The following is a 57,671-nucleotide window of genomic DNA, read 5'->3' on the forward strand; positions in this document are numbered from 1 at the left end:
TTGTGGAATTCTGTACCTACAATTGTAATTTTGTAATTACCCGCCATTGCTCCGTTGTCTGGAGTAATGCTTGTAATTGTTGGTGTTTTTTGTTCTGGCGGTGCGTTGTATGTGAAGCCAGCTGCTTTAACTACTTCATTGTTTGCACCATTCGATACTTTGACATCTACCGCTCCGGCTGTTTGCGCTGATGGTACCAATGCGCTCAACTCTGTCGCAGATACAAATACCGTTCTTACCTCTGTATTGCTAATAAATACTTTAGAGTCTTTAGTAAAACCTTTGCCAGTAAGTGTAATGTAATAGTTACCTGCCATAGCTCCATTGTCTGGAGCAATTTTCATAAGTTCAAGTTTGTCAGGAACTGGCGGCGCATTATATGTAAATGCTCCTTCTGCCGTTACTTCAGACAAAGTGCCATTAACAATTTTCACGGCCACAGGACCATGTACAGTACTTGTTGGAACTAGCACACCAAGTTCTTTATTGGTAATAAATACAGTTCTAGCTGGAACGTTGTTAATGCTAACGACCGAACCACTGTGGAAGTTTTCCCCTGCAATCGTTACGTAATATTGACCTGCCATATCACCTTTATTAGGCGTAATGCTCGTAAGTACAGGCACTGGATGCAGGTACTCATAACCTTGGTTTGCTACAGCTTTCTGCGTATCTGGATTAGTTACGGTAACATTAACCTTTCCTGCTTGACCGGCTGGAGCTGTAACAACCAACTTTTCCGAACTTACAAACTCTACATTTGCTACTGCGTTATTACCAAAGGAAACAGTAGATGTAGATTTGAAGTTTTTACCGTTAATTGTAATCGTTTCTCCACCCTTGCTAGCACCTAGGTTAGGCTCAATAGATGTTACTTCGGGACCATAAAGAGATACATCGATAGTCGGCTGGTTCACTTGGAAATTTTGCTGTTGATCCAAATGATTCTTATAACTTACTTGGATCGGGCCTTCCCCTAGAGAAAGCTTTCCAATGGAACCATTTTGTTTATGCTTAACTTTAAATGTAAGTGTTAATAACTCTTCTTTCAGCTCATTAAACTTCCAAGTCATTTTATTACCTGCTACTACTGGTGCAGGAATGTTATGTTCGTACGATCCAGGAACGATCTCGAATTCAGGAGACACAACATCCTCAATCACTACGTTATAGGCACTTGCAATACCGATTTCTTTCGAAATTGTTTCATAGACTTGTTTCAATCTCTCAGAGCTATATTCAATGTAATGATGCTTTTCAGTTGTAGCCATGTTTTTCATTAGTTGCTTTATGCTCTCGTTATCTTTGCCACCTTGAGTCAATAAACCAACCGTATAGAAAACAATACCTTCATTTTTTGCAGCTTCAGCTTCGAGAAGCGCTTTTGGGAAAGAGTCCGCTGCACCATCCGTCATCAATACAATAACTGGTTGTGCATTTGAACGACGATTTTTCAATTCTTCTCTTGCTTTAGCAATAGCATCATGAGTGGCTGTACCGCCACCTGCAGCTAAAGTTTCAATGTAAGCATTAATTTCTTGAGCATTTGTAGATAAAGGCTTAGTGCTAGCTGAACTACTATAGTCAACTATACCAACTTGGTGTTTCGTTGGGTCAAGCATCTTCGTCTGCTCAAGCATATTGACGAAATGTTGTGCTGCTTCTTTTGCATTTTTCATTTTATCTTCGCCGTTGTTTGGAGCATGACCAGCCCCCATACTCCCCGAACGGTCGATAACGAGAATCACATCATTTGGCTTTACATAACCAACTGGCGGGCTTCCTTTTACTTGCAAGGTAACTTCAGCTTCCTCGCCTTCTTTCATTTGTGCCGCTGCTGATTTGTTAACAGATACCGTATGAGTTCCTGTTGCGGCTGAAATTGTTGCTAGTGGCAAACTAGTAAATGCTAATACAAATACAAGCAACATTGCTAGCCATCTGGACCTAAATAAACGCACGGTAGTTCCCCCTTAGTTGTTTATTGTTTTCTATCCAGGAAAAAGGATTCCTGGGTAGCTTGATACCGTTGATATTGATTATTTGCGGCTTGCTTCCTATCTAGCAAATCCATTTTGTTGCGTAATTGTGACTGTTCGAATTGAATAATATCTATGAGTTGATGATGATAACGCTGAATTTCTTGCAAATCAGTTTTGTGTTCAGGATTGATGGTGTACCTGCCCAATTCTTCATAGCATTCATTGATATAGGAAGAAACTTGTTCATAAGCTTCGAAAGAAGGCTCCTTAAGGATCTCTATATAGTAGTCCTTGAGTTTCACAAGTAACGCTGTTACCCGATCCTTCGCATTCTCAGACAGTAACATGCTGTCCACTCTTCCGAACGATTAATAATGCCTCTTTCCACGTTTCCACCATCTCTTTAGAGAATTCCAGCACATCATCTAATAACTGTTCATTACGTTGAATCATGAAATCATTCAAATGACGCTGATAAAACATATACAAATCATATAATTCTCGAGCGATCGCATGCTCCATATTCAATGTGATTGTAAGCTCATTAATTATATCTCTTGTCTTATATATGAAGCGATTCATTTCCTCAAATTGTTGCTGAGCAAATAGATGTTTCGCTTTCAGCAGGGACTTGACCATTTCTTGATATAACAACAAAGTCAATTCACCTGGGCTAGCTGTCTCTACCTTCACTTTCAAATACTGATCTTGCTGCTTAGCGTTATACATCATCATTCATCTCTCCATCAGTCAATCTTGTATTGCGTCACATTGCGCCTAACTGCTGCGATAACCAACTTCCTTTATTGTTCAACCCCTGAAGCGACTTTTCCATTGCAGTAAATTTCTTATAGTAACGATTTTCAATATCCATAAGGCGCCCCTTAATGTCTGACTCCTTACGGGTTAATGCTCTTAGTTCTTTACCCATTAAACTTTCATCCATAGATTCCATGGACACAGAAGAAGAGCCTATTCTCTTACCTATGCTATCAATTCTTTTCGTGGCCATTTCGTAAACACGTTCTGCAAACCCCTGCTCACTTCGTCTAATTGCCGTATTAGCAGCTGAGTCTGCTTTTGTGTTTGATGTTTTAGTAAATAGTGTAACTACTTGATCAAACTTTGTATTAAGCGCTTCGTCTAACTTAGCCTCATCAATTTCGAGCTTACCATTCTTCTTATAGTCCAAAGACTGCTTAATACCGATATCTGAAAGAAGCTTAATATCATCCTTGCCCACACCTGTTAGAGGAGTTCGGAACGCCACTCGCAGCTCACTTAAAGCACTCTTTAGAAAATCATCACTATAAAGAGTTCCTTGTCTCGCCTTCTTTTCCCACTGTTCAATTTGCTTGTCTGACATTGCCTCACGCTCTGCATCAGTAAGCGGTTGATAGCTGCGGTTCGGGCGAGTCGTAGTAGATTCAGAGAACTTGTCTACTAAATCATTATATTTAGCTATAAAGTCCTTAATCTTCTCTTTAACACCAGTTCGGTCTACATTCGTGCCCAACGTAATCGTCCCCGTGCCTTTCAAGGCTAGCGAGATACCATTAATATCGACATTATTACTAGACGATGTAATTTCTTTTTGGCCGTTAATGGTATATACAGCATCTGTACCAGCGACCGATGCAGCGTCCATATTAAGTATGCTTTTCAAGCCAGTACCACCGACAGTAACTTTTGCAGCACTGCCCAACTCCGTAGAGCTTAGCATGAATCGCTTCGTATTCTCATCAAAATACGCACGCACACCTGTATCAGCTGAGGCAGCATTTATATCATCAACAATCGATTTAACTGTTGAAGTGCCTGCCGTCACGGTAATTGTTGCATTCGTTCCATCTTTCTTTTGAATCGTGAACGTTCCGCTCGTATTAACTGGGTCTTTTAGATCATGAGTAACAGGGTCACCAATTACTAATGCTCCAGTAGCTAGATTCTTCACTTCTACTACGGCACCAGTCGCAGTAGGTTTATTTGACAACACATCTGCAACATTAGTATTAGAAGAAGTAACTTTTACTTTTGTAAATTCACCTTGCATTCGCAAGTCCGTAACACTATTTCGCAACGCGAGCATTGTCGTATTGGCTGAACGATACTCTTCTCGCTTCCATACAAGAGACTGCTTTTGACGATGCAGCTTATCCAGTGGAAGTCGCTCTGCTTTCATTAGATCGCTTACGAGCTTATCGATGTCCATACCAGATGAAAAACCACTCACACGAATGGGTCCACCTATTGGCATAATCTTCTCCTCCTCACTTAAATTTTTTCATCAAGAAACAGACCATTCTTTACACAAAGGTTATACATCATGTCCAGCATTTTCTCGCTAGGTATTTCTTTAATAACCTCATCTGTGTTGCTGTCAACAATCGTTACCATGATGGCATTCATGTTGTGATGCATCTTAACTTTGATATGAGTCTGATTTCCCTGCATCGCATTGTTGAACTTATCTACAAGTTCTTCTACTGTATATTTCTTCTTAACCTCAGTGCTTGCCAGCTCTGTCGTCATGCCCGCCTCATGTGAAGTCGAATCTGAATTGCCTGAAGGGAACATGGACAATACCGGTTGAACAGAGTCAATCCGCATTAATTCCACCTCATGCTTCTACATAGAATAAGTAAAAAATACTCTAAGCATAAAAAAAGCCGGCCGGAAAACCGGCCGGCCTTGTCCCGAATTAACGGAGCAATTGCAGAACACCTTGTGGCTGCTGGTTAGCTTGCGCCAACATTGCTGTTGCAGCTTGGTTAAGAATGTTATTCTTCGTGAAGGTACTCATTTCTTTCGCCATATCTACATCACGGATACGGGATTCAGCTGCCTGCAAGTTCTCAGCTGTTGTACCCAAGTTGTTGATAGTGTGCTCCAGACGATTTTGAACAGCACCAAGGTTAGAACGAAGCCCGGATACTTTGTTAATTGCTTCTTGGATCTTCGTCAAGTTATCTGTAGCTTTAGCGTTGAGTTCTCCAGCGCCAACTTTCTCAAGATCAGTCAAAGTTGCAACTCCAAGTGTCGCTGCGTCTGCTTTCTTAAGGTCAACAGCGATTGTTTCTTTTTCGTTAGCACCAACTTGGAACGTAAGTGTAACATCATCAGCCAAAAGTTTCTTTTGGTTGAATTGTGTTTGCTCAGCAACGGAGTCAATTTGTGCAGACAATTGTTTAATCTCAGTATCGATCTTAGCAGCATCTGAAGTTGTCAACACTTCGTTCGCACCTTGAACCATCAACTCAGACATACGTTGAAGCATAGCGTGAGTTTCGTTCAATGCACCCTCAGCAGTTTGAATCAAGGAAATGCCATCCAAAGAGTTCTTGGAAGCTTGCTCCAAGCCACGGATTTGGTTACGCATTTTCTCGGAGATTGCAAGACCAGCTGCATCGTCAGCAGCACGGTTGATGCGGAATCCAGAAGACAATTTCTCCAAAGATTTACCTTGTTGAGTGTTGTTGTTAGTCAATTGGCGGTGTGCATTGTAAGCACCCATGTTGTGATTAATACGCATTGTTAATTTCCTCCCTGGAATCGTGTTATGGTGCTCGCTTCCTTGCTTACACCCTATTGGTCAGCGTCTGTTCTTCGGCCGATAGAATCATCCGCCTGACCTACTAACTTATATATCGGTAATAGTTTGTCGAAGTTTATAGCAAAATCGTCTTTTATTCAACTTTTTTCTGCAGCATGGCCCCTATTATTTGAAGATGTTCCTTGGATATATCAGACATTGCGGCTAGTTCATTCTGCTCTTTAATGCTCTGGTATATTTCTTCTCGGTAGACAGAAACATCTGAGGGTGCCTCGATCCCAAGTCTTACTTGATCTCCGTTCACTTCTACCACCGTTAAGACAATATCTTGCCCAATCATTATTTTCTGACCTTTGGCTCTGGTTAGGACCAGCATTTTATCCCCTCCCTATCGGATATTGCAGTTGATATTGCGGCCCGTCTAGTATGACTTGTGCAGCTTGGTTATTATCCATATTCATGATAAGAGGAGCCTTTAGATTGATCGTTGTATGGTTATCCGGTCTAGAGGTCAATATCACGCGTACCAAGACCTGTTCCTCCCTTACGATGCCCAGCAATTCCTTAGTGTCTTCACTCAAGTCAATCTCATACTCAAGAGCAAATAAAAAGGGATCTACCATCATAAACGATATATGTTCATCTGATGTGCTCTGCAAACATTCTATCGGCAAATCAGGTTCAATATTATGTACCCATACATATTTCTTAGATTCCGGAAACCCTAAAATACCTTTCTGAAACGAGATGATGTCCGTTTCACTAATATCCATTAAGCCAAATCGAGCCGATTGTACTTTCATCCTTGTCCCTCCCAAAATAAAATAGCTATAAAGAACATCAAGCGTTCTATATAGCTATTTCATACTCTTTATACTACTGCATCCAATTGTTTACCACTACTCGAGAAGAAAATATAATTCTTTTGAATCAAGTACGGGTTTACCTTTCCCGGATAGTAATCTATCTTAGGCTCCGTGCGCTTAAAGCTAAATTGAACTCCACCAGGACTCCATTCCGTCTTTAATTCACCTGGATGATATTCCACATCAACATTATCGTAACTTGCCGGCCCAGCTATTTCAATTGGAAATTGTCTGAACATGCGCTCTCTCGCAATCTCCGCAAATGCATTTTCTTTGTTGTGAAATGCCATCATTCGATCGCCCTCACTAGCTAAATTGGCGATATTTTGCATTGAGATTTGAAGCGACTCTTGGGCAATTCGATCCGTTACTTCTTCAAATCTGGCTTTCCCTAGGGCAGACCATGCTTTTCGTGAGTCAATTTCCAATTTTCCATCTTTGTGATCCAATTTTACTGCTACTTGTTGCTGTGTAATTTCCAACTGAGGAGGTGGTGTCTCAATATTTAACTTTCCCGCTTCACGTTCCAAGCCGATTCTAGAAAACTGTTGATTTATTTGGATTTGAGGGATATTCATAATCTATCACCCTAACGTAAGAAATCCAACAGACTTGGACGGGAGATACGTGCAATTGTGTCTAGAGATGCTTGGAAAATGCTCTCCGCTGTTTTCAACTCTGTGATTACCTTTGGCATATCAATGTCTTCTGTTTTGGATTGTAAGGAAATATAATTAAGATTCAAATCCTCCAAGCGACTCGTCGTAAATTCCAAACGATTCTGCTTAGCCCCTACTTCCGCTTGGGCAATGACGAGTTTTTCAAGGGATCCTTGCAGCTTAGGAATAGCACCCGCAACCCCTGCCGAATTATCATTCAACAGTGCTGTTTTCATATCATTAACGATTTTAAATAAATTGTCCGAATCGCTATGTTTACCGAACACTTTATCCCCTAACATGTTAACGTCGACATAAATCCCTGCACCTACTTGATATTGTACAACACCGTCATCTAAGCTATAAGGTTGAGTGGCCGGATCTTCAGGGTATGGCTGTTGATCTGTGCGCTGCCCGTTGAAAATATATCTACCCTTGAACTGAGTATTTCCAAGTGAAACCAAGTGTGTGTAAAGCTGCTCCACTTCCCGCGCAATATTTTCGCGAGCATCAGCGGGGACCGTATCTGTACTACCCTGTACAGCCAGCTCAGAAAGCTTCTGAACAATTTGAGTAGCTTCATTCATTACGGTATCTGTAAACTTCATAAACGAATCCGCATCTTCCACATTTTCTGTGAACTGTGTCGTAGAACTAATCTCCGCACGATAGTGCAATGCACTTGCCACGCCGACAGGGTCATCAGAAGGGCGGTTCAAGCGGCGGTTCGTCATGAGCTGTTCTTGATATTTGTCCAGACGCTTATAGTTATTCTGCAAATTCTTCATCATGGAACTGCTCATCATCGATTGTGTTATACGCATGTTACTTTTCCTCCTTATCTGCCGACGACGCCGGTGCCATTAATGAGCTTGTCCAGCATTTCGTCCATGGTTGTAATAATTCGGGATGAAGCGCTGTATGCATGTTGGAATTTAATTAAATCCGACATTTCCTCATCCATCGATACGCTGCTAACTGCTTGACGCAAGCTGTCCGCATGATCCGCAAGCAGCAAGCTGTTCTCTACCATTTTCGTTGCATGATCGGCATCCGTACCGAGCTGCGCTACGACCGACTGCACATAGCTGTTAATCGTCGCGGATTTCGTAACTGCTCCTGGTTGTGAGAAGCTATATACCTTCTCCGCCAAGCTGGAAATAAGCAAAGCCATATCGCCGTTACCTTGCAGCGGAACTTCTTGCGTAGTGCCATTTGGACCTTGACGTACTTCTGTACGCATCGATGCCGCAATGTTCTTTACATCACTCAATATGTCGGCACTTACTCTTAAATTGCTAGCAGTGATTGGTCCACCATTCTGCGATACAAAGAAGTCTCCGCCTTGCTTCGCAGGCTCCGACAGAGCATAGCCTAACTTGTGCAAACCATTAAGACCATTCACGGTATACTTCGTATCGTTCATCAGCTTACGTGGGTTTGAAGGATCCGTAACTGCATTTGGTATGGATACCCCTGAAGGTAAGATAGTGCCCGCTGGCAAGGTAACTTCAACTGGCCCATTCGCAATCGTATTCGCGATGATGTCCAATTGACGTTTATACTCTGCCACATGGATATCTCTCGATTCCACGTAACCTTTAATCTCACCATCTGTTAATGCACCAATGTCACCATCAGTAATTTGCGTCATCGCCATATTGTCGACCACAAGCGTGCCGCCAAAGGTTACCTGATAGCTGTCTTCTCCTTCCACAACATTCACGTTGCCAAGTCCCGACAGCTGGTCAACCAGTAAATCCCGCTTATCGCGCAAATCGTTGGCATTGTCGCCAAGACCTTCGATGCGCTTAATCATCTGTGTCAGATCCGAAATTTGAGTAATATAGTTGTTGGCTTCGCCAATCTTAACGTTGATTCGCTCAGTCAAGTTATTCTCAAGTACATTCAATTGGTTGGAAATATGATTGAATGTCTCCGTCAATGCAATTGCCTTCTGCTGTACAACGGTGCGTGCAGAGAGATCGGAATTGCCTGGATTTTTGCTTAACAGCTGCCAAGCATTCCAAAACTCAGATACACTCTTCGCCAAGCTATTATCGGAAGGTTCGTTGAATACGCCCTCAATGTTGCCAAGCGTCTCCTGCTTCACCTTCCATGTGGAATGAACCGTATTCTGATTGCGATATTCAATATCCAGCAAGAAATCGCGTACGCGGCGAATACTGTCTACCTCAACGCCCATCCCCAATTGATTCGGGTTTCTAGACGAGTTGTACATACCGGGATAATCAATCGGACGTGCAGCCGTTAGTCTTGCCACTTGACGGGAATACCCTGGCGTATTCGCATTCGTAATATTGTGACCTGTTGTGCTGATGGACGTCTGGTGGGCCATAATGCCCCGCTTACCAATCTCTAATGTATGAAAAGTCGAACGCATCGCTCGCTTCCTCACTTTCTCCGTAGCTTCGCACTTCAGCTTTCTATCTTTTATCTAGTAGGTAAAGCTGTACCTTTATAACCTGTTTTTATCCTTGCTTTTACGCTCTTGTGTCGAACATGCTGCGCGGTGTGCTCGAGCTGGCTTGTGCTGGATGCTGATAGACAACCTCATCCTCTGGACGGCTCATATACAGATTCAAGGAATATTCGACAAAGGATAAAGATTGCTGCAACAGCTCCTGGATAATGACATTGCTTTCCTTCAACTTATGCAGGGTATCGGACAAATCCCGCTGTATATTCAGCAGCTCCACGCGTTCCTCAGCCTGGAATACAAGCCGAGCAATTTCCGTCACCGTCAAATTCAACTGGGATCGTATGCCCTTCTCCTGTATGAACTCCTGTGCTGCCTGCAGCCGCTCCTCATCCGCCTCCGCAACCTGTTTCAGCAATCTGGATTCCTTCGTCATCAGCTGCGACAAGCCATCCACATCATTCTTGATGATCACTTGCTTCTTCTCTTCTGCAATATCAAGCAGCTGCTTGTGCAAATCGTTCAGAAGTGCTAGTGATTCCATGATTCGCTGCACACTCACACTTGTTCCTCCACTCATTCGTTCTCTTTACGGAACAAGGGAAGCAGCTTCTCTGCAATCTTGTCCGCTTCCACATGATAGGTTCCGGTAGATACCGCCTTCTTCAAATCTGCAATGCGTTCACTGCGTGCAGGATCATGTACCCGGTTCTGTGCTTCCAGCATTTCCTGTGCTTCTGTCGAGATGATCAGCTCATCCTTGCGGGAAGGCTTTTGCGATACACGGTTCATTGCCTGCTGTTTCTGATAATATTGGACCGCGCCAAGACGCTGTGTTTCATTAATTTTCATCCCAATTCACCTCGTTCCATAAGACAAACTTATATCGTTATCCATCATTGATGAAGCACTCATTACATCATCAATCTTGCCTATTGACTGCTCCATTACTGCTTCATTCCATCTTATCAATAAGAAAAGCCGATAACCTTTACTAAGATTATCGGCGCAGTGTCAAGAATTATTTAGATGTATTGTCATGAATATTATGAACTTAATCTAAAAAATCTCATTACAGAGAGTTTTGTTATTGACAAACTCCAAATTTGAATTATTCACGATCCCGCTTCGTATCAATGACCCGGTAGGCGCCATCCCCTATGCGAGGAGCTTCCTTCCCCTCTTCTGCACCAACTACTGTCTGTGTAAGCTCCTTCACAAGGCGACTTCGACAAGATTCGCACATATTCCCTTCGCGAATAGGCTGGCTGCAAATTTCACATTCATACGCCAAGTTCGGTGCTTGGTATGTGGAAATGCGTCCTTCTTTAATAAAACGCGTGATTTGACGAACGCTTACTTCTGTTGCTTCACTCAGCTCCTGCATCGTGGCTTGACGCGTTTCACGCAGATAAGCAACACAGCGTTCATACTCCTGTTCGATTTCTTTCAAGCAGTTTGGACAGAGATCACGGAATGCCTTGGCAAAAAGTTTTCCGCAGCGCAGACAATTGCTCAGCTCCATGTCATTCGCCTCCTTCGATGCTTCATTTCTTCATCATATATCAATATCCGGCAGATGACGAGAAATTTTTTATCCATAAACCTTGCCCCATCACTCAGAGGCTAGAGCAGGGCTAAAGTAGCCCCCTGCAAACTGGGGCCGCAGCTCATCCCCTAGACGGGTTGTCGTACTGCATTCCCCTTCTTTTACGCCCTCGCCCACGTATAGCTGACAATCGAGACCGGACAGTCAAGATACTTGCATAAGGACGATAGTTGACGTGAACAGGCTCTTAAAGTACTCCCCGTTGTGTATACATCATCAATAAGAAGTAGACGCAATTCGGCCACACCCCCCCCTTCTCTTGCCTTACAAGCACTCCAGACCTCCTGCAAGCTTCTCCCCGCCCATTGATGCAGCTCAAACGCATTAGATATGCTTCGCCCCCTGCCTATTCGAGATTGCTTGCTCTGCTTCTCTGCATCCTGTGTGCGCGCCAAAAGCTCTACGACTGGCCTTCCCCATTCTCTGCCCAGCGCCCGTGCGAATTGCTCTGCCTGATTGAATCCGCGAACTTGGATACGCTCAAGAGTAGTTGGTACAAATGTAATGAGATCTGGCAGAATCGCCTCCCGCCTGCCTTGGAACAACGAAGGGATCCCACCACCTCTAATGCTTGGTCGCCGTTCCCACACGGTGGACAGCAGCGGTTCATAGGCAAGCTGCATCATCCTGACCATGACCAGTTCATACACCCGATCTCCCTTAAATTTATACTGAGACAGCCATTGTTTCATTTGTTCGTCATATCGCACCACGCTTCGATTGGCTCTTAGACCATCATTTCGCAAAGGATGACGCTGACAATCTGGACAGCGAATCGCTCGCCCGCAATATGCACAGCCTAATTCACGAATCCATGGGATTAAATTGACACACTTATAGCACACCAGAGACATAAGGCTCTGTTCGTAGGGGTAAAGTGGACGTAGAGCTGTATCGTTCATCCGAATGGATCTTTTGCAAATGATACATGCCTGCTGACTCGGACTAAGCATCCCGCCATATATCTTCTCCAGCAAGTCACCCCATCTCATTCTTCTACCCAATCCGCTGTCTCCTGACCGCTCCTGACAACAAATATCCTTTTCTGGCTGCAATCCGATTCATGTCCCGAATTTGCCGAACTGCTGACCGCTGTGATCGATTCCACTGCGGGGAGCCAAACACGACCAATCCTGCAGGATCATCCTTCGAACGCCCTGCTCTGCCCGCCATCTGTACTAGTGCAGCTGCATCGAACAAGCGATCGTCTGCATCAAGAATGAATACATCGCTCATCGGTACCGTCACACCTCGTTCCAGAATCGTTGTCGTGACGAGCACACGAATGTTCCGTTCTCGAAATTGAATTACTTTATCCCCTCGGCTCTCATCTGCCGCTGACGTTCCATCGATATGGACACCGGGAATACGTTCGCGCAGCAGACGTACAAGCGGATCTACTTGACGAATACGAGAAAGGAACACAAACAGCTGGGCACCTCTACTTACCGAATGATTCATGCGTGCCAGCAGTAGTGCTGGCAGCCCATGTGCAGATAAGCACTGAGCAACCGAAGGCATTGTGATTCTCATCGGGATAGGAAGTGGATGACGATGGAAACGCACTGGCACCCTAGCATGAGAGAGCTTGCCTCTTCGAACATTCTGCTGCATCGCCTCTGGCGGTGTCGCGGATAAATAGACGAACACACCCCCGGGCGTACAAGCGCGTTCTGCTGTACGCTGCAGCATCGGATCATTATGATAAGGGAATGCATCCAGCTCATCGATAATAGCTAATTCGAAGGCCTCCTCGAAACGAATCAGCTGATGGGTGGTCGCGATAGTAATATCTCCATCTTGCCACCGTTCCGGGCTGCCTCCATACAACGTAACGACCTTCTGTGCAGGAAACGCCTTCTCTATCCTAGGCTTCAATTCCAGTACAACATCACGTCTCGGCGTGGCAATCAATACACGTCCACCATGCAGCAGCGTGTCCTCCACGAGCGGAAAAATCATCTCCGTCTTTCCAGCCCCAGTTACGGCCCATAATAAAAAGGCGCCCTTACGCAAATTGCCTCTTGTTCCCTGTACCGTACTTCTACTTCCAGATGTATTCATCTCAGACAGCCTAACAACTTGGTTCCTCGCACGAACTCCATCAATATAATTCAATGCCTGTCTACTCGCCTCTAACTGTGCTGGAGCCAGCCCCCACTTCTCTAACTGCTCCTCTCGATTCGAAATAAGCGCTGCGGCACTGTCGTCACCTCGATACAGCTTGCCAGCAATCAAAATAGCACAAGATCGGCAGCGCCCCACATTCAAGCATTGTGTACACGTCCAGCATTGTAAAGAATGGCAAGTCGAGCAAGTGGAACTGCTTAAACCCTCTGAACCCCCACAGCGTCCGCAGCAAATCGTAACCGAGGCTTTATAGAGGGATCGCAAGACTCGTTTCAGCGGGGAAATACGGCTAGTAGTAGTAGGCAGCTTACCGTCGTCATCCCGGCGAGTAAATGACATCCCTGCCCTCAGCTCCACCCAGCCATGCAGCAACCCCCACTGGATGAGCGAATATCTGCTCGCAATTAAATGTTCCGCTCCCGCATCCCGCAGGAATTGAATCAATTCTTCATCCAAAAGCAATCGACCACAAATTCCATAGGCGATACGATAAGCATCAGCATGCAATGCGGACCATACTCCTGCCTGAGACACACCTTCCCGAAGGAAAGAAGCAGACAGCCCAGATGAATTCGCATCCCATTGTGTTGTTGCATAGGCTACGGATTGGTCTGCGACCCGATACATAGGCTTCTGCTCTTCCATGACGAACAGCTTGGAGGTTGGCTCCGAATATGGCGCTTCGATAATCGCAACAGCTAGGTGCTCCTGCATCAGCCTCCGCTTAGCTTCTTCTTCAAACTCCTCCACACACGGGGAAAGAATATCAGCAAAATAACGAACCCAGCCCTGCTCTCCCCAACGCTCCATAGCTTCGCTTGGCTTGAAATGTTCCAGCACAGCGATGCCAACTTGAATCGGCAGCTGCTGATGCAAAACAACGAGTTTCGACCCACGGGACAGGCTCCCTTCCCCTGCTAACCAATAGCGTACATCAATACGCCAATCTACAGTGATGCCCGAGTGCCATCCGTACTCCGTGCGCACGGCATAAATTCTTACTTGCATGACTATTCCCTCTCCTTCGCCATACGGCTCACCGGAGCATGCTTGCTGCTTGATATCTGGATGCGCATCTGCTCAAATTACGCAAAAAAAGCACACCCCACCCGTGGAATCGGGTGGCATGTGCTTCATGCCCAGCGCCTTATCGTATTTGTATAAAATTGTATACGAATCGACGGATTCTGACAACCCTAAACTTCAATAAACTTCCCAAATTTAACTGTATTTGTAGTATTTCTCGGTTCAATATATTCCATATCTCCCCGAACAACACCGCTCACAAGGCACTTCGAGCCTTGAAGGGAATTTTCCGCCAATCTTCTGTACTCCGTGGCTCAATTACAATTAATGTCTCTTCCGCTGCTCGCTGCTTCAATCCTTGCAGTGTTGCCTCAAGCTCATTCCTTTGAATCACAAGTAAGTTCCAACTCACATCGTAGCCGCTCATTACACGTGAAGCAATTGGAAACGTAGCGTCCGTGGAACCGCTATCGACAAACGTGAAATGCAGCTTGCGTCCTTTCAGCCAAGCAAACCAACTATACGCACGAATCACCCATTCGATATGGCGTTCATCATTTTCCGTCACAAGCACGACATGCATCCAAGGCGCAGGTCTAGCGCCGCGTACGAGCTTCCTCCATTGATGAGCCAGATGAACGGCTGCTACCGCGAGTCCGAAGCATCCCACAATCCAACATAGCATTGCGATCATGCGGCCACCTCCTTACTACCAAGTGTATGCCGCAATAGATGCCGAGGTGACGGACAAACGCCAGCTAGCCTTGTGATTCAGTTCTAGGGACGGTGTGCTATAAGGTTACCCAACCGTTCTTAATGGAATTGATGACCGCTTGGGTTCGATCATCAACCTCCATTTTCTGCAGGATGCTGCTGACATGATTCTTAACGGTCTTCTCACTAATAAATAGGAATTCACCAATCATCTTGTTGCTCTTGCCTTCCGCCATCAAGCGAAGTACTTCGGCTTCACGTCTTGTCAGTGGATTATCTTCCGCAGCAATGAACTTCACGCCTGCATCTCTCGATTGACTGCTCACGATTCCGTTGCCGTCCAGCAGTGTCATCCGTCGAAGCTGCTGAATAAGCTTGCCCGTTACCTTCGGATGGATGTAAGCATACCCCGTTACAACCGAACGAATAGCATTAATTAAAGACTCAGCTTCCATATCCTTCAACAGATAGCCAGAGGCTCCTTTGCGCAGTGTTTCGAATACGTAGCTCTCATCATCGTGTATCGAAAGGATGATCACCTTTACATCCGGAAAAATATCACGCAATCGTTCTGTGGCAATCACGCCATTCTCAATCGGCATATTAATATCCATCAGAACAACGTCCGGCACTTCCTTATTGCAAAATTCCAGCACCTGAATGCCATCTCCGCATTCGCCGATGACCTCCAGATCGTCCTCCATATTCAATATACGCTTCAAGCCCTCACGAAAGAGCTGGTGATCGTCAGCAAGGAGTACTTTTATTGTTTCTATGTCCTTCTTACGATTCTCCATAAGGTTGCTTACTCCTCTCTCTTCTCCACATTCGTCGGAATTTGTATCACGATGCGAGTTCCACGGTTCTCCGCCGAATGAATTTCCATACGGCCTTCGAGCAGCTCCACCCGCTCCTGCATGCCCAGGAGGCCAAAATGAGCGTGCTCTTTCGATTTTTCTTCCAGGGACTCTACTTTGAAACCAAAGCCATTATCACGAACGATCACACGTACTTCCTCTTCGTCATACGTCAATTCACATGTAACGTAAGAAGGATGCGCATGCTTCGCTGCATTGGTGAAAGCCTCCTGGACCAATCGGTAAATCGCTGCTTCCATTGCTGAGCGCAGCCGGCGTTCCAGCCCTCTAACCTCGAATGAAGTCTTAATTCTGTGCTTGTCTTCATAGTCATGTATAAATTTACGCAGAGTCGGTACAAGCCCTAGGTCGTCCAATGCCATTGGACGTAAATTAAAGATCACCTTGCGGATCTCTTCTAAGCCGAAACGAACCTGCGATTTTAAATCTACTATTTCGTTCTGCACCATTTCAAATTCCTGCTTATTTAGCATTCTTTCTACAATTTCCGTCCTAAGCACTAGATTAGCAAGGGATTGTGCGGGGCCGTCATGAATCTCACGCGCGATCCGCTTCCGCTCTTCTTCCTGTGCCAGAATGATCTTCAATCCGAGCAGCTGCCGAGTTTTGGCGGATTCCAAAATACGTGTTACCTGACTCAAATCACCGGATAAATATTCAAGCGCAACGCTCATCTGAGAGCCAATTGTCTCTGCTCGCTCCACAGAGCCCTCAATCGCGCGCAATCGTTTCTGAATATCGTCCCGCCGTGTCTTCAGGTAACCTTCCTTCTCCCGATACATCATCAGCTCAAGCTGCATCTGCGTCGCCTTTTCATAGGCCTGCTTGATATCTTCCTCGGTGTACCGGACAAAATCACGGCTCACATCTGTCAAACGCAGACGAGCTAGACGATAGTTCCGCTCCAGCTCGTCCACCTTATCACAAATTTCAGCAGTCTGATCCATAACCATCTGCAGTTCTGCGTTCATAGCAATCGCTTCATTCCGAGACGAATCCAATATTTCGTAAATCTGATATTTGCTCTCTTCCATCACTTTGATGGCGTTCTTAATGACGCGATCAATGACATCGACTTGATTATCCACTAACGTTCGGTCTCCTCGTTCATAAAAGGATGAATGGAATTTCATCCTTAATGATACCACATCAATGGATAGTAATGGACTTCGTATTTTGCTCCCATTTTACAGTTAGGCCTAATTGTTCCGATACGAAGCGAAGCGGGACTAAAGTCCGTCCTTGTCGAATAATAGGTGCGACATCCGATGCAAGTCGAGAGCCGTTGCGAACGAATGCTTTTTGGTTCACGATCATTTCAAGGAAACGTTCGCCGCGCATAATCGTAACCGTCTGCGCTGGACCGTTCCAGAGCGCCTCTCCCCCAAACGCATCGAGTACAACTCGTACCGGAACGTAGGTAGAACCATTCAACACGATTGGTGCCACGTCCAACTTCTTCACAGCGCCGTTCACCGTGGAAGACTTGCTGTTCACAGTCAAATTCATTGTAGCTGTAGGGAAAATATCCGATGAACCAGCGGGAAGCTGTGCGATCAAGTTATCAAATGCCACTGTTCCTTCTGTTGCACGTTCGTCCTGATCTTCCTTGAAGTTGACCAAATACAATCGTTTCAGCTTAGCTGGATAAGAAATACCCAGTGACGATAAATCAACTTCTACCGTCTTCCAACCTTCCCAATTAATCGATTCTGCTACATTTACATAGTGAGCTTTCTTGTTGGCATCATGGATCTCTAGTCGCAAATTGGTAAAGCTCTTGTCTCCATAGACGTCGAACTTCAAACCGCTAGTGCCATTAGGAAGTTCCATGCCTGTAGAACCATTCAATTCTGCATAGGCAAACTTATCAGCGCTGCCGCCTGCATTCATATCATAGGACAGCTTCAATACTTTGTCATTCACACCGCGGCCGCCAAATCCGCCTTCGATGCTGACTTGCCCCTTCGTGCTGCCCTTCGGCAATCCAGAGAAGGAGACACCCATATTTGTTTGATTGAAATTCTCTATTAATTTCTCCGATCCAAGTGTCAGAGGTATCATTGTTCTCAAGCCATCATAGCTTGCAATGGCATAGCCAATCTTCGTTCCTTCTGGGACCGAATTCACTTTAAGCACGCCATCCTCAACCTTACCGTTGAAGCCGCGAATCTCCCATTTCACAGCAGATGAAGGTACTGTCGCCTGATTGCCATTCAGCAAGGTAGCCTTCACGGGAACAGGAACACTTGCGCCGGCACTTAGTTGAGCTGAGCCGGTAGCGATTTGCAGGCTTGATAAGTCCTTCGCTCCGATGATCGTTACCTCTGCAGTCGTTTTCGCTCCTCCGGATGTAGCTACAATGGTAGCCTTGCCTGAGGATTGAGCGACGAAGGCATCCTTATCCCACTTCATCTTGCCGTCCGCAGAGCTCCATTTCACATCCAAGTTAGAAGCATCTACCGGATTGTAATGCTCATCATAGGCCTTCATGCTGTATGTTGCACGCTGCCCGATAAATAGCGTTTTTTCTCCACTTAGGGTCATGCCCTTCACTTTGCCTGCTGGAGCTGTCGTGAACACACCGAGACCGTTGACAACAGAACGGACATTGTTACCTCCTTCTTTGGTTTCATGTGTCAGCTTCGTATCGAAATCGCCTAATGGCCGATTCGTCATCGTTGTGGAACCACCGCCGTCCAGATTCACCGCTTTCCAGACACCCGCCTGTACAAGCGCTTGCTGGAATTCCTTCAATGTAAAGCCAGAGCTTACACTGTTCGATTCAGCTGTTACGATGTAGGCATAACGTCCATCCTTCGAATAGCCAACTGCTGTACGAGCCGTTACACCACTGCCACTAATGCCGCTCGTATCACGCGTGAAGCTGGAAGCCTTGCCGTTCTCAACGAGCAGCGTATGACCGCTTATCATCATTTGGAAGGAGGATGGATCTACTGCTTGTCCCGTCGTCTGAGACAACAGTTTGTAATCAATCTTGAGAGATGTACCTACCTGCATGGTACGGCGCATGAATTCAGCAGCCTGCCCGTGTCCACGCAAAATAACGCCATCTTCAGGAACCTCCATTGGCAGAGCACCCATATCAGAGATTTGCTCTACGACCCCATTGCGTACAAGTACTTCGGTAGGCGTTGTCGTCGTATCATTCGGCCGCTTCGTTCCTTTCCAAGCGTTTGTGTAGATGTACATCGCATTTATATGACTATGCTGTTTTCCAGGCTCTTTATCATATTTCATCTTGTTGATGCCTGACAGTGGGAACGATTGACCATCCGCCAAGGCCACATTTCCTGTGAAGCGATATTGATCAATGGTAGGCGTACCATTCTTCGTTACGGCGAAAGCATACATGCCTGTAAGTTCCGCAGGACTTGTAATCATCTCTCCTTTTGAAATGGAACCTCCCATTGGAACTTGGTCGGAGCCCATCATCCAATAGTCCCCGTTTACACCAGCAACTGCCCCAGTTTCCTTCGTCATCTTCGTAACTGGGTTCCCGGTAGCTGTCTTGCCGTCCTTCCCTGTCATGACATCCAGCTTAATATAGGGATTGCTTAAGTCGGCCTCAATCACATTCATTCGAGTCTTATACGTTTTCGTGCCCCGCTGCAGCGCGTATTGGTAGGTAACCAATCTAGCACCTGAGGTAAGTATCTCTTCGCTGAGCTTTTGCAATGAATTCAATGGTGCTGCATATGTATCCCCACTAGTCGAATCTATTGGTGCATCCGCATAAACATAGTTTCCCCATCCAAATGCAGGCTGAATGAACAGTGCGCTGGATAGCACTACTGCTGCCGCCTTTTTCCCCATCCGTCTTGTGTTGATGTGGCGGACAGTTTGATTTGATTTGCCCATGTGTCTCTCTCCCATTTCGTCCTATTATGTATAAATGTCAATATGTTCGCGTGTCAACTCTACTATTATATAGACTACCAAAATCGACAAAAAGTTGCGATTTTGTTACGTATTTGGTGGATTTTACGATATAATGCCTGATCAAAGCCAAGATGAAAACAAAAGAAGCCCTGCCTTCCGGGCTATTCGCCGTTAGTAGACAGGACTTCCTTCTTGTTATTTATTAATCCAACGTAATATAATCTACTTTTTTCAATAATCGAACTAGTAGAATGGCTGCCTGTGCACGTGTTGCTGAGCCCTTAGGCTGGAAGCGGTTCGTGCTAACCCCTTGAATGAGTCCATCCTGTACGGCCTGTGCCACGATTGTTGCGCCTGCACGGGTAAATTCCTTATTGTCCTTGAATGACTTCAGCACATCTGTCGATGCAGCGGACATGCGATATCCCGCTGCTTGTGCAGCACGAACCATCATAAGCGTAATCTGCTCACGTGTCACAAATTGCTTCGGCTTGAATGTTCCATCTGGGAAGCCCGTAATTACACCTGCACGGATGGCCGCACCAATGTAGGCTCCGGTCATATCACCTTGATTCACATCGCGGAAACGATTGACAGCTTCACTATCTGGTTCAAGACCTAGCGCTCGTGAAATCGAGACTGCGAACTCCTCGCGCGTAATCGGCTTGTTCGGCTCGAACTTGGTTGTGCTGCGTCCGCTCATAATCATTTTGGATACGAGGGCAGTCACATCCGCTTGCGCCCAATGTCCCTGCAAATCGATGAAGGATTGTTTCCCTACCGTAAAGAGAATAATCTTTGTTCCCACCATGTTCGTAATGGCTACGGTATCTAATCCTGCACGAGACACCTTGGTTGGCAAGTATCCTAATTTCGAGTAATTCTTCATCCACTCTACTAATGCTGCCCGGCCGGCAGTTACTGACTGCGAAGACTTCATTTTTACAACGGTATCGATATTCAGCGCGCTACCCGCACCACTGTTAACTACACTGAACAGCGAGAATTGATAAGCCTTCACCATTGCTGTTGCTTGCGCACTTGCAAGCTCGTTCGTAATCGTCGCTGTTTCATTGACCGGATCGATTTCAAAGAGAAGCGAAGAATTCGTGATTGATCCTTGCGTTCTTTGGATGATTTTGCTCATCGTATCGCGATTAAGCGATATTCCGTATACAGCTTCCTTATACTTCACGGTAAACCAGATCGCATCCGTTCGCGAATATGCTTTTTCAAAAGCTGCTAACGGCACTACAACCCGCGCACCCGCTTCTGTGGATGGCACTTCGAATCGAAGCTGCTTATCCGAATCCAAAGATTGGCCTGCAAACTCAAATGCCGTCTTCACCTTAGTAGTATCAAGCGTATAACGATTGACCGTTACTCCGCTGCTTGTCCGGTCAGTGGTAATTTGAGCTGTATTCTGAAGCAAGACATACGCATAGTCTCCGAAGGAGTTGTCCTTGTCACTTTTCACAAAATAGCTATCCAGCGACCCTGCTGTTGTTCCACCTGTGCCTGTACCCGTTGCTCCTACTTTTAAGTTGGAAAATGTCTTGATTTCAATTCCAGCCTCTGATTGAAGTGCTTTGGAACCTGTATTGTAGGTCACACTTAAGTTGCTTCCATCAGTTGGCGGGTACATTAACTCGATCGTCACTTGCGTTCCGCTGACTGTAACTTGTTTAATACTCATCGCCTGATTGCCTGAAGTGACCAGAAACTGCGGATAATAGGACGCCGACATCGATGCAAGCCGCTTGTTAAACGTCAAGATGATTGAAGGGGACTTCCAGGTTATCGATTGGACAGTCGCAGCTTCGCTATCAGTCGAATTCGAAGCAGATACAAGGTTCAAGTTGGAAGCATAGTTGTAATTCCAATCGCGCAGCGGCGGATTCCCTCTCACATACGATACGGTTACATTATCTGTTTTCGATACCGCCGATTGCAGAGTCAATTCCACCCGATTTTCCTTAATCTCAACCTTCGTGACGTAACGTGCCTTCTCATTCACGAGTACAGAGAATTGGTTTTTCATTGGAATGTTGTTCTTATCCATCGGTTTGTTGTACTTCAGAATCAACTTCGTTCCAAGCACCGTCACCTCTGTCAGTTCCGGCGGCTTATTGTCATAGCTGTTTCGCACGAAGAACCCATCGATCGTTCCTACTTTACTGCCGCGTGTATCCTCTAGTGGATAATTTCCTGGCGTGTAGCTGACCTTGACAACATCTCCGTTCGATACCGAACGGTTTAATGACAAGGTCACGGTAGAAGAGCTGCTGTTATGCGATAGTTTATCAATTCCTACAGTGGAATCATTATATGTGACGGTAAATTGACCGTCTGCATAGGAAGAAACGCTTTTCAGAGAATCTGTAAAATATAAATATAAAGTAGAACCGGAAATATACCCATCACGCAGCTTCGTCAGCGTCGTATCTACCTTATTCTCAACGGCACGGGAGCTAAAGCTGGAAGCTACATTGCCTACCGTATCACGCACCATGCGGAAGCGTGCCGCATAGCTAATCTTGACGTCTTGACCTACTGCAACGCCGCTCTCCAGTGACACATAGACATAATTGCTAGACGTATACGCGCTGCTGACACGCCGCTCCTCGTTATTCACTAGTACGGTGAATTCGTTGGAAGGCGGATTCGCGTTGCTATCCAGTGTCTTGTTATACCGAATTTGAATTAACGAGTTGTTGTACATCGTCACATCTTCTACTGCTGGTGGATTCCGATCCGTAATTGCCGTAGAAAATGCCCATTCAGACAAACCTGCAAATTCATTGCCGGCTGCATCCTTAACGGCTCCCCTTGCAATGCTGACCGTATACACGGTATTTTCCTGCAAATTAGAGGCAGGGTAAATCCACAGCTCCTTCGAATTGCGTACGTTTACACTGGCTGATTCAGAATAGGAATAGGATTTGCGCCGCAAATCCACGCCTTTGCCCGTATACACGATTGGTTTACTGAAGGTTATAATTAGCGTCTTGTTCGCCGGTACAGACACACTGCCGGACGATGGATCGAAGCTGACTATCGTTGGTGCGGTTGTATCCGTTGATTGCGTTCGGAACGTCCATTCCACAGCATCCATCAGGTTACCAGCAGCATCTCGGAATGCTCCCTTCGGTATTGAGACTACATATGTGCGATTTGGTTCTAAAGACAGAACATTCGTGGACTGAATAACCGCAGAGCCGCCTCCCGTTATCGCTGAGGTAACAGGGAGCACAATATCCTGGCGTCCATCTGATTTAATCACAATATTGCCTGTCACTTGATAGACAGACTTATCGAATGTAAGTTCCAAGCGCGTCTGCGGGGGCACAGCTGTCCCATCCAGCGAGCGCTTTGTTATTTTCGGTGGATTTGTATCCACACCAGGCGTCGTTGTAAAGTTCCAATACGTCTTGCCTGAGAAGCCTGCTACGGGAGTTCCGTCATCCAAATCGAGAAATGCACCTGCATCCATCGTGACATAGTACGCTGTTCCAGCTTCTAATCCATCTAGTTTCGTCGTTGCTGTAAGTCCATTCACTACGAAATCCTTCGCAGCGATTGTCTTCACGACACTATTGTCACTGAACTTATTAATCTTGATGCTGCCCTGGCCCGCTTGGATAGGACGGCTAAACGTAATTTGCGCATCCGCAGGCAAAGCAATTCCTTGGCCTTGTGGCGAGAATGATGCCGCTTCCTGCTGGGATTTAGTTGAGAACGCCCATTCTGTAAATGTGGAAAGCTCTCTAGAGGCTTCGCCCAAAAAGAGCTTTCCATCAACTTTTACAACATATCTTGTTCCTGCTTCAAAAGGCTGCAACCCTTCCAGCTGGAATGTTACGTTATCAGTTGTTACTATTTTTCCGATTCCATTCGAACTTGTTTCAGCAAAGCGCTGCTGTGCTCCTGTTTTTTCGTTCGTTACCGTAATGTACCCATTCGTCATGGATACTTTTTCGTTGAACGTAAATTGTATGCTTGATGGATTGATCGAGACTTCCTGCGCACCGTTAGCTGGCAATGAGCTGACTATCGCAAGAGGGGTAGCTGCGTGCACTTCGGGCACACCTCCCCATCCGAACACTCCTAAAAAAAGGACAAAGGCCATTGTAGCCGCAATCCATTTCTTCATTCTATATGCTCCTTTCATTCCGAAGACAGTTGTACTCTATTTGTCGGTAAAAAGGAGGAAATAGTTTAGATTCATCACCACCGGTACGCAAAAAAGACCTCCTCCTAAGCCTGATAGCCTAGAAAGAGGTCTTGTATAAGCGCTCAAATAATAAAGGGTTAGATTACAAACCCGCTTGCTCACGCAGAGCATCTGCTTTGTCTGTACGTTCCCAAGGCAAATCCAAATCTGTACGGCCAAAGTGTCCGTAAGCAGCAGTCTGCTTGTAGATTGGTTTGCGCAGATCAAGCATTTTAATAATGCCTGCAGGACGAAGATCAAAATGAGATTGAATCAGTTCAACAATCTTCTCTTCATTTACTTTGCCTGTTCCGTAAGTGTCCACGTTAATGGATACTGGAGTTGCTACACCAATGGCATAAGCCAATTGGATTTCACATTTGTCAGCCAAGCCAGCTGCTACGATGTTCTTCGCAACATAGCGCGCTGCATAAGCTGCAGAACGGTCAACCTTCGTTGGATCCTTGCCGGAAAACGCTCCGCCGCCATGGCGTGCATATCCGCCGTACGTATCCACGATGATTTTACGCCCAGTCAAACCTGCATCACCTTGTGGTCCGCCGATTACGAAGCGGCCAGTTGGGTTGATGTAGTACTTCGTCTTATCGTCGAGCCATTCGCTAGGAACGACTGGAGTAATAACTAATTCTCTGATATCACGTTGGATTTGCTCCAATGTTGTATCTTCAGCATGCTGTGTGGACACAACAATCGTATCTACACGTACTGGCTTATCTCCATCATATTCAATCGTCACTTGTGTCTTACCGTCTGGACGAAGGTAAGGCAATGTGCCGTCTTTGCGTACTTCGGACAAACGACGAGCAATACGGTGTGACAATGCGATCGGAAGTGGCATAAGTTCTGGCGTTTCGTTCGTTGCAAAGCCGAACATCAAGCCTTGGTCGCCTGCACCGATATTCTCGGTTTCTTGCTTGGCATCTTCAGTACGTGTTTCAATGCCAGCGTTAACCCCCTGAGCAATGTCTGGAGATTGTTCGTTAAGCGAGGTCAATACTGCACAGGTATTATAATCAAAACCATACTTGGCGCGCGTATACCCGATATCTTTGATCGTGTTGCGTACGATAGATGGAATGTCAACATAATCTGCCTTTGTGCTGATTTCTCCTATGACGAGAACTAATCCCGTGGCTACGGATACTTCACATGCAACCCGAGCATTCGGGTCGTTCGCCAAAAAGGCGTCCAATACCGCGTCCGAAATCTGGTCGCATATTTTATCCGGGTGTCCCTCAGTAACGGACTCGGACGTAAACAAGTGGCGTCCTTTCAATGACATAGGACTCGACCTCCTAACCTATAATATGGCTCTCCCATGAGCAGCCTAAACAAAAAATGAACCTTTCCCGAATGGAAAAGGTTGTTATAGCAGCCTTCGAAAAATCATATTACTGTATTTGTCCGGTCCTGTCAATGAAAGCGTCAAAAGTTGGATTACCTATTTTTGCTGCAGTGCGGTGGCAATGAGACGTTTTGTTATTTCGCCGCCTACCGAACCAGCATCACGTGAAGATAAGGTACCCCAATCAGCATGACTAGTCGTGTGTTGAACCGGAACGCTGCCGAGTTCGGATGCGAACTCTGTATCCATTCCAATATGTGCTCCGTGATGGGAAACCGGAAGTCCGAACTCGGCTGCAATCTCATATTTCATACGGTACAGGGCGTCTCTGCTGGCTGGCACTAACGTTTTTTTGCTCATAGTAATATCCTCCCTCGTTATATATGCATCAGTAATAATTATTGTGCCTCATTTAGGAGGATGCACCCGCAGGAAATGTTGCCCGCCCTGCCAGCTCATGTTAATTACTCAGCTTTTTGTACTACTGAATAGCCCCCGCGTACCATAACAATTAAACCATTCTCCTGCTGCGGATCTGGCATCACACCGCGTCCATCACGCGGGAACAACAGCAAGTGGTTCGTCGCAACCGCTTGCCCGCTCTTGATATCTGTGCCTTCCGTTACATCCGGCACCCCATTCTCATCCGGGCTTGTGATGACTGCCTTTCCGTTGCGGACAATGACTTCAGTTCCAGCCTTAGCAATAAGCTTCTGGCCAGTTTTAACCGTTACGACTTTAAGTTCCGTATTGCTTGTTGTATCCCCCTCAGGCTGATCCTTCTTCGGGTTATCTTTGTCCTTGCTCGTAGTGTCATTACCTGTATTGCCTTTCTTCAATTCAGCTTGGATAAGGGATTTAACTTGTTGATCCACATAACTCTTCGTTACAAGTGGATCTGAAGATGTTCCTGGGGTTGTATCTGCTGCGAATGCATTCACACCCAAAATAGAACCTGCCACAATTCCCCCTGTTATTAATGTTGTAGATAAAATAACCTTCGTAAATTTGTTCATTTTTTCCTCCTCCTACTTCTTATGCCAAAAACTCCCCTCTACGAGGGGAGTTTTCTTTATTGTTTTAGTCCGCTGTTTTTGCGTTTCTAATGTTGTATGCACTACCATGGCTAGCTAGCTTGATCTTCTCTTTATCGAATACATCATACAAGGTTAGCTGGAAGCCACCGTTCTCGATTTTCTCAAAGAAGGCATCTGGTATAGATGTTGAGAATGACTGGTTCTTGCCCTCTTTAAATTCTTTAACAAAATCAACCTCTTTCTCGAATTTTTTGCCACTAGAATCTACAATTTCAATGACTAGCTTGTGTCCGTATTCACCAAAATTGTACTCGAGTTGACGAGTCATATCATAAGAGAACTCGATGGACAAGTTGGATGTTCTGTTAGCAGTCACGTAGAAATTGTATAAAGTCAACGAATAAGGGAATAGATCAAGATTTACAAAGTCTCGTTGAACCGTAGGCTGTACGACTTTCAAATCCATTGCTACTGCATTGATATATCCATCAGACTCACCCTTTGGAGGTGTCAGTTTATTCTCGGTAATTCCTTCACCGATAATAAGCTGCAAATCTGTTTTATTAACCGTTTTCGGTACTTTCACCCATGCCGTTACGACATTCAATCCTTGCGGACTCGTAGGACCCTGCACTTGGGAAAGATTTGCTTTATAGTAGCGTCCATCATCTGATCGATAGTATGCTACCATTTGAGATAAAATCGTCTGGCGCTCTTCCTGGCTCTTCATAACAAGATCCGTATAAATGATTTGTTCAACGGCACCTTCATACACCTTGCTGTTCTTTACTTCAATATCAGCTTTGCGTCCTTGAGTAGTAAGATTGTATACTTTACCAAATTCAACGACAGGCAACTTGCTTAACTTGCCTCCATTCGTGAACTGAATGATTGGGGCACTATCCGTCTCCCCTATTTTCTCCATTAGCGCCGTTTGGACTTGGGAGAAGTCCATATAACTTGGTACCTTCGTTACGATGTATACATCGACGTCTTCCCTCGCTCCGATGATTAAAGCACCATTCGAGCTTATCACTTGTGTTTTACCAGATACACCGGAAGTATCCAATTTAAAGACACCTTCTAAAGCTGGCAACTGAATTGTTTTCGTTTCTTTGTTTTTAATTTTTAATTTTGCTGACAGTACATCCCCGTCTAACCAAGGTAGACGTTGTAGAGACTCTATTGTAATTCCAAGGTTGCCTTTGCTATGCTGCACATCGTATTCAATTCCCGTTTGATTACGCATGGATTGAAGATCAGGCAATTTATAAGTTCCTTCTGGGAACTTGAAATTCGAGTCCTTTTGATTCGTTTCGGGCTTCGTTGGATCCTTTTGTTCGGAATCTCCAGGCTTATTGAGTTGAAGTTTTAATTGTTCAAGAGGTACGTCAGTAGATACCATTGCACTCAATGTAATTGGTCGTTTCTCCATCGCTTTCAATGTCAAATTATCTAGTGATTTTGTAGGGATCGGCACGGATAATCCGTTTGGCCCTTTCAAAACAAATTCATATTTTGGTATCGTCACTGGACGATTCGATAAATTTTCAAATTGGAAGGTCAATGTAATATCATTATCTTCAAAACTTTGGTTTGCCCAACCGTTCAAAATTTTAGTGCTTACCTTTGCCTTGTCGATCGTTATCACTTGCTCTTTATTCGCTGGAATAACAGAAGTGGCTGCATTCGAAGCTGGCAACTTTAAGGTTGCTACAGGCAGATTAATTTTTGCAGTCTCATCCTCTGTCAGTAGTTGAAGCTCCAAGTTTTTGATAACGACACTCTTAGGAATTGCCGTCATGAAATTCAATGTCTTTTTCTCGCTAGGCTGCAGCTTATACTCCTTACTTGCGCTATCTGGTACAAGAGGGTAACTGCTTCCGCTTGCTGTTTTAATTACGTATTTGTAAGTTGGATTCTCCAACGCTTTAAAGCCTAAATTTTCTACATTTACTGCAACATTTACATAATTCATGTCTTCATTAAGCATCGAGGTTACTCGATCAATGCTTGTTTTTATAGGAATGTCATTCATTCGTACTGTGCTGCTTTTTCCAACAACAGTCGATGCAGTCATCCATGTTGGAATTTGAAAAGAACCCAATCTGTTTTCAAAACCAGATTTGCTAAAATCCCACTTTATGATATCAAAAAATAAATCATTAATGGTGAGACCCTTCGCTACTTTTGCATAATAGGTAACACTCATCTCAGACAAACCTGGTACTACTTTTTTCTCTTTATCCTTTGTTGTCAATACACTAGAGTACACCGTACCGCCTTTTGTACGAACCTTTGTCCAGTAATCAATAAGAGGAACGCTGCGCTGCTCATTATTATAATAAGTTAACGTATACGTCAAAATATTACTTTCATCTTGTTTATACATGTTTACATCCGTCAGTTTAACTGCACTTTTAGCAGTCAACCGAACCGGCTTTAACTCACTAAGCGTATGTACTGGCGTCGGTTTAGCCGCAGGTTTTGTTTGCTTGCTCGTGCTTTGTTGTTTAGAAGCTTTTGTATCTGCAGCATAAATATTTGCCGTAGGGAAGGCTGACGCCCCTAAAATGAGGGACAACGATAACATTGTCGCAATGGCGGTTGTTCTTTTCAATCTACTTTCCTCCTATGCGTAGAATCTACATATATAGTATAACGCATAATGATAAGAGAAAGTTGCGATTTTCAGCAAGTTGGAGGGTTACATTGTTGTAAGCTTTGTATAAAAAAAGAAAGCCCCGAAGGGCTTTCTTTAAAGTGTTACTTCTTGAATTTCAAGGATGTATTGAATCCATCCAAAGCAACACTATGATCTTTTTCATCAACGATGGATTTGTATACATCGTTTTCTTTTTCCAATACTTCTACACGAACAGTATCTCCATCTTTAATTGCTGCGTATTTGAATTGGATTTGAAGCAACTTTTCGTATCCTTTTTCAACAAATACTTTCTCTACTTGAGCTTCTTTGTTGTTAACGTACACCTTAACTACTTCATTAACCTTAGCTGAGTCAACAAAGAGTGGTGTGTCAACGCGAATGTCAGCCAAGTAAGTTGTATCTGTTACGGATTTAACATTCAGGGAGCTTACTTCTGCTGTAGGTCTAACTTTACCGTAGTCCTCAACTTTGTATTCTCCTGCTTTAACGCGAACGTTCAATACATCAGCAGTGGATGCATTTGGTGCAACTTTGAGATAAGCGCCAGAAAGGCTGGATGGAAGCTCGTTTCTGTCAGTGAATTTCAGAGTAATAACAGAACCGTCATTGCTCTTCTCATAGTCATTTGGCGTGAATGTTCCGTAGTTAGTGCTTACGGAGAAGTCAGACAGAACAACATAGTTGATCTTGCCGCCAAATTCAACTTTAAGTTCTTTAGTAGAAACTGCGCTAACTTTGTTTACTTTAATGCTGTTAGCAAATGCATCTTCCAAAGTACCTGCATAAGAAAGCGTGTAAGAACCGTTTTGTTTGATGTAATCGCCCTTAGCATTCGCCACTTGGCTAACACTCAATTCGTTGTTTCCAGTTCTCTTGATACCCAATTTTCCAGCTTTTGCAGTAATGCGAACAGTATCGCCAGTCATCATGGAAATATCATGATCTGTGATGGAGCTGTTGTTAAAGATGTATTTTTCTTTAATCAATGCGCTTCCATCGCCATCAGTTTTAACATCTTCTTTGAATTGAACGTACAGGTTCTCTTCATTGTTTCCTTCAACGATCCAAGAACGAACGATTCCTGTTGTAGCAGTTTGTTTTGCTGTGAACGTTTGTGTATAAGGCATAATTGTGTTTTGCAAAGCAGCCGTATCACGAACGCCAGTTACTTCCAAGATGTAATCTGTTTCGTTGGACAATTGGGCATTCAGGTCAATTGTCACTTTGTAGTTGGACTCGTTGTAATCGATTCTGGATACTGGATGCCCGTTGCGGTCTGTACCAACGAACTTATCCAAAACTTTACCGTCTTTATCTTTCAATGTGTAGTTCTTGTTGTCTTTAGCAGTTGCCGCATCCAACTTTTTGTTGAATTCCAATACCAACTGATGGTTATTCAAAGCGCCAACTTCTTTAACTTCCAACTTCACGATTTCTGGACGAGTTTGATCCAATGTTGGGTTCACTTTGATTTCGCGGTCAGCTTTGTTGCCGCTGTAATCAGTTGCACCTTTAACATAGATTGTGTTGTCGCCATTGTACATTTTGTTGCTGAATTCAACTTTAACTTTGTTGTCTTTGTAAGTAATCTTACCAATGTTGCCGGAAGTGTTGTGGTACACTTTCTCGATCGAACGAACAGTTTCGTTGAATTCAAGCTCAAGCTCATTCAAATCAGTTGTCTTTGCGGACACGATTTCAGGAGCTGCTGTATCTTCAGCAATCGTGAATTCTTTATCTGCTGGAATGCTCTTCAGACCGGAGAAGTCTGTGATGTTGCTTGCGCTCACTTTGTGAGTACCAACGGACAAATCTTTTTTCACGATTACTACATTTGGATACATGTAGTCAACGCTACCGGATGCCGAGCTGCCATCAACTTTGTAGTTGCTTGCTGCAACTGCATCGCCACGTTTAACTGGCTCAGAGAATACGATCTTGAATGCTTTCGTACCCAAGCCAACAACTTCTTTGATTTCAGGTGTTTTTACGTCAACTGGAGTGAATTTCTTTGTTTCGTTAAACGTTTTGGAACCATCTTCGTTCTTAACGTTTTTGATTTTCACTTCAGTTTCTTTTTGGTTCTTCATTTCGGAACCATTTTCTTCAAGCAAGATTGTGACAGAGTTTTTGTCTTGTGCCATTGTCACGCTCTCGATTTTCATATCTTTAACTTCGTAGTTGTTTTTGTTCTCAGCAGTTTTTTGCTCGAGAGAACCGTCAAATGTTACAACAACTTCTTTCAAGTTTTCAGCTGCAACGGATTTGATGCTTTGAGCAGAAGTAATAGTGTAAGTCACTTTAGTAGTGATCTTGAACTCTTTACCTGCTTTGTCTTTGTAAGTGAATGTTACTTCAGTTTCTTTGTTAGCTTCAAGAGCTTTTTCCAAAGTTACTGTCGCAACTTCTTTGTCGGACATAGTGAATTCAACTGTTTTGGAGTCCTTTACTTTGTAGGAAACTACTTTAGGACCTTTAGTCAATTCGTCAGCTGCATATGCTGCTTCTACCAATTGAGTGCGAGTTGCGTTCGCTTTAGGGTTTGCATCTTTGGAGAACAAACCAGCGTCAACTGCCGCTTGGAAGAAACCTTTAGCCCATGAAGAAGCGTTGTTTTGAGCGTCTTTAACTTCTTCAAGTTTCAAAGCATTAACCAAAGTTTTAGCTGCTTCTTCAACTGTGATTTTGCCGTTGAAGTCGAACAACTTCTTCTCCAAATCTTTACCTTGCATCAAGCCTTCTTTAGTTACAGCTTCGATGAATGGAGCTGCCCAGTTATTTTTACCATAGTTTTTATCTTTGTAAGAATATTCACCATGGATTTCTTTCAGACCGAACAATTTCACGAGTACTTTCGCGAATTCTGCACGAGTCATGTCTTTATCAAGGCCAGCTTCTCCATTTGGATAACCGTTAAATACACCTTGAGTTTTCAATGCATCAAATTTCTCTTGAGTTGTTTTAGCTGCGTCAGCACCGAAAGCTACGTTTGCGAACATAGAGAACGCCATAGCAACGGAAAGCAGAAGGGCCAATCTTTTCTTCATAACCTTTTTTTCTCCTCCTCTAAATTGCTTCGTTTGTTTAGTTTGTTGCGTAGAAGTTTGATAGTTCATTTCCCTCATTCGCCGATTCACCCCCTTCCTCAGAGTGAGCGAAATGTAATCTAAAAAGAAGTCTGCAACATAAGGACATGCCACAGAAACTAGTAATCGATTAGGAACAAATGAAAATAAATAGAAATGCTCATACCACTCTAGACATTATACAATGTCAACTGCCTAGCGTAAAGTATATTTTTGTGAAATACAGGGAACAATAATTAAATTAACCACTGTATTCGAGCTTCATCATATTAAACGCACAGGTTTCGAAAAAGTTGCGCTCTACGGAAAATTATTTTTAAATTTTTTTCGCAGATTTCAGACAATGTCTTGCTCATTACATTCAGTAACGCATATACACGGATATGCTATACATATTGCAATACTTGAATTCATCTATATGTATGCATTAACGAATACATCTCCTAGTATAGCGCCAAGCTAAGAAGGAGTCACTGGCTAATGTTTTCCACTGAATGACAGATCACCCATGAATATGATCATAGGTAGATTCATTACATGTTTACCAGATCAATGATCCTAATAAAACGAATATCTTCTATTATATAAAGGAAGAGAGCCGAGCAAAATCGGCTCTCTCCTTATTACCCGAAGATGTACACGTTGAATCTATGTTACATCTTCGGCAGCTTCTTCAAATCAATCATAGCACGCGCCATAATGAGAGCAGCATCGCCACGGAGCATATTCGCAGATGGCTGGAATACATAACCCTTCTTCGGATCAGATGGGTCAATCGGAACTCCTGTAATGAAGCCTTTCTTCGCGATAGCAAGCACCGCTGGCTGTGCATAGTAATCAATCTTGTCCGCATCTTGGAAATACTTCAACAGATCCTTGCGAACTTTATCACGCTTCGTCTCAAGCTTCATATTCAAAGCTTTCGCAAGCATAACCGCAGCATCCTGACGGATAATAGAGTAATCTCCACCAAATTCATTCGGAGAAACACCACGAACGATACCATCACGTGCAGCCGTCTCCACATAGCGGAAGTCCCACAGCTGATTCACATTAATCGTATTCATCTTATCAGCCGCCGGTACAACGACGTCATTGAAATGTTTCTTACCGTCATAATTCAATGGCATCTCTTTCGCACGAACAATCATACGAGTGAATTCACCACGAGATACATACATATCTGTACCAAACATGGAGAATGGATCAAATGGATTCATAACGCCTTTTGCAAATATCGTTTCAATGAAATCACGTGCATATGGATGTTGTACCACATCATGATAAGAGTAAGACATCTTACCAACTACATAGTATCCAAAGCGTGTAATTGGAACGGTTACGGTATGTTTCTTCGAATCTACAACACCGCCAATGTTCTCCCATTGCTGTAATTCCGAATCAAAACGGAACACACTCACAGTGCGACCACCATCATCGGTTACGTTTTTATCATAGCTCAGTGTTAATTTACCTGGTTTAGACATGATAAGCTCATTACGCAAGTCACGCTTATAGAACATCTCAATTGGCGAACCTGGATATTGATAAGGCTCAACACCATACTTAATTGGGTCATAGACAGATTCTGTCTTGATGTCATCCGCTTGACCTGGATCCATCCAAATAACTGGACCAGCCTTAATAAAGCGTTCAGGGAAGCTTGCTTCGAAAATGTTCTTTGCTTCTATCTTCGCCAAGTCATAATTCGCTGGCTGATACTCAAATTCACGGCGATCTACTTCACCATCGAATGAATTCGCAATCGCGAATAGCAGATTATGGCCACTAAATACTTGGTTTTTGAAGTTTTGCGGCACATTATAGTCGCGTCTTACGAGATTCGCACCTTTTTCGAAGGTCAAGTTTACTATTCCTTCAAATACCTTATGTGATTTTTTCATTGGCTCCATATACTGAGCCCCTGGAATTGACGTAGGTACGTACTTCACCGTAATCGTATTTTTGAAGGTATCCTTGCCTCTTGAAATGGCAATTTCAATCTTATTATCTTTATTTGCTTTAAGTCCTACGACAAATGCACGATAGGCATTTTCATAAGGCTTTTGTGTCTTGTCATAGCTTGGGTAGTAAATAATTTTTTCTGCTGGAATTTTATTAATAACTACCTTTTCTGCACCTGGCGAGTCAATAATGACTTCAACAAAGTTTTGGTTAACCACTCGTTTTTCAAGCGCTGGCTTCAAAATCGTGTAAGGCACATCTACTGGTACGACTTCCAGACGATAAGTTGCACGGGGGCCACCTTCGCCACTGTTAAATACAGTCATGTTCATTGCGACAGGGGTTCCATCTCCCGGAAGACTTATGCCCTTAATAATAAAGCTAAAGTATTGTTTATCATTATCGTAGTACACTGATATGCCGTTAACTACTGCACTCGAATTGTACGTATCCCCATTTTTGTCAGTGAACATATTCTCCAATGTCCACTCTATTTTGCCTAATGGGTTTTTATCGTTCTTCAAGACAGGAGATTGAATCACTAGCTTATAATTCTGAAGCTCGTTAGCAGTACCGCTTCCTCGCAGGCTTGCAATTTTCGCTTCAATTTCAGCTTTGTTTTTTCCAAGATCCACAAAGTCGAATGTCCCGTACACATTCATCTGCGCTTCACGAGTCAGATAAACGCCGCCTTTTTTCTCAAAGCGAGGATCATTCGGTTTCGGTTCTGGATACGTTGTACTGTATGGATAGATTCCGTCGGTCTCAGGTGCTGGAATAACCGGTAAGTTAGTCGGAATAAGTGTTACCGTAATTGTGTTCTCGTAATGCGATTTTTGGGAACGGAATACAAATTTGATTTTGTTGTCTCCCATATACAACGCATCAAAGGCCTTTTGCTGGTTTACTATTTTGAACTGACTCTTTGTTGCGCCTTGAGCCAGTTCCAAGGTTGTATTATTGATACTGAAAAATACCGTTTGTTTCGTCCCTGAATATTCGAGCTCATTTTCGTTGGCAATATTGTAGATTTGACCAGCCAAGTTCTGTAATTCTTTCATGACTTGATCCTGACGCTGGGCATTTGTTGTATCCGTATAAATCTTTTGGCCGTCAAATGCACCGTCATATTTCACATATGGTCCATATAAAAGAGTAACCGTTGCCGTATATGTTTCTGTAGAGCCATCCAAGCCAAACACAATCGTCTGTTTCCCTGTGCTTGGCAGCTTGTCAATCAGGTATACAACACGACTCATGGATGTTGGCACCCCATTGATATTTTCAACTGTAACATCCTCGGCAACAATCGTAGGATTCAAATGGTAAGAACTAGGGTCTTGCGTTTTGCCTAATGCATCTGTTACAGACTTGATCGAAATTCTTGGACTGCTTCCATTAGGAACTAAAAATTGAATCGCAGCCGGCATGGAGAATAACTGAGCACCATCCAGCTTTCCACCTTGCAACGCCACAGCTTCCCCAGGTGTCATTGCATTGTTATATCCGCTCAAGTAATTAGCAGCATAGATATATGGTTTGCCTGCATCCTTCAGCAATACGGAGAATCCGGACATACTCTGCAATGAAGGAGTTGACAAAGCATAGTTCGTTGAAGTCAAAGTAATGTTAGTACGAACATCTTGTTTAACAGCGCCTGGTATTTCAAATGAGTACTCCACAAATTTCGGATTCGAGGAAACCTCAACCACATTCGTTGCATTTCCGTTTGTTTTATTACCGCTGCCCGTCTCAATCGTCTCATATGCGACACCAACGCTGGTCGGCTTTGCCTTGGTTGCATCGTATGGGATAAGAACGCGACCATAAATTACACCGTTAGTTGCGGCAGTAATCGTAGGACTTTGCGATAAATCATATTTTGTTGTTCCGCCACTTTCCTTCATGTGAACATCATGGAACGTCACATCACCATTGAAAAATGCCACTTCTCTTGTTGTTTCAACCGATTGTGTACCATTAAATACTTTAATCTTAACTAAGTTCCGGCCTTGCTCAATGGCAATTGGAGAAGCAAAGAACGTCCAATCATTGCTTTTGGATACGCCGAATGACCAGCTTCGTCCGTTCACTTCGATTTGTACCTTATCCGCATTCGGTGCTTTACCCGAGATGCTGACGTTCACCGATTTTTTCCCTTGGGAAGCATCGGAGTAAACAATTGTCGACTCATCTTCTTTCAAGTTATAGACATTCCCATCCAAGGATACGGACATGTCGTACATCGTTGGACCATTGCGATACTCGATGAAGATGGAATCATACACATCCGACATGCCTTGCAAGCCTTTGAATGTTACTTGGTTCAATCCAGGATACAACTGCAAATTATACAATTGGATTTTCGAACCATTGATCATAATGTTGGCCGTTTGGCCTTCACGTTTGTCGTTTTGATCCACTAAATACTTATCCGTCGCGTTTGGATCAGGATTTTTATTTAGCTTGTACACGCTATAAGAGATCGAATTTCCATTAACGCCATTCAATGTTCCTTCTAGCGTCACACGTTCACTATTTGTTATACGTGCAGATGTAGGAGAATACTGTTCATTCGGAAATACGAAGTGGTTGGCGCTTGCTGCGAATGCCGTCGATACTGCTGTACCGAGTGATGCCGGGATAAGCGTAACGACAAGCGCGAGCGTCAACAGTATGGATACCAGTTTCTTCAACGCTAATAGCCTCCTTATTATAGAACCGTAGCTGAGTTGCCTCCATCGGCTCGTTCTTACTTGTTATTTCTGTTATCGGCTAATTTCGTCCTAAATTTTAGTCAAAACTCCGAAGTTTGTATTGAGAACAGACAAAGAGAAGGGAAAGGACACTTACTGTGGTGCTCGCGGAAGTAGAACTCTCAGAGGACTTTAGTTAAGAGGCACACATTGAGGGCAATTATTGAGCACTTACAGATGATAAAAAAAGAAGATTTAACAGACCTACTTACAAGATACTTGTAAAGGGTTCTTTTTGAGGTGTGTTTAAAAGGGAGTAGCGAAGTAGTTGAATTGAATAGATTCACACTTCAATGGTTTACTAAAGAAGTTCATAAACGATCCTATATGAGGTTGCCAAGAAAGAGGAAAAATAACTCTATAGAAGATAGGATTCTAATGGTTGATATAGAACCAGCAGCCCGACATAGAAGGACATATCATATTGAAATACATATTGGACACTATAGACGAGTATAAAAAAACCTTTGCCCCGAGTAGTTCAGGACAAGCCTGATCCACTCAAGAGCAAAGGTTCTATTTACAACATACATTATAATTGCGTTCTTACTTCATCAAAGTCCCCATAAAAGACTTGTGGCTATCGTTATTTCGAACGTGATTCAGCGTGTACCTTCATGCGCAAGCGGTGCAGGATGTTCAGCATCGGCTTTCTTGTCTTACTTACGATACCAATCACTTCAGCCCCAAGCTGGAGCGATACGAGCAACACACAGATAACAACGAGCGTTACCCAGTTCGCATCATGCGATGCGGCTACGGATTGGATAACCGCCAGCAATCCGAAGAATGCAGCAATCCCGTAAATGATGAGCACTGTCTTGCGATGGCTGAAGCCCAGTTCGCGCAGGCAATGGTGCAAGTGACCTTTGTCTGGTGCGAAGATCGGCTTCTTCTGCAGCCAGCGGCGTACAATAGCGAAGAATGTATCGGACAGCGGCACACCAATAATAAGCAATGGTGTAATGAACGACATGATTGCAATCTGCTTGAAGCCCAGCATGGACAAGACAGCCAAGCTGAAGCCTAAAAACAAGGAACCGGAATCCCCCATAAAGATCTTAGCTGGGTGGAAGTTAAAGAAAAGGAATCCAATAATACTTCCAAGCAAGATCGCGCAGAGCAAGATGATTACCGGATTGCCCATAAAGATCGCCATGACGAGGATGGTAGCAATGGCAATAGCGGAAACACCAGCAGCCAGTCCGTCCAAGCCATCAATCAAATTAATTGCATTCGTCACACCAACGATCCAGAAGATCGTAAGCGGAATTGCAACCCATGTTTCAATAAATAAATATTTATCGCCAAACGGCACATTTACAAAGTCTACAGTTAAATCAAATCCGAATACCACGACACACGCAGCTACAATCTGACCGAGCAGTTTCGCTTTCGCGGACAGCTCAACACGATCATCCAGTGCACCAATCAGTATAATGATGGAGCCTCCGGCAAGCAGTGCCTTCACAAGATTCGCATCTCGCGATGAACCAAGCAGTGTATCAGGGATAAATAACATAAGTCCAAGCAGCGTCAGTACGAACGCCGCAAAAATAGCCAAACCACCCATGCGGGGCATGATGCGCGTATGCACTTTCCGCGCATTCGGTACGTCAACCGCACCTACTTTGATCGCAAACTTCTTCACTAAAGGCGTTAATCCTGTGGCAAGCAGCAGAGCTGCCAGGCAGCCACCAATTGCGTATACGGTCATCATCGGTAGTTTCAACCCCCATTTATGTTACCGGATCGAATTATACTCCGTTCAAAATGGAAACACCAATGCCGGATTCATGTGAAAACTTACGAAAATGAAAGATTAAGCGTCATTTTACTGCACTTTTGTGGGCTTATCTTTATCCCGCATCACTTTCCAAGCAAATTTAGGCAATGCCATCATTCGCATGAAGCGTTTCGGTTCCTTGACTAAGCGATACAGCCATTCAATACGCAGCTTCTGTACCCACATTGGTGCCCGCTTGGCCTTGCCTGAAATAACATCAAAGCTGCCCCCAACACCCATCATAAAGGGAACTTGCAGCTGTTGGCGATATTTTGCAATCCAAGGATCTTGTGTGTCGGCTCCGCGAGCAACGAACAACAAGTCAGGATTCGCCGCACGAACTTGTGCAATAACTTCTTCATCTTCATCACTTTTGAAAAAGCCATCTCGGTATCCGACAATGGAGATGGACGGATACTGTTCTTGTAACCGTTCTGCTGCCGCTTGAACCACCTCTGGAGCTGCACCCAAGAGATACACCTTCCACTTGCGCGGTTCACCCATCTTCAGCAGCTCATGCAGCAGATCGAAGCCCGTTACTCGTTCAACGACAGGATCACCGAACTTATTAGCTGCCCAGACAATGCCTGTTCCATCTGGAACAACCAAGTCCGCCTGCTTCATGACGGCCATATTCTTATCATTCTCCAAGGCGGCCATCACCATGATGGGATTCGCTGTAATCACCTGAATGGAGCGCCCAGCGTCAATATGATCAACAAGAAGCTTTACGGTATCTTCCATATTCAACTTGGAAAAGGGAATGCCGTAAATCGAAACCTTAGGTACATCCTTCATTTCTAACATATCACAAACCACCTTACGCCTTATGACGCAGCCATTGCACAATTTGTTGCGCTGGCTGTTCTGCTTCTTGCTTCAATAAAGTTATTGCTTTTTGATGTTTCTCGCGCCAGCCATCTACATCATCGAGCAAGCAGCACATATGAGATGCAGCACGAGCAGCATCTAGCTTGGCTGTTGTGCCAATCGCCTCTTCCTGCAGTCGATGCAGGAATTGGTCGATCTTCGGATCATAAGAGATACCAGCAAGCGGCACCTCTTGGGAGGCCGCATAAATGAGAGAATGCAATCGCATTCCGACTAATACCCGGCATTGACTTACTTCCTGCAGCATGGACTGAGGATGCTCAAGCGGAGCGCATAAGCTCATCACTGTGCCAGCTTCAGAAGCAGCAGCTGATGGGACGCCGCACAATCCATCTACTTCGGAAACCTCACACTCAAGCTTCTTCATGACATAACGGGATGCCTCTTCATCACTTGCTCCATGGAACGGCAAAAACCGCAAATGGACTTTCCGCATCCGACTAAGCTGAAGCAGCATATCAGCGATCGCATTCATATCGGATCGATCTTGATTCCAGAATCGAAGGGAAATCCCAACATAGGGGCGGCCTGCCGCATCGAACCCTATCCCATAATCGAGTGCGGGCTGCCCAGGCTTAGATGACGGCAACCGAAGACCCATTACTGGATCAGGTACAACATGGATCGCATCTTGCCCTACTCCCATTCGCATCAAGAGCTCTGCAGACTCCCGATCACGTACAGACACATAAGCAGCTCGGTTAAATACGTGACGAATGTACGGATAGAAAGACTGGCTGTTTACCGGACCAACTCCTTGCGAATAAATGAACGTCGGCTTACGGAACCACTGTGCCAATTTCAGCACACCTAAGTAATAAGGAATCGTCTTCGAACTGGTCGCATCCTGCAGCAAGCTTCCGCCGCCGCTAATCAACCCATCGCTGCTACGAATCGCACCCAGCAAGGCTCCGGGCTTCATTCGATGCACAGCTTCTACCCCATACAACCGAGTCGTTGTCTCTGGATCACCAGACAATACGACAGGCTCGATTGCCATGCCAGCTTCTTCGCCAGCACGTTCCAAGGCGGTCAGTATCGACAACAGAACCGCCTCGTCACCACTATTATTGAATCCGTAATATCCGGACAGTACTATTCTTGTAGCTTTGGACGCCATGCATCCCAACACCTTTCAATGATAGTCCATACGAAAATGCCAATAATTCCGATAACCAGCCCAAGGCCAAGACCAAGGAGTGTGCGAATTGTCGACATGATGATCGGCGTATGGATATGAGCGAACGTATCAACCATAGACAACTGGCCAATAACAGCGATGATGAACGCATATAGAGCTATCCGATAACGGTATGCTGCAAATGCCGCAATCAAGAACAATGGGTGCGCCATCAAGAACTCTTTATTTCGCGGACGAACACCCAACGTATTCTCAAGCAAGGAACGGAATGATTTCTCCAAGGAAGATACGTTTCCAGCGTTCCCCGTACGCGATAGGTAGTACATTCCAACTACGCCCGCGATGCCAGCAGCCACGACCATCAATACCGTAACCGGCATCTTAAGCCAACGATTGGCTTCCTTCACAACAGAATCTCCACGGTAGAGGAAGATATACAATGCGGTAAGGCCAATCGGTAGGAAGTGCAGCAGACTGACTCCACGGAATTGAGTTATTACAAGGCTGTACGTAATGTTGTTAAGCAATGCAATCACGAACGGAATAGCCATCAGCGACAACACCGTCGTGCGCAAGAACAATCCAACCGATTTGCCAAAGCGAGCCTTGAAGCTTGTAACCGGAGGACTCATGTCCACTCTTCGAACAGCGAGCACCATCGCAATCGTTGGCGCACTTATCGCCACCCCAAGGGCAAGCACTTGCTCGAAGAAGGCTGGCTTCAATGCGTACATTCCTGCGCTTCCAATCAAGCCCAGAACGAAGGCGGGAAGCATCACAGCCGGCACAAAATAAGAAAGCATCAGCGCGATTAATGCTACGCCGCCAATAACTACGATAATCTTCGCAATTTTCTGCCAAGAAGCGTCAAATACCGTAAATGGTTCAGCTGTACCCATTGTAAATCCGTTTTTCTCAATTGATGCAATTGCATCTCCAGGCTCTTTCAGTGTGTGAATCAGATTATCAATGGAAGTCACAATCTCAGACTTCTTCATATCTTTTTTCACACCTGCGTTCAAATAAATCATCCGAATATTGCGATCCTTCGTAGCAAGCGAGAAGCGATCAGCTAATACATCGATTTCATTGAATGACTCCTGATCGTTAATCGAATGAAGTCGAACTACATTATATTTCGTCAAATAAGCAAGCTTGTTCATCCCCTGCTGCGGCTTCTTCAAGCCTTCAATCGCAGCAATACCAATGTTGTGCTTATTTAATAAATCAGCAAAGCCTGTCAAACTTTTTTTCTCTGCATCATCATTAAAGCCTTTAACTGCATCGCCATCAAAGAGAATACGCGTTACGCCCAATGAATTGTAGTATTGCAGCAGCTCATCCATTTGCTCTTGATCATATTCCGAGCTGTCGGACAAACGCGGCATAATTGTATATCCTTTATCCACAAGCATCTGAATTGTGATTGGATCCTGTGGCATTGACTTCATTACTGCGGATTCAACCGGAGTTTCTAAGATCAATCCATTGTGGCCTTCATGCTGCCACGTACGAACCTCTACACCCAAACGAAGGAAAGTCTTCTCAATCATAGGAGAAAGCTTCTGTTCGTTCTCAGATGACGTGAACAAAAGATATGTATAATTTTCATTTAGAGGCGGAAGCTTCTTCTGCAGCGTTGCTGCATCGCTAGAGTTGTAAATCAACAATCTGCGTGCGGACTTCATATCCGACAAATTACTTTCGAACAACGCCATCGTGTGAACGCCTGCATCTTTTAAGCGTCCCAACTGCTCATCAATAAACTCATTTGGCTTGGGCATCAGCGCAGACATATCGACCAAATTACGATAATTGAATACAATTTCAACCTTATTTGCCGACTGTTCTGTCTGTACGCGCTGCACTGCTACAGGAATAGCAGCTACCAGTCCGACAATGACCACAAGCCATAGCCACTTTTTCATTTGTCGGTTCCATTTCTCTACCTGTTGAAACACTTGTTTCCCTCCTTAAGCCATTCCGAATACATCATCATGTGGAATATCACAACGCTTCTACTGTGCATCATTCGATGAGTTCCGAGTCCATTCGACACCGATGGCACACAGCTAATGTTCAGCTCCGGTTATCCATAGAATAACCGAACTCTCTGCATTCATTGCAAATGATTCCACCTATGCTGTATTCTACTCGCGATCCGACAATGCGAACATTAATTCACCTTCAGCAACGACCTTATCGCCAACCTTGGCTGTAGCCTGTCCCTTGCCGATCGTCCCCTTCAATCGTGTAATCTCTACTGTAAGTGTAAGCGTATCGCCAGGTACGACTTGTCCACGAAAACGGAAATTGTCGATTCCAGCAAAGAAAGCAAGTTTCCCTTGATTTTGCTCCAATTTCAAAATAGCTACTGCACCAACCTGTGCGAGCGCTTCAACAATGAGAACTCCCGGCATAACCGGATAACCAGGGAAGTGACCTGCAAAATGCGGCTCGTTCATTGTAACATTCTTAATTCCGACGGCACGCTTGCCTTCTTCTACTTCAAGAATACGGTCAACGAGCAGAAAAGGGTACCGGTGTGGAATAATTTCCTGGATTTGCTCAACTGTCAACATAATACAATCTCCTCTCTTCCTCTGCCGTATAAGACGACAGCTATGCGTCAATACTAAGATCATCCTTCATGACTGCAGGCCTGAAGGTTGAGATAAGGGGCTTCCCGCAGCTTCGGCTGTTCGGGGAGCTCTCTTCTTAGAATCAGAATGCGCAACTTCCATGCAAGTCATTCTGTCTTAGCAAGACAAGTAAAGACAAGTAACTTGAACGTAAAACAAATGACGAATCGTCATCAAGGTAAAACATTTCCTTCGTTGTCCACAAAAGACATGCCTGCATCATACCCGATGCTCAGCTTCTGCCTCTTCCTTGCGATTGATTCGAATAAACAAGAGCGCATACATAAAGGATGTAAGGAATGAGAATACGATAACCACCCATAAGAGCTCAACTGCATAAGTCCATTGGAAGTAGACGAACAGGATCGCGATATAATAAAAGACTGTCGTCAATTTCCCCATCCAATTCGCAGGCACTGTCTTCTTTCCCTTGAAATGAAATAAAGCGGAACATGCAATCATCCCTGCATCTCGAATCAGCATCGCTACAGCAGCCATCCATGGCATATCTCCAGACCATAGCAAAGAAAACATGACGGTCAACATCATAAGCTTATCTGCTAATGGATCCAACATCATGCCGATATTCGTTACTAAATTATGTTTGCGCGCGATATACCCGTCCAGAATATCGGTCAGTCCAGCGAGCAACCAAACTCCGAATGCGGCGTACCGCTCACCTATGAAGAACAAAGCCACATATACGGGGATGAGAACGAATCGAATCATCGTCAACATATTCGGTAAATTCAACCTCAAAACCCCCAGTTCCCCCCATTTTCATTGTTCCTCCAACTCATTATACATGCCCGAAAACAAAAATGAAACTTTATCAAATCGTATAGCTCCCTATAGCCCTCAAGGGGGGAGCGATGACGGACAAAGTCCTTTCGGCCACCAAACAAGCAAAAAATCCCCACAAAGTGGGGACTCCGCTATCCGAACACAAGTTGGAACAAGTGTGTCCATGTATTTATATTCAGTGCATCTGTAAAAGAGCCCTTACCTAACACGACAAATCCGGCAACCATTCCGCCGAATGTGGCTAGCACGCATAACAGTGGGACAATGGCCAGTCGAAAAATCCACTTCCCTGCCTTCGAACGACGAACCGGCTTCTGCTGAGGTGGCTGAGGTTCTTCCTGCTCCACCTCAGACGCTGGCTTAGCAGCATCCTTACCCTTGCGCAGACGCTGCTTGCGCCGCTCTTCGAATACTGGCTGCTGAGCAGGCTTGCCCACTACCGGCAATTCCTCATGAACGTCGGATTCGGCCTCCGTCTTCGTCTCCACATCCTCTGGTTCCGAGCCGGAATGAGAGCGGTGCAGACGCGCTAACGATATATCCTGTTGCAGCGGCTCGTACTCATAATCGAGCAGCTTCTTGTCTTTCCCTTCTTGGTCACTCATTATCTCACCTGCTTCGTTTACGCGCGAAGGTTATTCGCAAGCCCCCACATCGCGTCTCCGGAAGTCAAGGCCCGAGCGGACATCTGATACGCTCGCTGCGCTTGAATCAAGTCATTCATCTCGTCGATCAGCGATACATTCGATTGCTCAATCATGCCTTGCCGAACGTGAACCGCTTGGTTTTGTGTAAGATCAAGATCCTCCACAATAGCATTGCGGTTCGTATTTGGGGCCATTACGTAATAGTTGTTCTCTGTCTGAATAAGGAGTTCTGGACTGATCGGCTTTACTACCTTCAGCGTAGCGATCGGATTCGGAACAACCGTCAAGCCGTTCTTCGTCGCGAATACTTGCCCCTTGTCATTAACCTGTATCTCTTGATCCAGTCCAATTCGGATCTCAGCGCCGTCTTTGTCCAGCACCTTATCCCCTTGAGCCGTCACAAGCACCTTTTCCTTCGTATTCGGATCAATCGTGTAATGAAAAGCGCCTTCTCGAATCCAAGCAGATTGACCATTGTCCAGTTCGAGCTCGAATAGCGCGTTGCCTTCCAACGCAAAATCCGTGCTTACACCTGTTTGCTTCAATGCCCCTTGCGTGAAGTCTCGACTTAATGCAGTCAAATAAGATCCATAGCCAAGCGTATATCCCATCGGGGTCGCTCTTCCTGGTTGGCGGTAATCCTTATCATGCTGTCTTACATTCGTAAGCACATCAGCGAATGTCGCTGACTTCCGCTTATAACCGTTCGTATTTAAGTTCGCCATATTGTCCGCGACGATATCCAGCTTGCGCTGAATGCCATTCATCGAAGAGGCTGCAGAAATCATAGACTGGTTCATATCGTTCCTCCTATTCTAAGCGCTTAGACGCGCCCTACCTCATTGACCGTCTTTTCCAGCGTCTTATCAAAGAATTGAACGACTTTCTGATTCGCCTCATAGGCACGGAATGCCGTCATCATATCCGTCATCGATTGCGTAGGATCTACATTAGAACGCTCCAAATAACCTTGTTGTACCTGAATTTGCTGTTGATCACCAGCTGTCCACGCGACTGCTGCTTGACCAGCCCCTGTTGCGTCCAGTCGGAAGCGGCCATTCCCCGTCCGAATAAGCTGATTCGGATTGTCGATACGGGAAATGAGCAGATCTGCCCCTCCAATCGCAGCGTTCGTTCGCGCATCATACATCCGGCCTGTCCCATCCAGTTTGATATCATCTATCGACACATTCGCCGGCAATACAATTGGAGCTTGATTCCGGTTCAGCACTAGTGCTCCGTCTGCCGTCGTCAGCTCATGGCGGGCATTCAAGCGAAAATGGCCATCACGCGTAAAACGCAACTCATTGCCTTCCCGAACCGTAAAGAATGCTTCCGGCTTATAAACAATATTGCCTTGCGCATCCCGTCCCTTGCCCGAAGCATCAAAGACCACGCCCGGGACGCCCAAATCCGTCAATAATGCAAAGTCGCCTGATTGATTCGTCTGCATCAGATCGCCTTGGTTGAACAGCATACGGCTCTCTTCCGCGAATACCCCTGTATTCAAGCGGCCAATGGTACGACCTGCCCCTTGATCTCCGCCCTGTAAGGACAGCATCATCTCAGGAAATGAACGCACTGCCCCTGTTACTGACTTGAACCCGGGCGTATTGATATTCGTTATATTATTCGTAACCGTATCATGCCGCCGTTGTTGGGTCATCATGCCCGAGGCAGCTGTATATAAACCTCTAATCATGTCGTTTCCTCCCGATCTATCAAAGCATATACAATGTATATCGGATTAAACGAATGATTTCTTAACGACCTTGTCCAAATTATCCAGCATGATTCCGGTACCTTTGACGACGCAGTGCATTGGATCCTCTGCAATAAGCACAGGAACCTTCAATTCGTCAGCCATCAGCTCGTCCAATCCATCAAGAAGCGCCCCGCCGCCAGTCAAAATGACGCCGCGATCGATAATATCCGCCGACAATTCGGGCGGTGTCCGTTCCAATACCGACTTCGCAGCAGCGACAATCGAAGAAATTGGATCCCACAAAGCTTCTCGAACTTCATCGGATGTGATCGTTACGGTATATGGGAGGCCCGAAACCATGTCACGTCCGCGGATGTCCATTTCCCGTTGTCCACCTTCACGCACCGTCCCGATGTTAATCTTAATATCTTCAGACGTACGCTCTCCGATTAGCAACTTATACTTGGATTTTATATATTTCATGATGGAGCTGTCGAACTTGTCCCCAGCAATTTTAATAGAAGAGGCGGTAACGATGTCTCCCATGGACAATACCGCCACGTCCGTCGTTCCGCCGCCGATGTCAACGACCATGTTGCCGCTCGGTTGGAAGATATCCATACCCGCGCCAATTGCCGCCGCCTTCGGTTCTTCTTCCAGGAAAACATCTTTGGCACCGCTCTTCTCAGCCGCTTCGCGAATTGCCTTCTGTTCTACTGAAGTAATATTTGTCGGCGCGCAAATCAAGATGCGTGGGTGCGAGTACCATTTGCGACCGCCGACTCGTGAAATAAAGTGCTTCAGCATTGCTTCCGTAACTTCGAAGTCAGCGATGACTCCGTCTCTAAGCGGGCGGATGGGTACGATATTGCCCGGTGTCCGACCAACCATTCTGTGGGCTTCTTCCCCCACGGCGAGGACTCGCTTTGAATCGCTTTCGATTGCTACAACCGAAGGCTCGTTCAAGACGACCCCCTTCCCCTTGACATGGATGAGAACGTTTGCCGTTCCCAAGTCAATTCCAATATCCTTGCTAAGCATAAGTTCGAGAGCCTCCACATTCATTTTTCATGTTTAAATCGAGAAATTACGACCGTTTTCTGCAAAATATTTACTCATCGTTTACCATATCATACTTTCTCTGCTACGTTCAATGACAGATTGGAGGGCAGCTCACATTTTAAAAAGTTATTGGAATGGGGTGGTGGTTTAGGATTTACCGGCCGTCATCACCTCACGTTTTTTTGAAGTCGTCTTCTTATATTTGATCTTCGTTGCTTCTCCACCACGCAAGTGACGAACGGACTTATGGTATTCGAGAATGTGCTTCACCTGATCAGCCAGATCGGGGTTAATCTCGGGCAGCCGTTCGGTCAAATCTTTGTGCACCGTGCTTTTAGACACGCCGAACTCTTTAGCGATAGTACGAACCGTATGCTTCGTTTCGACGATGCAGCGGCCGATTTTGATGGTCCGTTCTTTGATGTAGTCGTGCACGTTCCCGCCTCCCTACTCGGTTTAATTGGTACATTATATGAGTGGGTCGCACACTTATGCGTTGTAACCGAACCTGACAAGCTTGGCTTAGCCGATATTTTTGCCAAGGCTCTCATCGGACAAGTCGAACAACAAGGCAATCCAAGCAAAGTTAAAACAGGAAAAAAAGCTTAGTCAAGCGGAATTCCGCTTCCTGGTAATCCGTGAATTCGATCATTCATCATTGGAGTGGCGAGAGCAAAAAAATATTAGAAAAAGTTCGTTTCAATTCCGCTATTCCTCCTACAAATAAAAAACGGACGAATGCCCTTAAGACATACGCCCGATGTTGTTACCATGTTTAACTGAATTAGTTTTTAACCAGAACCGTTGTCGGATTTACTGGCTTATTCTCATTGTACACCTCAAAGTGAACATGAACGCCCAGTTCCTTCTCCAATTCACTGCGACCTGCTGTAGCTAGCGCGTCGCCCTTCTTCACAGCATCGCCTTGCTTTACTTTCACATCAGCCAAGCTCTGATATACTGTCTTCATGCCATTGCCATGATCCACTTCGACAACAAATCCATTCGTCGCATGCTGTTCAGCACGTGTTACTTTACCGCTCATTGCAGCTACTACATCAAATGCCTGCTTGTCCTTGCGCGCCAAGTCGATACCTACATTCGGAGTAAAGGTTTGCTTGTACTGCACCATTGCTGCCGCTTGCTCTTCCTTCGAAGCCTTCTCGTCATAGTACGGCATGACGACATCTACATCACCAGAATTCGCCACTGGCCAACCGAGTGTTTCGTTGGTTGCAACTACTTCGACTGCGTCCTCTTTGGTTCCAGTTGTTGTACCTGCAGTTGATTCGCCTTGCTTGATTGTTTGCCCTGCTTGCGTCGCATCCTTGTTTGGGTCGAGCGGTTTGTGATTCAAGTCTTGATAGACCCAGACTAGAGTTAGGATAATTGCTGCTGCGGCCATGTACAAAGCGGGGAATACCCATTTCTTCGACAACAGCTTTCTCCATGAGGATGTGTGAACCGCTTGAGCCCCTTGCATCGATTTGGAGGCTTCAGACGGATTTGCTGTGCTTGTCGTAGATGTATTCATCGTTGTTTTGTTTTTTGAGTTTTGATTTTGGTTTTGTTCACTCATTTGTGATCACCTCAGTAACCATTGTTACCGAGGCTAGTACTTTTATACGTAGAAATGCTAATTTTTAAGATATGAAGCTACCAATGCTTCTGCAAGAAGTCTAGCTCCTTATATAACAAGGGCTTTCCCTGCATCTCTGCATAATTGATCTGCGTCTTGCTGAACTATCCTTTTAGTTTAGCCGATGCTAACTTCGAAGCTTTGTCCACCTTCACACCTTTATAATAGTACGTTACGATTTGTTCCGCAGTAGCCCCTTCTTTGGCCATTCCTTGCGCACCGTATTGGCTCATGCCAACACCATGCCCGAAACCGTACGTAGTAATGACTAGTTTTCCATCCACCATGCTCCAATCAAATGCACTCGATCGCAGCCCTAGCTTCTCTCGAATTTCGCGACCTGTGAACTGTTCTGTACCGACTTGAACTTGACCAACTCTCTTACCGGGGGTACGGGATAAGATCCGGAGCTGATTCCGAATGGCTTGCGCGGATCCGGACTTATTTGATGTCCCGCCACCGGATTGCAGCTTCAATGCTTGCGCGGATACACCTAGTTCTGATAGAAGCGCCTCTACCTTATATGTAGTGCTCTCCGCAAATCGCGGCGCTACCCGTTCATCCCAAGGGCTTGCCACACTTTTCAAGTAAGGGACCGGGTTCCCCCAATAATTCTCGGCATTCTCGGTATATCCATTACTTGTGGAGAAAAATGCAGCCATAATCGGTTTGCCTTCATACGTAATAATCTGATCCTCTGTTTCCTCTACGGCGCGGCTCAGCTTCGCCGCCGCTTCCTTCGGCAGCCGCTCCATCTCTGAGAGCGGCTTATAGGCTTGATGGGCGACGGTATCGGTTACGTCGGCCCCCTCAGGTGCGCCGCTTGTATCCTGCGACAGCAGGCGGCGCATAATGTACGTGCGGGCGGCCATCGCCTGCGCCTTGAGCGCTTCGAGCTCGAAGCTGCTCGGCATCTCTGCTGCGAGGACGCCGCGCACGTACTGCTCCAGCGCGACGCTCTCAACTTGGCGCGTGCCGCTCAGGTACACGCGCACCGTGGGCTGCGCCGCCGCTGTGCTGGGCGGCGGCGACACCTTCGGCGCCTGCGGCGCCGCGCGCTCGCTACGGGCGCTCGTGCTTACCCCCTGCTGGTGCTCTTGCACCAGCAGGAGCGGCATGAGCAGCGCGAGCGCAATAAGCGCGCCAGCCCATAGGGCAGTGCGCGCAAGCAGCGGCAGGGGGCGTCTTCGCAGGCCCCAGCGGCCCCTGCCGCCAAGGCGCAGGCGCGGCTTCAGCCAACGTGCGAGCCGCCGCGCCTGCGCAGATAACATCGGTTGCGTTGCCATTGGTCTCACTCCTCTTTCTATTTTAACGATTCCTCTCACTTTCTTATCTAGCATTTCACGAAAAGAACAGAATCAATCCTCCTCTTTCTCTACCCTATGCTTTTTTAAGAGAAGACAGAACCACATACCCTCGTATCCCTTCCTGATTACGTGTAGAAGGTTTCTAGGTTCGATACATAACTACCAGCAACTCGTCATCTACACATGCGGATACATTCTAAAAATCGTATACGTACCAGGACATCTTCATGCAAAACAGCACATACTCAAAACATCTGCACCCAAAATCATATACACGCAAAAAAGCCGCCTCTTCACGAGGCGGCTTTATGTCTAGCCGGTACACCTATTCTATCGATGCAATTGTCTATATGATCCGGGTGGAAGCTCCTTCTCCAGCTTTAGCTCACGATAGGCTTACGCCCAAGTTGGCTGTGCTCGAAAAGTCCCTTCTTCCTTCTCTTCTTTCACGCTTTGTGGCTCTTCATTCATCTTAACGCGGTAGATATCTGCTCCGAGCGATGACAGCTTCTCTGCTAAGTGCACATAACCACGATCAATATGATGAACGCCTCCGACTTCTGTTGTGCCTTCCGCAATCAACCCTGCGCAGATCAATGCAGCTCCAGCACGCAAGTCAGTTGCCGTTACCTTAGCACCTCTTAGCTTAGCCGGGCCTGTTACGACAGAAGTACGGCCTTCAACCTTGATGTTTGCATTCATCAGGTTGAATTCATCCACATGCATGAAGCGGTTTTCGAATACCGTTTCGGTCACTACAGATGTGCCTTCTGCTGCAAGCAGCAATGCCATCATTTGCGACTGCATGTCTGTCGGGAATCCAGGGTATGGAAGCGTCTTTACGTCGACAGCCTTCAACGGCTGTTCCGCACGGACGCGGATACCATTCTCATCCGGATCAATCGTAATGCCCATCTCTTCCATCTTCGCAATAACAGGACCAAGATGATCTGCAATCGCACCTTCCACATACACATCTCCGCCTGTCATCGCTGCAGCAACCATATAAGTTCCTGCTTCGACGCGGTCAGGGATAACCGTATGCTCTGCACCATGCAAGTGATCCACACCTTCAATGCGGATAACGCCTGTTCCTGCACCGCGTACGACTGCGCCCATCTTGTTCAGATAGTTCGCCAAGTCGACGATTTCCGGCTCACGAGCTGCATTTTCAATAATTGTTGTACCTTCGGCCAATGTAGCGGCCATCATAATATTTTCCGTCGCACCGACACTCGCATAGTCCAAGTAAATCTTGGTACCCTTCAGTCGGCCGTTCACTTTCGCTTCAATATATCCTTGTCCAAGACCGATAACCGCACCCATAGCTTCAAAGCCTTTCAAATGCTGATCAATCGGACGACTCCCAATAGCGCATCCACCAGGCAGAGAAATACGCGCCTGTCCTGCGCGAGCCAGCAATGGGCCCATGACGAGGAATGATGCTCGCATCTTACGTACCAACTCATATGGGGCTTCAAAAGAATGAAGGTTCTCCGCATTCACACGAATGGTTTCGTCGGCATATGTAAGGCTTGCACCTAATTTTTCTAGTACATTGTGTATCGTTTTCACATCGTCAAGTGGAGGTGCATCGCAAATTACGCTAACGCCTTTTTCTCCCAGTAACGAAGCAGCGATGATCGGAAGTACAGAGTTCTTCGCGCCACTAACACGCACAGTACCCGTCAATCGGTTGCCTCCGCGGACGATAAATTTACTCATCATGTTTCCCTCCGCGCTTTATTTCGCCCCATTATCCGTATATCTGTAAAAAATGGTACGTTCTTTTGATTTCCAAATTACATCATACCACTGCTTTACAGCTATGGACAAGCGATATTTTTCGACAGACCCTTCCACATTTTCCTTGGGGCTATCATCCAGTGTTGACATCTTCATTCGATGTTATTCGACAAGTGCTTGAACCCTTGCCGGACGGGGTTTAATCAAGAGGAAATTACGGTATTAACCCCGTCGGTGTACCGCCGTCCAATTCCTCTTAACCATTATTGATGGTTTCAAAACAGAAAACGCAGTGATTGTGTCCAGCTCCAATAATCGACAAAAAACTGTGCCACTGCCCGGCCAACCAAAATGGCTAAAATCAAATGAACCATTTTGCCTTGTGGGCTCTGCGGATGCCGAATGAACAAATCGATCTTTACATTTTGTAGTGCCCACCACGCGAGTGCAATGCACATCAGTGTAATGATCATTTGAATCGCACCACTCCAGCCTACAGACGAGGTGACCTGTGTCCATGTTTCATTTCCGCCCACTTAGACTCCTCCTTACGATTTCCTATCCAAGGCAACGAGGAGCATCGCTGCGAACTCAGCCCGAGTCGCATCGCGATCCGGCTCGAACGTATTGCCTTCATAACCATGCACGTACCCTTGTCGCTTCATCTCAGCCAGCATAGGGGCTGCCCAATGGACAGCAGGAACATCCGCAAACGGCCCCGTGCTTATCGCTCCAGCCTTCAGATGAAGTGCATTGCCGATCATTACCGCCATCTGCGAACGCTTCACCTTCTGGTTGGGCGCGAAGCGCTGACCACCAACACCCCCCGCAATACCGGCATTGGCAACTCGTGATACCGCAGAATACGCCCAATGCTTCGAAGTGACATCCTTGAATGAAGTTGTCTGCTTTCCCTTCGCATTCAACTTAAACGCATTGGCGAGAATGGACGCAGCCTCTGCACGAGTGATCGGCCGATCCGGGCCAAATTCCGCTTCAGGATAACCGTTAATCCAGCCTGACTTGACTGCTCGGACGATTGAATCCTTAGCCCAATGCCCCCCTATGTCTCGGAACCCAGCCACAAGTGGATCTGCCTGCACAGATAAGGAATAGAACTGTGTGTCGAACTTATCGCTTGTCGTGAGTCGAACGTAGTACGTGCCCGGCTCCAGCTCAGTGCCCAATTCTACAGCGGATTCACCCAACCGGTTGCGTGCTGAGGCAAGCACCTTCTGCTCTCTCGACAGAACGGACATCGTCACCACACGATTCGAAGGCACATTGCCTATCCGAAAGTGCCCATACGCCTGCTCCTTCACTTTCCATTGGAACCAATCCACATCATTATCCTCATGAAAGACACCTTTATATTCCGTTCCTTCACTCATTGTGATCGCTTCGTATACTTTATCATTCGGCTCATTCGGATCCGTGAACTGAGTCAGGTATTCAATATGCAGCTTATACTCTCCCGCCACTGCTTCAGGACGAGCTGTTACTGCATTCTGCACCAATATATAATACTTGCCCGCGGGCAAGTCAGGCAGAACTACCGATTCAGCTTGGCCTTCCTTCTGTTCATCCACCCATCGCGTTTCCATCTGTGAACCGCGAATCTCTATCGCTGGGTCAATACGCACGGTGTCTGTGTCTAGTTTCAACCGAAGTGTCGCCTTGGTCGGCAGTTGAATCGTATACCAATCCAAGTCGGAAGCATGACTGAATGTCCCTACAATATCCTGCGTCCGTGCAGGCAGGGCATATGCTTGAAACTGCTTGTCATTCGGTTCGAACGGATCCTCATAAATGAGAAAGCGTGACGACAGTTTGTAAGATATGGCTGCGCCAGCTTCTTCCGCATAGAATCGAAACACATTCTTCCCTTTTTTAACTGGAACGGTGAGCGGCTTGCTAATAGGGTGACTATACGCGGTACCCGAACGACTATCTGCTAAGAAATGTGTGATTCCGATTTTACTAGTTCCTTGAATTCGCTGCACGTTCAACTCTAGTGTTCCATCGTAGGGTGCATCTACGACGAACCAGTTATTCTTCTTCTTCCCGTTCAATTCTGCTGCTAAGGAAGTGTCAATCGGGAACACCCTTGCCTTATCACGAGTTGTATTCGTCCCAAATGGATCCTTCTCTACCGGATTCAAGAGCGCTTGATCGGCACGCAGCATCCCGTATCCGCTAAGCTGGTCCCAGCCTTGGGCTTCGATATCTTTCGCCGTCTTCCGTAAATGCTGACGAATTTGATATGGCTTCAGTTCAGGATATTGGCTCCACAGCAATGCCGCCACTCCAGCTACTTGGGGAGCCGCCATCGAGGTGCCTTCCTCAGCAGCATAGCCACCACCTAATGCTGTGGTAAATACATGCCACGGTGCAACGAGATCCACTTCTGGCCCCGTATTCGAACGCGGCTCTACCCGCTGCTGTCTTGTGTTTCCACCGATGGCGAGCACCGTAGGATAAGCAGCTGGATATTTGACCGCGATTTTCTCTCCAAAGCGTTTGCCATCATTTCCAGTAGCTGCAATGAGTAGAACGCCTTTCTGCTCGGCGTAATTCACAATCTCTTCCATGTACTTTGAATATCGGTACAGTCCAACCGACATGACAACGATTTTGGCACCGTGATCGACAGCGTATAGAATGCCCGCACCTAATTTATCCTCATCGCCATAGCCTCTAGCATCAAGTGCCTTAATAGGCATAATCTTGGCTGACCATAGAATTCCGGTTGTCCCTTTGTTATTATTGCCTACTGCTGCGATGACGCCGGCAACGCTGGTACCATGACCGTTATCATCTTGTGGGATACCTGTATCTAGCAGGTTAACCCCCTTCACGATATTCGGCTTCAAATCGGGATGGTTAAAGTCAACCCCCGTATCAACCAGCGCAATTGTAGTAGACAAATTGCTCCTTGTCTTCGTCCATGCCGCTTCAATTCCGATTTGCTGCAAATAGTGCTGCTGCCCGTATAAAGTATCATTCGGCTTTATCACCGATTGCAGCGTGCGAACCGTATGATTCGGCTGGATGTATTCGATATCGTCCGAGCGCTTGGCATCGCGAAGCCAATCTTCCGACTTCTCTTCCTCCTTAGGTCGAACAACCATAATTCCTACTGATTCCTGTTCTGATTCTACTATACTTCGACGCAATAATACGTCATCCTGTGCCCCTTGTTTCCATTTAACAATCCATGAGGTTGCTTCCTCCTCATGGTTCTCATTCCTGACAAGACTCGCAGATGGCGATAGCTGCTCATTCGTCCAGCTTCGCTGCGTCGCCTCCTCCAACCTTACCTCGTATATCGGCGAGATCGCTTGGCGCATGCCTGACGCTTCTATCAGCAGCATGCTTGATAGTACAATGATGGTGCCAGTCACGACGACGCGAGGCAATCGTTTCATAATGAATCCCTTCCTATTCTTGTTCCGAAGGCCTGTGCTAGAGGGTGTTAAAACATGATTCCACGAGAAGATGACCAAATTCGTCACCGAATCCAATTCTTCCGACCTCTACCTTGCTCTTTATTCACGTCAATGAATGGTAAAGACAAGCAACCGACGTTTCTCCCATCCATTCAATCACAATATACCTTTACACGTTAAACGTTATAAAGTTTCGCCATGGAGACATGCTTTCCTGTTCGTATCGATCAATTTGAGTCCTGAGTCCTACATTTACAAAAAAAGAATCGAGGTCTCTCGTGAGAGACCTCGATTCTCCGCTAGCACATACTAGCCTATACGTCATTCCATGCTCCAACTAACCTGTGTTCCGATTACATGCGGATCAGCAAATCTACTCCAATAGAGAACACATGTTGAATGACCTTCACGACGAAGCCAGGGAACACACCGAGCAGCAGTACAATCAATACGCATAAGGCGATGACTGCTCGTTGAGTAATCGATATACGAACTTCATCCTCATTGCCAGCACGCATATACATCTGGCGTATGAAGCCGAAGTAGAAGTAGAAGGAGATTACGCCTGTTACCATCATGAGCACAGAGAGCCATACCGCATGGTTGGCAGCTGCTCCAAAAATGATGTACAGCTTACCCATGAATCCGGCTGTAACTGGGATTCCTGCAAGTGACAGCACAAGTACGGTCATCGCTACAGCTAGCCACGGAGAACGATAATACAGGCCAGCATATCCCTTCATTTCATCATGGCCTGCAGCGCGCTCCATAACCGTATGGACGGCAAACGCACCGATCGTCGTAAATAAATAGGCTAACAAGTAGAATAGGAACTCCGAGAAGTTCGATGAATGCCACGATCCATCCAACATATCGAGCCCAATCGGCACAAGCAGGTAACCTGCATTCGCAATACCAGACAAAGCTAGGAGCCGCTTGACATTCGACTGCTTGAGCGCCATTGTTGTCCCGATCACCATAGACACCGCTGCTAGCACGAGAAGAATCGTTGCGAAGTCGTGATAGATGAGCATATCCCTATTGACACCCAGACCAAAATACAGACTATAGAATATGCGGAACAAAATTGCCAAGCTCGCACCTTTGGATACAACTGCCAAGAAGGCAGCGACAGGTGTTGGCGCACCCGCATATACATCAGGTGACCAGGCATGGAATGGTGCTGCTGCAACCTTAAAACCGAAGCCCACCAGCATGAGTAAAAAGCTGACATAGATGAGCGGTTCGAAGGAATGAACTTGATCCGCCAAGCCTCTTGCAATCGCACCAAGCTGCGTACTTCCTGTCATGCCGTATACAAAGGACATCCCGTATAAAATAAATGCAGACGCTACACTTCCCAGTACCGCGTATTTGAATGCACCTTCTGATGACTTCCGGTCATTCTTCTTCAACCCAACGAGAATGTAGGAAGTAATGCTCAACAATTCTAGACCAACATAGAGCGTAATTAGATCTCCTGATGAAGCCATGATCATCGCGCCAAGTGCAGCTGGAAGCAGCAAGTAATAATATTCGCCGCGATGCGGAATCTCCTTATCCCTTATATTACCGATACTCATTAGCAGTATGAGTGCCGTACCGGTAAGAAATACAATTTTGAGCAGCAGGGCAAAATCATCAACGCGATAGCTTTGATTGAGCAGCTGCATAGACCGAGCCGCTTCCTCGTTAAGTAATGTTCGTTGATACAACTTCCATACCACGAAGCCAAGCGAAATTAGAACGCCCAGCAGGGACAGCCCCCCGATAATATCCCGGTTCACACGACGGGGCAGCGCCAAATCAATGAGCGAGATCACAATCGCTGCAATAACAAGCGTCAGCTCAGGTGCCAGCAGTGCGAGATCGCCCAATTGCAGCAGTTTAACTGTAGTCGCTTCCATGGGCCTACCCCCTCACCTTGAATAATTCAATGACATGCTCGACGCCATTATCAATCGGAGCCGTAACGAATGATGGGAACAATCCGATTAAAAT

The 57,671-nt window shown here is 45.7% G+C and carries 45 protein-coding genes (1 of these 45 only partly in view); all 45 read right to left on the reverse strand.

Annotated elements, in window-relative coordinates; translation table 11 throughout:
- Positions 1–1,931, reverse strand: a 1,931-nt coding sequence (locus tag ABN764_RS06765) for an IPT/TIG domain-containing protein (RefSeq protein WP_446671397.1), incomplete at its 3' end; no start/stop codon positions are given.
- A gap of 50 nt (positions 1,932–1,981) precedes the next feature.
- Positions 1,982–2,329, reverse strand: a complete 348-nt coding sequence (locus ABN764_RS06770; RefSeq protein ID WP_446671398.1) for a hypothetical protein — start codon at positions 2,327–2,329, stop codon at positions 1,982–1,984.
- Entirely contained in the window at positions 2,316–2,717 is a 402-nt protein-coding gene (fliS, locus tag ABN764_RS06775) for a flagellar export chaperone FliS (RefSeq protein ID WP_446671399.1), read from the reverse strand. The genes ABN764_RS06770 and fliS overlap by 14 nt, the downstream gene beginning before the upstream one ends.
- 31 nt (positions 2,718–2,748) lie before the next feature.
- Complete coding sequence (gene fliD, locus ABN764_RS06780; protein WP_446671400.1) at positions 2,749–4,239, reverse strand: flagellar filament capping protein FliD; 1,491 nt, start codon at positions 4,237–4,239, stop codon at positions 2,749–2,751.
- Positions 4,240–4,256: 17 nt separating this feature from the next.
- A complete protein-coding gene (locus ABN764_RS06785; RefSeq protein ID WP_446671401.1) occupies positions 4,257–4,592 on the reverse strand; it encodes a flagellar protein FlaG in 336 nt (111 codons plus the stop codon).
- 91 nt (positions 4,593–4,683) lie between these two features.
- Positions 4,684–5,514: a flagellin N-terminal helical domain-containing protein gene (locus tag ABN764_RS06790; RefSeq protein ID WP_446671402.1), complete on the reverse strand. Its 831-nt coding sequence runs from the start codon at positions 5,512–5,514 to the stop codon at positions 4,684–4,686.
- A gap of 154 nt (positions 5,515–5,668) precedes the next feature.
- The gene (csrA, locus tag ABN764_RS06795) at positions 5,669–5,911 is read right to left on the reverse strand and encodes a carbon storage regulator CsrA (RefSeq protein WP_268624060.1); all 243 of its coding nucleotides are present in this window, start codon (positions 5,909–5,911) and stop codon (positions 5,669–5,671) included.
- A 1-nt stretch (position 5,912) separates the two neighbouring features.
- Positions 5,913–6,338: a flagellar assembly protein FliW gene (gene fliW, locus ABN764_RS06800; protein WP_268624061.1), complete on the reverse strand. Its 426-nt coding sequence runs from the start codon at positions 6,336–6,338 to the stop codon at positions 5,913–5,915.
- A 68-nt stretch (positions 6,339–6,406) separates the two neighbouring features.
- On the reverse strand, positions 6,407–6,979 hold the full coding sequence (locus ABN764_RS06805; RefSeq protein ID WP_446671403.1) for a DUF6470 family protein: 573 nt from the start codon (positions 6,977–6,979) through the stop codon (positions 6,407–6,409).
- Positions 6,980–6,990: 11 nt separating this feature from the next.
- The gene (gene flgL, locus ABN764_RS06810) at positions 6,991–7,884 is read right to left on the reverse strand and encodes a flagellar hook-associated protein FlgL (protein WP_268624064.1); all 894 of its coding nucleotides are present in this window, start codon (positions 7,882–7,884) and stop codon (positions 6,991–6,993) included.
- Between the two features lie 14 nt (positions 7,885–7,898).
- Positions 7,899–9,464 carry a flagellar hook-associated protein FlgK gene (flgK, locus tag ABN764_RS06815; protein ID WP_446671404.1) on the reverse strand — a complete coding sequence of 522 codons (1,566 nt, stop codon included), beginning with the start codon at positions 9,462–9,464 and terminating at the stop codon, positions 7,899–7,901.
- A 100-nt stretch (positions 9,465–9,564) separates the two neighbouring features.
- Positions 9,565–10,062: a flagellar protein FlgN gene (locus tag ABN764_RS06820; RefSeq protein ID WP_446671405.1), complete on the reverse strand. Its 498-nt coding sequence runs from the start codon at positions 10,060–10,062 to the stop codon at positions 9,565–9,567.
- A gap of 14 nt (positions 10,063–10,076) precedes the next feature.
- A complete protein-coding gene (gene flgM, locus ABN764_RS06825) occupies positions 10,077–10,352 on the reverse strand; it encodes a flagellar biosynthesis anti-sigma factor FlgM (RefSeq protein ID WP_446671406.1) in 276 nt (91 codons plus the stop codon).
- Positions 10,353–10,611: 259 nt separating this feature from the next.
- Positions 10,612–11,025 (reverse strand): TIGR03826 family flagellar region protein, encoded by a 414-nt coding sequence (locus tag ABN764_RS06830; RefSeq protein ID WP_268624068.1) that lies wholly within the window; start codon positions 11,023–11,025, stop codon positions 10,612–10,614.
- A gap of 185 nt (positions 11,026–11,210) precedes the next feature.
- Positions 11,211–12,113, reverse strand: a complete 903-nt coding sequence (locus ABN764_RS06835) for a ComF family protein (RefSeq protein WP_446671407.1) — start codon at positions 12,111–12,113, stop codon at positions 11,211–11,213.
- Positions 12,106–14,247: a helicase-related protein gene (locus ABN764_RS06840; RefSeq protein WP_446671408.1), complete on the reverse strand. Its 2,142-nt coding sequence runs from the start codon at positions 14,245–14,247 to the stop codon at positions 12,106–12,108. Before ABN764_RS06840 ends, ABN764_RS06835 begins: the two co-directional genes overlap by 8 nt.
- 274 nt (positions 14,248–14,521) lie before the next feature.
- On the reverse strand, positions 14,522–14,959 hold the full coding sequence (locus ABN764_RS06845; protein ID WP_268624071.1) for a glycosyltransferase: 438 nt from the start codon (positions 14,957–14,959) through the stop codon (positions 14,522–14,524).
- A 97-nt stretch (positions 14,960–15,056) separates the two neighbouring features.
- Entirely contained in the window at positions 15,057–15,776 is a 720-nt protein-coding gene (locus tag ABN764_RS06850; protein WP_021257133.1) for a response regulator, read from the reverse strand.
- Between the two features lie 8 nt (positions 15,777–15,784).
- Entirely contained in the window at positions 15,785–16,945 is a 1,161-nt protein-coding gene (locus ABN764_RS06855; RefSeq protein WP_021257134.1) for a sensor histidine kinase, read from the reverse strand.
- A gap of 61 nt (positions 16,946–17,006) precedes the next feature.
- Positions 17,007–19,739, reverse strand: coding sequence for a stalk domain-containing protein (locus tag ABN764_RS06860; RefSeq protein WP_446671409.1), 2,733 nt, complete (start codon positions 19,737–19,739; stop codon positions 17,007–17,009).
- A 223-nt stretch (positions 19,740–19,962) separates the two neighbouring features.
- Entirely contained in the window at positions 19,963–23,913 is a 3,951-nt protein-coding gene (locus ABN764_RS06865; RefSeq protein ID WP_446671410.1) for an Ig-like domain-containing protein, read from the reverse strand.
- Between the two features lie 163 nt (positions 23,914–24,076).
- Entirely contained in the window at positions 24,077–25,276 is a 1,200-nt protein-coding gene (metK, locus tag ABN764_RS06870; protein ID WP_005544758.1) for a methionine adenosyltransferase, read from the reverse strand.
- Between the two features lie 159 nt (positions 25,277–25,435).
- On the reverse strand, positions 25,436–25,699 hold the full coding sequence (locus tag ABN764_RS06875) for an alpha/beta-type small acid-soluble spore protein (protein ID WP_172619608.1): 264 nt from the start codon (positions 25,697–25,699) through the stop codon (positions 25,436–25,438).
- A 104-nt stretch (positions 25,700–25,803) separates the two neighbouring features.
- Positions 25,804–26,355 (reverse strand): hypothetical protein, encoded by a 552-nt coding sequence (locus tag ABN764_RS06880; RefSeq protein ID WP_446671411.1) that lies wholly within the window; start codon positions 26,353–26,355, stop codon positions 25,804–25,806.
- Between the two features lie 64 nt (positions 26,356–26,419).
- On the reverse strand, positions 26,420–28,996 hold the full coding sequence (locus ABN764_RS06885; RefSeq protein WP_446671412.1) for a hypothetical protein: 2,577 nt from the start codon (positions 28,994–28,996) through the stop codon (positions 26,420–26,422).
- 146 nt (positions 28,997–29,142) lie between these two features.
- Positions 29,143–32,169, reverse strand: a complete 3,027-nt coding sequence (locus ABN764_RS06890; protein WP_446671413.1) for an Ig-like domain-containing domain — start codon at positions 32,167–32,169, stop codon at positions 29,143–29,145.
- Between the two features lie 614 nt (positions 32,170–32,783).
- A complete protein-coding gene (locus tag ABN764_RS06895) occupies positions 32,784–36,791 on the reverse strand; it encodes an S-layer homology domain-containing protein (RefSeq protein WP_446671414.1) in 4,008 nt (1,335 codons plus the stop codon).
- A 646-nt stretch (positions 36,792–37,437) separates the two neighbouring features.
- Positions 37,438–38,571, reverse strand: a complete 1,134-nt coding sequence (locus ABN764_RS06900; RefSeq protein ID WP_268624079.1) for an MraY family glycosyltransferase — start codon at positions 38,569–38,571, stop codon at positions 37,438–37,440.
- A gap of 114 nt (positions 38,572–38,685) precedes the next feature.
- Positions 38,686–39,444 (reverse strand): WecB/TagA/CpsF family glycosyltransferase, encoded by a 759-nt coding sequence (locus ABN764_RS06905; RefSeq protein WP_021257144.1) that lies wholly within the window; start codon positions 39,442–39,444, stop codon positions 38,686–38,688.
- 13 nt (positions 39,445–39,457) lie between these two features.
- Positions 39,458–40,648 (reverse strand): polysaccharide pyruvyl transferase CsaB, encoded by a 1,191-nt coding sequence (csaB, locus tag ABN764_RS06910; protein WP_446671415.1) that lies wholly within the window; start codon positions 40,646–40,648, stop codon positions 39,458–39,460.
- Positions 40,624–42,630, reverse strand: a complete 2,007-nt coding sequence (locus tag ABN764_RS06915; RefSeq protein WP_268624080.1) for a DUF5693 family protein — start codon at positions 42,628–42,630, stop codon at positions 40,624–40,626. Before ABN764_RS06915 ends, csaB begins: the two co-directional genes overlap by 25 nt.
- Before the next feature lie 189 nt (positions 42,631–42,819).
- Entirely contained in the window at positions 42,820–43,251 is a 432-nt protein-coding gene (gene fabZ, locus ABN764_RS06920; RefSeq protein ID WP_021257147.1) for a 3-hydroxyacyl-ACP dehydratase FabZ, read from the reverse strand.
- Between the two features lie 279 nt (positions 43,252–43,530).
- Positions 43,531–44,064: a CDP-alcohol phosphatidyltransferase family protein gene (locus ABN764_RS06925; RefSeq protein WP_021257148.1), complete on the reverse strand. Its 534-nt coding sequence runs from the start codon at positions 44,062–44,064 to the stop codon at positions 43,531–43,533.
- Between the two features lie 182 nt (positions 44,065–44,246).
- Positions 44,247–44,720, reverse strand: coding sequence for a DNA-directed RNA polymerase subunit beta (locus ABN764_RS06930; protein ID WP_083545107.1), 474 nt, complete (start codon positions 44,718–44,720; stop codon positions 44,247–44,249).
- A gap of 17 nt (positions 44,721–44,737) precedes the next feature.
- On the reverse strand, positions 44,738–45,562 hold the full coding sequence (locus ABN764_RS06935; RefSeq protein WP_174809717.1) for a flagellar hook-basal body protein: 825 nt from the start codon (positions 45,560–45,562) through the stop codon (positions 44,738–44,740).
- A gap of 23 nt (positions 45,563–45,585) precedes the next feature.
- A complete protein-coding gene (locus ABN764_RS06940) occupies positions 45,586–46,464 on the reverse strand; it encodes a flagellar hook-basal body protein (protein ID WP_446671416.1) in 879 nt (292 codons plus the stop codon).
- 45 nt (positions 46,465–46,509) lie between these two features.
- Complete coding sequence (locus ABN764_RS06945; RefSeq protein WP_021257152.1) at positions 46,510–47,508, reverse strand: rod shape-determining protein; 999 nt, start codon at positions 47,506–47,508, stop codon at positions 46,510–46,512.
- Positions 47,509–47,676: 168 nt separating this feature from the next.
- Positions 47,677–47,964 carry a sporulation transcriptional regulator SpoIIID gene (spoIIID, locus tag ABN764_RS06950; protein WP_021257153.1) on the reverse strand — a complete coding sequence of 96 codons (288 nt, stop codon included), beginning with the start codon at positions 47,962–47,964 and terminating at the stop codon, positions 47,677–47,679.
- A gap of 349 nt (positions 47,965–48,313) precedes the next feature.
- The gene (locus ABN764_RS06955; protein WP_446671417.1) at positions 48,314–49,108 is read right to left on the reverse strand and encodes a peptidoglycan DD-metalloendopeptidase family protein; all 795 of its coding nucleotides are present in this window, start codon (positions 49,106–49,108) and stop codon (positions 48,314–48,316) included.
- Positions 49,109–49,272: 164 nt separating this feature from the next.
- Positions 49,273–50,454 (reverse strand): stage II sporulation protein D, encoded by a 1,182-nt coding sequence (spoIID, locus tag ABN764_RS06960; protein WP_446671418.1) that lies wholly within the window; start codon positions 50,452–50,454, stop codon positions 49,273–49,275.
- 417 nt (positions 50,455–50,871) lie between these two features.
- A complete protein-coding gene (gene murA, locus ABN764_RS06965) occupies positions 50,872–52,200 on the reverse strand; it encodes a UDP-N-acetylglucosamine 1-carboxyvinyltransferase (RefSeq protein WP_446671638.1) in 1,329 nt (442 codons plus the stop codon).
- Between the two features lie 296 nt (positions 52,201–52,496).
- The gene (locus ABN764_RS06970; RefSeq protein ID WP_021257159.1) at positions 52,497–52,757 is read right to left on the reverse strand and encodes a DUF1146 family protein; all 261 of its coding nucleotides are present in this window, start codon (positions 52,755–52,757) and stop codon (positions 52,497–52,499) included.
- Between the two features lie 12 nt (positions 52,758–52,769).
- Positions 52,770–55,649 (reverse strand): S8 family serine peptidase, encoded by a 2,880-nt coding sequence (locus ABN764_RS06975; RefSeq protein ID WP_446671419.1) that lies wholly within the window; start codon positions 55,647–55,649, stop codon positions 52,770–52,772.
- 374 nt (positions 55,650–56,023) lie between these two features.
- Positions 56,024–57,577, reverse strand: a complete 1,554-nt coding sequence (locus ABN764_RS06980) for an NADH-quinone oxidoreductase subunit N (protein ID WP_174809447.1) — start codon at positions 57,575–57,577, stop codon at positions 56,024–56,026.
- Between the two features lie 4 nt (positions 57,578–57,581).
- Positions 57,582–57,671, reverse strand: partial view of a complex I subunit 4 family protein gene (locus ABN764_RS06985; RefSeq protein WP_021257162.1) — the final stretch only. The gene runs 1,521 nt beyond the window's last position; the window shows 90 of its 1,611 coding nt (coding positions 1,522–1,611); its start codon lies beyond the right edge, outside the window; its stop codon occupies positions 57,582–57,584.

This window comes from Paenibacillus wuxiensis (assembly GCF_040195695.1).
Classification (GTDB): Bacteria; Bacillota; Bacilli; order Paenibacillales; family Paenibacillaceae; genus Paenibacillus_B; species Paenibacillus_B suaedae.

Bases quoted from the DNA above. Each gene is read 5' to 3' on its own strand.
- murA (WP_446671638.1), bottom strand. From the start codon at position 52,200: ATGAGTAAATTTATCGTCCGCGGAGGCAACCGATTGACGGGTACTGTG.
- flgM (WP_446671406.1), bottom strand. From the start codon at position 10,352: ATGAAAATTAATGAAACACAGCGTCTTGGCGCGGTCCAATATTATCAG.
- ABN764_RS06945 (WP_021257152.1), bottom strand. From the start codon at position 47,508: ATGCTTAGCAAGGATATTGGAATTGACTTGGGAACGGCAAACGTTCTC.
- ABN764_RS06980 (WP_174809447.1), bottom strand. From the start codon at position 57,577: ATGGAAGCGACTACAGTTAAACTGCTGCAATTGGGCGATCTCGCACTG.
- ABN764_RS06845 (WP_268624071.1), bottom strand. From the start codon at position 14,959: ATGATCGCAATGCTATGTTGGATTGTGGGATGCTTCGGACTCGCGGTA.
- ABN764_RS06840 (WP_446671408.1), bottom strand. From the start codon at position 14,247: ATGCAAGTAAGAATTTATGCCGTGCGCACGGAGTACGGATGGCACTCG.
- ABN764_RS06890 (WP_446671413.1), bottom strand. From the start codon at position 32,169: ATGAGGGAAATGAACTATCAAACTTCTACGCAACAAACTAAACAAACG.
- ABN764_RS06955 (WP_446671417.1), bottom strand. From the start codon at position 49,108: ATGAGTGAACAAAACCAAAATCAAAACTCAAAAAACAAAACAACGATG.
- csrA (WP_268624060.1), bottom strand. From the start codon at position 5,911: ATGCTGGTCCTAACCAGAGCCAAAGGTCAGAAAATAATGATTGGGCAA.
- ABN764_RS06875 (WP_172619608.1), bottom strand. From the start codon at position 25,699: ATGAGCAAAAAAACGTTAGTGCCAGCCAGCAGAGACGCCCTGTACCGT.
- ABN764_RS06850 (WP_021257133.1), bottom strand. From the start codon at position 15,776: ATGGAGAATCGTAAGAAGGACATAGAAACAATAAAAGTACTCCTTGCT.
- ABN764_RS06900 (WP_268624079.1), bottom strand. From the start codon at position 38,571: ATGATGACCGTATACGCAATTGGTGGCTGCCTGGCAGCTCTGCTGCTT.
- csaB (WP_446671415.1), bottom strand. From the start codon at position 40,648: ATGGCGTCCAAAGCTACAAGAATAGTACTGTCCGGATATTACGGATTC.
- ABN764_RS06905 (WP_021257144.1), bottom strand. From the start codon at position 39,444: ATGTTAGAAATGAAGGATGTACCTAAGGTTTCGATTTACGGCATTCCC.
- fabZ (WP_021257147.1), bottom strand. From the start codon at position 43,251: ATGTTGACAGTTGAGCAAATCCAGGAAATTATTCCACACCGGTACCCT.
- ABN764_RS06805 (WP_446671403.1), bottom strand. From the start codon at position 6,979: ATGAATATCCCTCAAATCCAAATAAATCAACAGTTTTCTAGAATCGGC.
- ABN764_RS06790 (WP_446671402.1), bottom strand. From the start codon at position 5,514: ATGCGTATTAATCACAACATGGGTGCTTACAATGCACACCGCCAATTG.
- ABN764_RS06930 (WP_083545107.1), bottom strand. From the start codon at position 44,720: ATGAGTGACCAAGAAGGGAAAGACAAGAAGCTGCTCGATTATGAGTAC.
- ABN764_RS06830 (WP_268624068.1), bottom strand. From the start codon at position 11,025: ATGGAGCTGAGCAATTGTCTGCGCTGCGGAAAACTTTTTGCCAAGGCA.
- ABN764_RS06940 (WP_446671416.1), bottom strand. From the start codon at position 46,464: ATGATTAGAGGTTTATATACAGCTGCCTCGGGCATGATGACCCAACAA.
- ABN764_RS06785 (WP_446671401.1), bottom strand. From the start codon at position 4,592: ATGCGGATTGACTCTGTTCAACCGGTATTGTCCATGTTCCCTTCAGGC.
- fliW (WP_268624061.1), bottom strand. From the start codon at position 6,338: ATGAAAGTACAATCGGCTCGATTTGGCTTAATGGATATTAGTGAAACG.
- flgL (WP_268624064.1), bottom strand. From the start codon at position 7,884: ATGCGTATAACACAATCGATGATGAGCAGTTCCATGATGAAGAATTTG.
- metK (WP_005544758.1), bottom strand. From the start codon at position 25,276: ATGTCATTGAAAGGACGCCACTTGTTTACGTCCGAGTCCGTTACTGAG.
- ABN764_RS06860 (WP_446671409.1), bottom strand. From the start codon at position 19,739: ATGGGCAAATCAAATCAAACTGTCCGCCACATCAACACAAGACGGATG.
- ABN764_RS06880 (WP_446671411.1), bottom strand. From the start codon at position 26,355: ATGAACAAATTTACGAAGGTTATTTTATCTACAACATTAATAACAGGG.
- ABN764_RS06770 (WP_446671398.1), bottom strand. From the start codon at position 2,329: ATGTTACTGTCTGAGAATGCGAAGGATCGGGTAACAGCGTTACTTGTG.
- ABN764_RS06975 (WP_446671419.1), bottom strand. From the start codon at position 55,649: ATGAAACGATTGCCTCGCGTCGTCGTGACTGGCACCATCATTGTACTA.
- spoIID (WP_446671418.1), bottom strand. From the start codon at position 50,454: ATGGCAACGCAACCGATGTTATCTGCGCAGGCGCGGCGGCTCGCACGT.
- fliD (WP_446671400.1), bottom strand. From the start codon at position 4,239: ATGCCAATAGGTGGACCCATTCGTGTGAGTGGTTTTTCATCTGGTATG.
- fliS (WP_446671399.1), bottom strand. From the start codon at position 2,717: ATGATGATGTATAACGCTAAGCAGCAAGATCAGTATTTGAAAGTGAAG.
- flgK (WP_446671404.1), bottom strand. From the start codon at position 9,464: ATGCGTTCGACTTTTCATACATTAGAGATTGGTAAGCGGGGCATTATG.
- ABN764_RS06935 (WP_174809717.1), bottom strand. From the start codon at position 45,562: ATGAACCAGTCTATGATTTCTGCAGCCTCTTCGATGAATGGCATTCAG.
- ABN764_RS06865 (WP_446671410.1), bottom strand. From the start codon at position 23,913: ATGAAGAAATGGATTGCGGCTACAATGGCCTTTGTCCTTTTTTTAGGA.